44 protein-coding genes and 1 tRNA gene (1 of these 45 only partly in view) are annotated in these 43,212 nt (G+C 64.8%); 26 read left to right on the plus strand and 19 right to left on the minus strand.

The window, feature by feature from the left end; translation table 11 throughout:
• The 9 genes from BLIN9172_RS08510 to BLIN9172_RS08550 form a co-directional block, all read right to left on the minus strand.
• A protein-coding gene (locus BLIN9172_RS08510; protein ID WP_170286899.1) for a TAXI family TRAP transporter solute-binding subunit crosses the window boundary here: on the minus strand, window positions 1–714 show its 5' portion. It extends 279 nt beyond the left edge of the window; only the first 714 of its 993 coding nucleotides appear in the window; the start codon lies at window positions 712–714; its stop codon lies off the left edge, out of view.
• 173 nt (window positions 715–887) lie between these two features.
• Window positions 888–2,387 carry a type III PLP-dependent enzyme domain-containing protein gene (locus BLIN9172_RS08515; RefSeq protein ID WP_101554667.1) on the minus strand — a complete coding sequence of 500 codons (1,500 nt, stop codon included), beginning with the start codon at window positions 2,385–2,387 and terminating at the stop codon, window positions 888–890.
• A gap of 121 nt (window positions 2,388–2,508) precedes the next feature.
• Complete coding sequence (locus BLIN9172_RS08520) at window positions 2,509–4,278, minus strand: PucR family transcriptional regulator (protein ID WP_101554668.1); 1,770 nt, start codon at window positions 4,276–4,278, stop codon at window positions 2,509–2,511.
• 118 nt (window positions 4,279–4,396) lie between these two features.
• Complete coding sequence (locus tag BLIN9172_RS08525; RefSeq protein WP_240812070.1) at window positions 4,397–5,158, minus strand: response regulator transcription factor; 762 nt, start codon at window positions 5,156–5,158, stop codon at window positions 4,397–4,399.
• Window positions 5,158–6,729, minus strand: a complete 1,572-nt coding sequence (locus BLIN9172_RS08530; protein WP_101554669.1) for a sensor histidine kinase — start codon at window positions 6,727–6,729, stop codon at window positions 5,158–5,160. Before BLIN9172_RS08530 ends, BLIN9172_RS08525 begins: the two co-directional genes overlap by 1 nt.
• 103 nt (window positions 6,730–6,832) lie before the next feature.
• Window positions 6,833–8,197 carry a 4-aminobutyrate--2-oxoglutarate transaminase gene (gabT, locus tag BLIN9172_RS08535; RefSeq protein ID WP_170286898.1) on the minus strand — a complete coding sequence of 455 codons (1,365 nt, stop codon included), beginning with the start codon at window positions 8,195–8,197 and terminating at the stop codon, window positions 6,833–6,835.
• Window positions 8,198–8,404: 207 nt separating this feature from the next.
• The gene (gene ygfZ, locus BLIN9172_RS08540; protein ID WP_101554671.1) at window positions 8,405–9,610 is read right to left on the minus strand and encodes a CAF17-like 4Fe-4S cluster assembly/insertion protein YgfZ; all 1,206 of its coding nucleotides are present in this window, start codon (window positions 9,608–9,610) and stop codon (window positions 8,405–8,407) included.
• A 1-nt stretch (window position 9,611) separates the two neighbouring features.
• Entirely contained in the window at window positions 9,612–10,214 is a 603-nt protein-coding gene (locus tag BLIN9172_RS08545) for a heme-binding beta-barrel domain-containing protein (protein ID WP_180956954.1), read from the minus strand.
• 196 nt (window positions 10,215–10,410) lie between these two features.
• Window positions 10,411–11,214, minus strand: coding sequence for an ammonia permease (locus BLIN9172_RS08550; protein WP_240812069.1), 804 nt, complete (start codon window positions 11,212–11,214; stop codon window positions 10,411–10,413).
• A 140-nt stretch (window positions 11,215–11,354) separates the two neighbouring features.
• On the opposite strand from BLIN9172_RS08550, the gene BLIN9172_RS18735 reads away from it, so the two are divergent.
• From BLIN9172_RS18735 to pstB, 8 genes are all read left to right on the plus strand, one after another.
• Window positions 11,355–12,245, plus strand: coding sequence for a winged helix-turn-helix domain-containing protein (locus BLIN9172_RS18735; protein WP_101554673.1), 891 nt, complete (start codon window positions 11,355–11,357; stop codon window positions 12,243–12,245).
• Window positions 12,242–13,243, plus strand: a complete 1,002-nt coding sequence (gene mshD, locus BLIN9172_RS08560) for a mycothiol synthase (RefSeq protein WP_101554674.1) — start codon at window positions 12,242–12,244, stop codon at window positions 13,241–13,243. The genes BLIN9172_RS18735 and mshD overlap by 4 nt, the downstream gene beginning before the upstream one ends.
• A 4-nt stretch (window positions 13,244–13,247) precedes the next feature.
• On the plus strand, window positions 13,248–15,392 hold the full coding sequence (locus tag BLIN9172_RS08565) for an RNA degradosome polyphosphate kinase (RefSeq protein WP_240812068.1): 2,145 nt from the start codon (window positions 13,248–13,250) through the stop codon (window positions 15,390–15,392).
• Entirely contained in the window at window positions 15,389–16,363 is a 975-nt protein-coding gene (locus BLIN9172_RS08570; RefSeq protein WP_101554676.1) for an NUDIX hydrolase, read from the plus strand. Before BLIN9172_RS08565 ends, BLIN9172_RS08570 begins: the two co-directional genes overlap by 4 nt.
• A 235-nt stretch (window positions 16,364–16,598) precedes the next feature.
• Window positions 16,599–17,699, plus strand: coding sequence for a phosphate ABC transporter substrate-binding protein PstS (gene pstS / locus BLIN9172_RS08575; RefSeq protein ID WP_101554714.1), 1,101 nt, complete (start codon window positions 16,599–16,601; stop codon window positions 17,697–17,699).
• A 244-nt stretch (window positions 17,700–17,943) separates the two neighbouring features.
• Window positions 17,944–18,834, plus strand: a complete 891-nt coding sequence (pstC, locus tag BLIN9172_RS08580) for a phosphate ABC transporter permease subunit PstC (RefSeq protein ID WP_101554715.1) — start codon at window positions 17,944–17,946, stop codon at window positions 18,832–18,834.
• Window positions 18,835–18,848: 14 nt separating this feature from the next.
• Window positions 18,849–19,988, plus strand: a complete 1,140-nt coding sequence (gene pstA / locus BLIN9172_RS08585; protein ID WP_101554716.1) for a phosphate ABC transporter permease PstA — start codon at window positions 18,849–18,851, stop codon at window positions 19,986–19,988.
• Between the two features lie 55 nt (window positions 19,989–20,043).
• Window positions 20,044–20,823 (plus strand): phosphate ABC transporter ATP-binding protein PstB, encoded by a 780-nt coding sequence (gene pstB / locus BLIN9172_RS08590; protein WP_101554677.1) that lies wholly within the window; start codon window positions 20,044–20,046, stop codon window positions 20,821–20,823.
• Between the two features lie 178 nt (window positions 20,824–21,001).
• Here the strand turns inward: pstB and BLIN9172_RS08595 are convergent, their stop codons facing one another.
• On the minus strand, window positions 21,002–21,655 hold the full coding sequence (locus BLIN9172_RS08595) for a winged helix-turn-helix transcriptional regulator (RefSeq protein ID WP_101554678.1): 654 nt from the start codon (window positions 21,653–21,655) through the stop codon (window positions 21,002–21,004).
• A 127-nt stretch (window positions 21,656–21,782) separates the two neighbouring features.
• Between BLIN9172_RS08595 and BLIN9172_RS08600 the strand changes: the two genes are divergently transcribed.
• Window positions 21,783–22,343 (plus strand): dihydrofolate reductase family protein, encoded by a 561-nt coding sequence (locus BLIN9172_RS08600; protein ID WP_101554679.1) that lies wholly within the window; start codon window positions 21,783–21,785, stop codon window positions 22,341–22,343.
• Window positions 22,344–22,468: 125 nt separating this feature from the next.
• Window positions 22,469–22,939, plus strand: a complete 471-nt coding sequence (locus BLIN9172_RS08605; RefSeq protein WP_101554680.1) for a DUF4383 domain-containing protein — start codon at window positions 22,469–22,471, stop codon at window positions 22,937–22,939.
• Between the two features lie 60 nt (window positions 22,940–22,999).
• Here the strand turns inward: BLIN9172_RS08605 and BLIN9172_RS08610 are convergent, their stop codons facing one another.
• The 3 genes from BLIN9172_RS08610 to BLIN9172_RS08620 all read right to left on the minus strand — a co-directional run bounded on the left by BLIN9172_RS08610 (window position 23,000) and on the right by BLIN9172_RS08620 (window position 25,565).
• The gene (locus BLIN9172_RS08610; protein WP_101554681.1) at window positions 23,000–24,013 is read right to left on the minus strand and encodes an inorganic phosphate transporter; all 1,014 of its coding nucleotides are present in this window, start codon (window positions 24,011–24,013) and stop codon (window positions 23,000–23,002) included.
• 3 nt (window positions 24,014–24,016) lie between these two features.
• Window positions 24,017–24,637 carry a DUF47 domain-containing protein gene (locus BLIN9172_RS08615; protein ID WP_101554682.1) on the minus strand — a complete coding sequence of 207 codons (621 nt, stop codon included), beginning with the start codon at window positions 24,635–24,637 and terminating at the stop codon, window positions 24,017–24,019.
• A 340-nt stretch (window positions 24,638–24,977) separates the two neighbouring features.
• On the minus strand, window positions 24,978–25,565 hold the full coding sequence (locus BLIN9172_RS08620; RefSeq protein ID WP_240812066.1) for a hypothetical protein: 588 nt from the start codon (window positions 25,563–25,565) through the stop codon (window positions 24,978–24,980).
• A gap of 175 nt (window positions 25,566–25,740) precedes the next feature.
• On the opposite strand from BLIN9172_RS08620, the gene BLIN9172_RS08625 reads away from it, so the two are divergent.
• Entirely contained in the window at window positions 25,741–26,679 is a 939-nt protein-coding gene (locus BLIN9172_RS08625) for a hypothetical protein (protein ID WP_240812065.1), read from the plus strand.
• Window positions 26,680–26,865: 186 nt separating this feature from the next.
• Window positions 26,866–26,941: transfer RNA gene (locus BLIN9172_RS08630), tRNA-Lys, on the plus strand.
• Window positions 26,942–27,017: 76 nt separating this feature from the next.
• On the opposite strand, the gene BLIN9172_RS08635 is transcribed toward BLIN9172_RS08630, so the two are convergent.
• Window positions 27,018–28,127, minus strand: coding sequence for a site-specific integrase (locus BLIN9172_RS08635; protein WP_101554683.1), 1,110 nt, complete (start codon window positions 28,125–28,127; stop codon window positions 27,018–27,020).
• A complete protein-coding gene (locus BLIN9172_RS08640; protein WP_170286897.1) occupies window positions 28,114–28,497 on the minus strand; it encodes a helix-turn-helix domain-containing protein in 384 nt (127 codons plus the stop codon). Before BLIN9172_RS08640 ends, BLIN9172_RS08635 begins: the two co-directional genes overlap by 14 nt.
• Before the next feature lie 85 nt (window positions 28,498–28,582).
• Here BLIN9172_RS08640 and BLIN9172_RS08645 point away from each other — a divergent pair, with 85 nt between their 5' ends.
• The 13 genes from BLIN9172_RS08645 (at window position 28,583) to BLIN9172_RS08710 (ending at window position 38,588) form a co-directional block, all read left to right on the plus strand.
• The gene (locus BLIN9172_RS08645; protein WP_101547474.1) at window positions 28,583–28,786 is read left to right on the plus strand and encodes a helix-turn-helix transcriptional regulator; all 204 of its coding nucleotides are present in this window, start codon (window positions 28,583–28,585) and stop codon (window positions 28,784–28,786) included.
• Window positions 28,783–29,340 (plus strand): hypothetical protein, encoded by a 558-nt coding sequence (locus BLIN9172_RS08650; RefSeq protein ID WP_101554685.1) that lies wholly within the window; start codon window positions 28,783–28,785, stop codon window positions 29,338–29,340. The genes BLIN9172_RS08645 and BLIN9172_RS08650 overlap by 4 nt, the downstream gene beginning before the upstream one ends.
• Window positions 29,337–29,774 (plus strand): hypothetical protein, encoded by a 438-nt coding sequence (locus tag BLIN9172_RS08655; RefSeq protein WP_101554686.1) that lies wholly within the window; start codon window positions 29,337–29,339, stop codon window positions 29,772–29,774. The genes BLIN9172_RS08650 and BLIN9172_RS08655 overlap by 4 nt, the downstream gene beginning before the upstream one ends.
• Window positions 29,775–29,860: 86 nt before the next feature.
• A complete protein-coding gene (locus BLIN9172_RS08660; protein WP_101554687.1) occupies window positions 29,861–30,160 on the plus strand; it encodes a hypothetical protein in 300 nt (99 codons plus the stop codon).
• On the plus strand, window positions 30,157–31,317 hold the full coding sequence (locus BLIN9172_RS08665) for an AAA family ATPase (RefSeq protein WP_205751048.1): 1,161 nt from the start codon (window positions 30,157–30,159) through the stop codon (window positions 31,315–31,317). Before BLIN9172_RS08660 ends, BLIN9172_RS08665 begins: the two co-directional genes overlap by 4 nt.
• Before the next feature lie 434 nt (window positions 31,318–31,751).
• Window positions 31,752–33,164: a terminase large subunit domain-containing protein gene (locus tag BLIN9172_RS08670; protein ID WP_240812064.1), complete on the plus strand. Its 1,413-nt coding sequence runs from the start codon at window positions 31,752–31,754 to the stop codon at window positions 33,162–33,164.
• The gene (locus BLIN9172_RS08675) at window positions 33,161–34,546 is read left to right on the plus strand and encodes a phage portal protein (protein ID WP_101554689.1); all 1,386 of its coding nucleotides are present in this window, start codon (window positions 33,161–33,163) and stop codon (window positions 34,544–34,546) included. Before BLIN9172_RS08670 ends, BLIN9172_RS08675 begins: the two co-directional genes overlap by 4 nt.
• A 1-nt stretch (window position 34,547) precedes the next feature.
• Window positions 34,548–35,033 carry a hypothetical protein gene (locus BLIN9172_RS08680; protein ID WP_180956956.1) on the plus strand — a complete coding sequence of 162 codons (486 nt, stop codon included), beginning with the start codon at window positions 34,548–34,550 and terminating at the stop codon, window positions 35,031–35,033.
• 299 nt (window positions 35,034–35,332) lie between these two features.
• Window positions 35,333–36,175, plus strand: a complete 843-nt coding sequence (locus BLIN9172_RS08690; protein WP_101554691.1) for a phage major capsid protein — start codon at window positions 35,333–35,335, stop codon at window positions 36,173–36,175.
• Between the two features lies 1 nt (window position 36,176).
• On the plus strand, window positions 36,177–36,518 hold the full coding sequence (locus tag BLIN9172_RS08695; RefSeq protein WP_101554692.1) for a hypothetical protein: 342 nt from the start codon (window positions 36,177–36,179) through the stop codon (window positions 36,516–36,518).
• Window positions 36,515–36,841 carry a hypothetical protein gene (locus tag BLIN9172_RS08700; RefSeq protein WP_101554693.1) on the plus strand — a complete coding sequence of 109 codons (327 nt, stop codon included), beginning with the start codon at window positions 36,515–36,517 and terminating at the stop codon, window positions 36,839–36,841. Before BLIN9172_RS08695 ends, BLIN9172_RS08700 begins: the two co-directional genes overlap by 4 nt.
• 521 nt (window positions 36,842–37,362) lie before the next feature.
• Complete coding sequence (locus tag BLIN9172_RS08705) at window positions 37,363–38,037, plus strand: hypothetical protein (RefSeq protein WP_101554694.1); 675 nt, start codon at window positions 37,363–37,365, stop codon at window positions 38,035–38,037.
• A 65-nt stretch (window positions 38,038–38,102) separates the two neighbouring features.
• Window positions 38,103–38,588 (plus strand): RDD family protein, encoded by a 486-nt coding sequence (locus tag BLIN9172_RS08710; RefSeq protein WP_101554695.1) that lies wholly within the window; start codon window positions 38,103–38,105, stop codon window positions 38,586–38,588.
• A gap of 48 nt (window positions 38,589–38,636) precedes the next feature.
• Here the strand turns inward: BLIN9172_RS08710 and BLIN9172_RS08715 are convergent, their stop codons facing one another.
• Complete coding sequence (locus BLIN9172_RS08715) at window positions 38,637–39,476, minus strand: helix-turn-helix transcriptional regulator (protein ID WP_101554696.1); 840 nt, start codon at window positions 39,474–39,476, stop codon at window positions 38,637–38,639.
• A gap of 101 nt (window positions 39,477–39,577) precedes the next feature.
• On the opposite strand from BLIN9172_RS08715, the gene BLIN9172_RS08720 reads away from it, so the two are divergent.
• Window positions 39,578–40,579 (plus strand): aldo/keto reductase, encoded by a 1,002-nt coding sequence (locus tag BLIN9172_RS08720; protein WP_205751090.1) that lies wholly within the window; start codon window positions 39,578–39,580, stop codon window positions 40,577–40,579.
• 15 nt (window positions 40,580–40,594) lie between these two features.
• Here the strand turns inward: BLIN9172_RS08720 and BLIN9172_RS08725 are convergent, their stop codons facing one another.
• The 3 genes from BLIN9172_RS08725 to BLIN9172_RS08735 are packed head-to-tail and all read right to left on the minus strand — an operon-like array spanning window position 40,595 to window position 42,817.
• Window positions 40,595–40,846: a PspC domain-containing protein gene (locus BLIN9172_RS08725; RefSeq protein ID WP_101554697.1), complete on the minus strand. Its 252-nt coding sequence runs from the start codon at window positions 40,844–40,846 to the stop codon at window positions 40,595–40,597.
• A gap of 10 nt (window positions 40,847–40,856) precedes the next feature.
• Window positions 40,857–41,426, minus strand: a complete 570-nt coding sequence (locus BLIN9172_RS08730; RefSeq protein WP_101554698.1) for a GNAT family N-acetyltransferase — start codon at window positions 41,424–41,426, stop codon at window positions 40,857–40,859.
• Window positions 41,423–42,817, minus strand: coding sequence for an FAD-dependent oxidoreductase (locus BLIN9172_RS08735; RefSeq protein ID WP_205751091.1), 1,395 nt, complete (start codon window positions 42,815–42,817; stop codon window positions 41,423–41,425). Before BLIN9172_RS08735 ends, BLIN9172_RS08730 begins: the two co-directional genes overlap by 4 nt.
• Between the last annotated feature and the right edge of the window lie 395 nt (window positions 42,818–43,212).

The raw sequence follows: 43,212 nt of genomic DNA on the forward strand, positions 1-43,212 counted from the left end.
CGATCCCTCTTCGATCGTCTTCGTCGTATCGTCGTCGAGCCCGAGCAGCTTGACGTCGGTCGTCGCGGCCAGCTGGGTCAGTCCGGCCACGGGTGTGCCCACGACGAAGATCGTGGCATCGATCTGCTTGTCGGCGAGCATGTCGGTCGAAGCACCGAAGTCGGTGATCTCCGGGGTGTAGTCGGATTCGCCGATGCCCGCGGCGTCGAGGATGGCATCTGAGATGGCGCGCGTGCCCGAACCGGCGTCGCCGACCGCGATCTTCTTGCCCTTGAGGTCCTCGACCGATTCGATTCCCGAGTCTTCGCGGACGATGATGTGAGCGGCCTCAGGGTAGAGCGAGGCCAGCCAGCCGACGTTGTCGATCTTCGTCCCGTCGAGGTCTTCGAGCTCGCCGTTGACCGCGGTGTTGGCCGTATCGCTCTGCGTGAAGCCGAGCTGCCATTCGCCCTGGTAGATCTTGCCGAGGTTCTCGGCCGAGGCACCGGACTCGACGTAGTTGACTGTCACGCCGTCGACGTTGTCCTCGAAGATCGAAGCGAGCTCACCGCCGAGAGGGTAGTACGTGCCCGATGTGCCACCGGTGCCGAGCGTGAGGTCGTCGGTGGTCTCACCGCCTCCACCGCCTCCACCGCTGCCGCCGTCCGAGCCGCACCCGGTCAGCGCCAGCGCCACGGCGGCGACTGCCGCAACTGTCATCCGTCTGATGTTCATCTTCTGATCTCCTCTTCGGGGGGTCAAGATACTTTGGCGAGCTGCTCAGAGTTCAGCCGCCTGCTGTCGAGACTAAAGGCACCATACACTCTCGCACAGCTCAATCATGAAAGTTTGCTGAATTGTTAGCCGCCTGGCCTGAGCGTCGCCTGAAGTCCTCAGGTCCGCGCCGATCACCACCGCGGCCCCGCCTCGGCGAGGATCTCGTCGATCGTCTGGCCCCGTCGGATGACGACGAATCGCGGTTCGCCCCCGTCCCCGGTGCGGTACCCGTAGACGGGCACGCGCGGGAGCAGATTGTAGGAGAAGGGGTTGGAGAAGTAGTAGGCGCCGGTCTCGGGCACGGCGACGAGGTCGCCGACGTCGAGGCGCGGCAGCGAACGGTCCCGAGCGAGCAGATCCCCGGAGAAGCACGCGGGCCCGGCGACATCAGTGGGCACCGCCTCGGCGATCTTCGGTTCCCCGTCACCGGTGAACGGCATGATCCGCAGCGGCCAGTCGTGCGGAGCGTAGGCGGTGCGGGTGGCGACCTGGACGCCTGCGTGAGTCATGGCGATGCGGCGCCCGCCGCTGGTCTTCGCGTACTCGACGCGGGTGAGGACGGTGCCGGCCTTGGCCAACAGTGCACGCCCGAATTCGGTGACGATGTCGAAGTCGAACAGGTCGGGGACCTGCTGTTCGAGCACCGCACGGTAGTCGGCGAAGGTCGGGGTGATGTCCTCGCCGTCGAAGTTCACCGACAGGCCTCCCCCGATATCGATGCGGGTGATCTGCCGCGTCCCGGCACGCGCGTTGACCTCCTGCGCGAGGTCGACCGCGGTGCGGATTCCGACGGCGGCGCGCTCGAGACTGATGCCCTGAGAACCCGAGTGCACGTGGATCTGATTCAGCCGGGGCCGCGCCAGATAGGCCTCGATCACAGCTTCGCGGGCTCCGGGATCGGCGAGTCCGATGCCGAATTTCGACGTCTCTGTGGCGGTGCTCAGCGCCCCGATCGTGCCTGTGCCCGACTGCGGATTGATCCTGATTCCGATCCGTACTTCGTCGACGGTCGGTCGTCTGTCTTCCAGAAGCAGGTCGAGGCGGGCGAGTTCGTCGAAGTTGTCGACGTTGATCGACACGCCCAGGTCGACGGCCCGACGCAGTTCCGTCCAGGTCTTGGCCGGGGAGTCGAAGACGATCCGTTCGGGAGCGAACCCGGCGGCCAGGGCGAGTTCGAGTTCGCCGGGGCTGGCGACTTCGCATCCGGCGCCCTGCTGCGCATAGCGCTCGAGCAGCGAACGCAGCGGCACGGCTTTGCAGGCCACCGCGTGGAGCACCTCATGGTCCGAATCGAACGCCGAAGTGAGCCGCTCGAACGCGGTATCGATGGCATCGAGATCCATGAGCCCGAGCACGGGCTCCCGATCCGAGAGCGCCGGCACACCATCCGGCAGGGCCGGCACGCCCTCCGATAGGGCAGGCACGCCGTCCGACAGGGAGGGCACGCCCGCGGGAGCGGAACCGCTTGCGGTGGTGCGATCGACTCCGCGCGTCTCGGCAGGGGTGTCGTCGGTGCGGTTGGCTCGCCCCGCCACGGCAGGGGTGCGGTCGGTGAGGGGCTGGCTGTTCTCGGCGATCGCTCTGATCGCCTGTGCTCGACCGTCGGCGATCGAGTGGTGACTGTTGGGCATGACGTCCTCTGTTTGTGATCTGCTGTCACTCTAGGACGGTCGACCTCGACGAACGAACAATAATTCACCAAACTTCCCGGGGATCGATTGTCGGTTTCCCACGACACGACTCCTCAAGCCTTCAGCCGCCCGCGCGATCGTGGGCGAGCACCGAGAGCTCGAGCCACAGCCTCTCGGCCGGCTCGGCCGTCGACAGACCCGTGATCTCCTCGATCCGCCCCAGGCGGTGCCGCAGCGAATTCGTATGCACGTGCAGCCGACGGGACGCCTCGGCGGAGTTGCCGACCGTGGCGAAATAGACCCGCAGCGTCTCGAGCAGGCTGCCGTTGTGCTGCGCGTCATGCCCGGCCAGCGCCCGAGCCGGCCGTGCGATGCTGCCGATATCGCCGCTGCGACCAGCGGGTTCTCCGCCGTGCGCATCGCGCTCGACGGCCAGCAGCGTATCGGCCACGCGCAGTCCGATGACTTCGGCCGCCGCATCCTCGACGGTCGCTCCGACGATGGTCGGGGCTTCCTCGTCGCCGCCGCTCGCAGGGCCTCCGCTCATGGCACCCCGTCCTCGGCAGCCGAGGCCGCGCCTCCTGCCGTGCACGGCGTCGACGACGTATACGGCCTCGGACCACGAGCGATGCACTTCGTCGAGGCGGTCGACGGGAGAGCCGACACCGAAGCTGAGCGCCTCGTCGCTCGGCAGCGATCGCCGCAGGGCAGAGAGCACGTGGTCGCGGATCTGCGCCGCATCCGTCGGCTCGCTCATCTGCACGAGTGCCGCGAGATGTGCGCCTGTGCCCGACTCGATCCGGGAGAGCACGGCATCGGCGAAGGCGGCCCGGAGATGGAACCGCAGGACGGGCTCTCGGTCGGGGGCCGACTCGGTGAAGGCGAGGACGCAGAAGCTACCGGAGAACGGCAGTGACAGCAGGGTCGCCGACGGACCGAGGTCGGCCGAACCGGCGAGGATCGCACCGAGCGCCTCCCGACGGATGCGCTTCTCGAACGGCGACCGGCGCAGTGTCCGCAGCATCACGGGCAGGGCCGCGCGGGCGGCATCGCGCAGCACCTCGCGCAGCGGTTCGTGGTCGACCTCGGCCGGGTAGGCCGCCCAGATCGTGCCGATGAGCTCGCCTTCGCTGCGCAGCGCGATGACCGACCGGGCCGGTGATGTGCCTTCGGCGGGCCGTTCGACGACGTCGGTCGAACGGCGGATCGTGTCGAGGAACCCCGATGCCTCGAGCTCGGCGATCCGCCAGTCGGGAATGGCCCCGGACAGGATCGTCTCGCGTCGGATCTCGTCGAGTTCGCCGCCGAGGTTGGCATGCGCGAGCACACGCGAGGCCGGGTCCTCGATCGTGATCGATGCGCCCGTGGTCTCGGCGATGACGGCGGCCAGTGCGCTGAGGTCGTCGACATCGGGCCGGGCCAGGGCGCTCGTCGCGCCCTCCGTGAGCTGCCGCAGATGCACGAGGATCTCCGACCAGGTCACATGCGGCGAGCGTTCGAGGAGGACCGGAACCCGGCCCTCACTCCCCCTCAGTTCGATCCCGTCGCCGAGGTGGCCGTGCGTTCCGGGCGGAACGACGAGGGCGGCGGCGCCCGCATAGCCTGCCAGCACCGCGTCGAGTCCGGCAGGACTGCTCACCGGTTCGGTGACGAGGACGACGGTCCCGGTCAGGGAGGCGTGGCCGACCGCCTCGGTGGGCGAAGCGGTGGGCGGGCCGGCAGGCGAGCCGGCGTGCAGTGCAGCCGACGTCTGCGTGGGAGTCGTCGGCAGGTCGAAGCCGAATTCGACTCGAGCGACTACGGCGTCGCCGGCCATCTCGGTCAGCGGCAGGAGGAACCCCTCCGTGTCCCGGATCAGTCGGGACAGTCGCGGACTCGCGGTGTCGGTCATGCTCCCACTGTAGTCAACGGCCGACCATGGTCGGCTGCGGCCGGGAGGGTCTGCGTCGTCAGGACCGCGCGCCTCGGCGATGCGGAAGGAACCGGACGAGCCGCCTCGGCGGGATGGGTCATTCCGGGGAGAAGAACTTGAACTGGAGGGCACGGACGACGAGTTGGGCGAGGTTGCGTGCGCCCAGTTTGAGGCGGAGGTTGCGGGCGTGCGATTTCACGGTGGACATGGCCACCGATTGGGCGTCGGCGATCTCTTCGTAGCCGTGTCCCTGGCAGAGCAGGGTGAGCAGATCCATCTCGCGCGCGGTCAGCTGCGGGGCCGCGCCGGGGGCGTCGGGCAGCTGGTCACCGCTGATGACGATGTCCTCGGCCAAGCCTTTGAGCAGTTCGGGGCTCTCGCCTGCCGAGGCGGCCCCCACGATCGAGACGAGTTCCCTCTCCCCTGCCGTCTTGTTGACCACGGCGAGTGCGCCGGCCTCGAGTCCGCGGGCGATTCCGGGCCCGGGCGACACGGTCGTCAGGAGCACGACTCGGGCGTCGAGGTCGAGGTCGATGATCGCTGCCGTTGCATCGACGCCGCTCATTCCCGGCGGCATGTTGACGTCCATGAGGACGAGGTCGGGACGCTCGGCGGCGAAGGCGGCGATGGCCTCCTCGCCGGAGTGGACGGGGTCGAGCACACGGAAGGAACCCGCATCCTCCAGCGTCGCGGCCACCGCTCGTGTCGTCCACGAATCGTCATCGACGACGAGGACGGAGGTGCGTGCGGCGGGTTCAGGGCTCACGTCTTGGTCGGCCTGCGGCATGGTCGCCTCCGGTCTCACGTGAGGGGTCGCCTCCGAGATCCGGTGCGGGGCCGGGTAAGTGTGCGCCGTCATCAGGCGTCGACCTTGCCCCGGCCGCCCTTCGTACGGCGGGCATTGCCGCTGCTGTGGCTGCCGTGGCTGTGGCTGCCGTTACTGAGGCGGTAGGTCGCCTCGCCCGAGATGCCGGATCCAGCGGTGTCCGTGCCCGTGAGTCGATCGGGAGCCTCGGCACCGGTCGCCTCCAACGCGCCCACCCCGCCTGCGCCTGAGGCCGAATCGGCACTGTGATCGGCTCCCGGTGCCTCAGCCGAGGTGGCACCAGGATTCTCTGCACTTGACGACACAGCGCTGGTGTCGAAGTCGTCATCGACGACGTCGATCGTGTCCGCGTTCGAGGAAGACCGCGCGGTATCCGATTTCGAGGAAGCCGATGCGGAATGGGTGATGAAACGGATCGGCAGGGCCACCTCGACGACGGCTCTCCTCCGTTCATCCTCGTCCACCCGGCAGACGCCGCCCATGGCCGTGGCACGGCGGGACAGAGACCGCGGGGCCCGGGTCAGCGCGGTCGGGGATGCGTTCGTGCTGCGGCAGAGCAGTTCGGCTCGGCTGCCGCTGCCGTCTCGCATTTCGACGACGAGGGTAGCGGGGGTGCCGGGGACGGAGTGGCGGATGACGTTCGTGGCGAGCTCGAGCATGACGGCCCGGAAATGGTGCGACAGCGTTCCGGTCGCATGGGTCGGCAGCGGAGAGAGTTCGGTGGTCAGGGGAACGCGCCCGGCCGCGCACCCGTCTTCGATCGCGGTCGCCAGCTGCTCCGCCTCGGCGCGGAAGCGGATCCGGGAGGTCCCGCAGTCCCCGGTGCAGCTCTCGGTCTCCCACCTGCTCAGGCTCGTCACCAGCTGCCGGAGCCGTTTGGTGGCTTCGGCGTTGACCAGCGCCAGCTCGGCGACGAGGCGGTCAGCGGTCTCGGAGTCGCTTTCCTTCGCGAGGGTGCCGATGATCGCGGATTCGGTGGTCAGCGAGTGCGAGATGGTGTCGTGCATATCGCTGGTGAACCGGGCGCGCATGGCGTCGAGTGATTTCTGGTGGTCGACGGCGGCGCGTTCGCGGCGGTCGATCTCACTGCGGATTCGGGCCTCGACGAAGGACGCGCACAGGCCGAGGATCGAATAGGTCAGCCAGCCGTAGCCGAGGTCGGTGAGTCCTTCGAAGCCGGCGTCATAGGACCCGAGTCGGGTCGATGCGCCGAGGTAGACGGCCAGTCCGAGGGTTCCCAGCGCAAACCCGATCCAGCGACGGCGGCTGATCAGGACCGCGGTGGCGAGGATGAGCGCCTCGGGGAACATGTTCTCCAGGTCCGGGTAGAGCATGGAGAACCCGATGCCCAGACCGGTCGTCGCGATGACGATGCTCAGCGGCAGGAACGCGGCCAAGACGATGAGTCCGTAGGCGAGGACGAGCAGGCCTGCGTAGCGGGGTTCGGTGATCTCGAAGGAGCCGGGGACAAGGATCGTCAACCCCATGATGAGTGCCAGCAGGCGGATCGGCAGGTCGATGAAGCGCGGTCCCCGGAGGAAGTGCCACAGTCGGGCCGGGACGCTCGCTGACGTGCCGGTCGCGCCGTCGATCTCTGATGTCATGGCCCCTATTGTGCTACAACTGCACCCCCCGAACTACCTGACGGCGGCCCAGCAACCTTGCGCGAGGTTGCTGGGCCGCCGTCAGGTAGTAACTAGGGGGATTTCAGCTGAGGAGGTCGGCGAGGGCGGCCTCGATGACGTCGAAGGCGTCGTTCAGCAGCTCGTCGGAGATCGTCAGCGGCGGCAGGAAGCGCAGGATGTTGCCGAAGGTTCCCGTGACGAGCACGAGGACGCCGTTCTTCGCACAGTAGTCCGCGACCTTCTTGACCAGGTCCGCGTTCGGTTCGATCGAGTCGCGCTCGACGAACTCGGCGGCGATCATGGCGCCGCGGCCGCGGATGTCGCCGACCTCGGGGTACTTCGACTGCAGCTTCGTCAGACGGTCGACGAGGATCTCACCGATGTGCCCGGCCCGATCGGCCAGTCCGTCCTCTTCGTACGCGGCGATCGCACCGAGGGCAGCGGCACAGGCCGTGGGGTTGCCGCCGTAGGTTCCGCCGAGGCGACCCGGTCCGACCGAGTCCATGATGTCCGCGCGACCGGTCACGGCCGACAGCGGCAGACCGCCGGCGATGCCCTTGGCCGTGGTGATGAGGTCGGGCACGATGCCCTCCCACTCGGAGGCGAACATCTTGCCGGTGCGCGCGAATCCGGCCTGCACCTCATCGGCGACGAAGACGATGCCCTTTTCACGGGCGTAGTCGACGAGCGTGGGCAGGAAGCCCTCGGCCGGAACGATGAAGCCGCCCTCACCCTGGATGGGTTCGATGACGATCGCGGCGACGTACTCGGAGCCGATCTGCTTCTCGATCATCGTGATGACGCGCTTGGCCGCGTCCTCACCGCTGATCTTCGTGCCGGCCGCGTCGTTGTCGCGGTACGGGTAGGACATGGGTGCGCGGTAGACCTCACCGGCAAAGGGACCGAAGCCGGCCTTGTAGGGGGCGGCCTTCGCGGTCATCGCCATGGTCAGATTCGTCCGGCCGTGGTAGGCGTGGTCGAAGACGACGACGGCATCGCGGCCGGTGTGGGCGCGAGCGATCTTCACGGCGTTCTCGACAGCCTCGGCACCGGAGTTGAGCAGCACGGTGCGCTTCTCGTGATCACCGGGGGTCAGACGGTTGAGAGCTTCGGCGACCTCGACGTAGCTCTCGTACGGGTTGACCATGAAGCAGGTGTGGGTGAAGGCCTCGAGCTGGGCCTTCGCGGCCTCGACCACGCGGGGGTTCGAGTTGCCGGCCGTGGTCACGGCGATTCCCGATCCGAGGTCGATGAGCTGGTTGCCGTCGGCGTCCTTGAGGATGCCGCCGCCGGCCGCCACCACGTAGGCGGGCAGGCTCGAGCCGACACCGGTCGCCACTGCTGACTTGCGACGTTCCTCGATCTCACGGGACTTCGGTCCCGGAATCTCGGTGACGATCTTACGTTCCTGCGGCAGAGCTTCGCCGCCAATCTCCAAAGCTGTCATAAGGGGAAGAATAGGGGCAAACGACGGTTTTTGTCACCTGCCGTCCGAGGGCTGAGCACAACCGCTCTCCGCGGCGAGACGAACCCGTTGATTCGGCACCGATCGGGTACGGAATCCGTTGTCGTGTGCCGGCGGCCGAATCCTCATTGCGGATGGCCGACAGCGAAGGCGGAAACAGCGCCGGGTGGTCCCCGACGCTCCCGGGAATCAGCGGTTATGGCTGCGGGCGTCGACGTCCTTGTTACGTGCCGGAAGCACGCTCTCGTGTTCGCGCATCGGCACGACGATCGTCTCCTGAGCACCGATGACGCGTTCGCCGTCGCCGATTTCGAAGCTCAGCTGCGCCTCGGGGGCCAGGTTCCGCTTGACCACGGCCAGACCGATCGGTCCGAGCTCCCAATGCACGGTCACCGAGGTCAGAGCGCCCACGGAGCGTTCGGACCCGCGGACCTCGGCGAGCGCCTCGGTGCCGGGATCCGGGGCGATATGCCCGGACCCGTCAAGATGAACGAAGGTCAATCGCCGAGGCGGCTGACCGAGATTGTGAACGCGGGCCACCGCTTCCTGACCCCGGTAGCAGCCCTTGGCCAGGTGCACGGCCGTGCGCAGCAGGTCGAGTTCGCCGACGAGGGCTTTGTGGTCGATCTCGTTCCGGCCCGGCCGCCACGCGGCGATTCGCAGCGCCTCCCAAGCGTCGAAGCCGGCCATGTCGAAGCTGTTCGCAGACAACCCCTGCAGGTCGGAGCGCTTGACGATGCCGATGACGAACGGAGTCTCGAGCCCGGGGTGGTCGGTGCCGGCGACGTCCTTGCCGATGTCGATCTGCGCATAGGAGGCCGAACCGCTGCCGATATGCGGCCATGGGTCGGACCAGGTCCGGGTGACGGGCAGAGCTTCCGGCAGTGAGGTGATGGCGCCGAAGCACTGGTAGTCGTCGCTGAGGTCCTCGATCTCAACACGCATCATGAAGACCATCTTGCGCAGGAAGTCCAGGGTTGCGTCGGTGTCGAGATCGCTGATCGCCCACAGGGCCTCACCGTCGTCGACGAGCCTGAGCCAGCCCTCGATGCGACCGTTCGGGTCGAGCACGAGGGTTTCGGTGGACACACCGGGCGCCAGGTTGTCGATCTTCTGCGTGGTGATCGAGTTCAGCCAGGTCAGACGGTCGGGTCCGTTCAGACGCAGCACGCGGAGGTGGGCGAGGTCGACGAGACCGTCCTTCTCCGCGAGCACCCGCTGCTCACGCAGGGAGGCTCCGTAGTGGATGGGCGTCTCGGCGAGGTCGCCGGCCCCGAGCACCGCGGTCGAGCTCAGTCCGCGAGCCAGCGACGAGCGCCGCACCGGCTGAGTGGGGGTGTTCTCCGGCGACGGCGAATCGTTGACATCAGAATTCGGCGACACGGGATCAGTCATCTTACGACAGCTTCTTCAATCTGGCAGAGGAATGGGAGGCGAGTTCGTGGCCCATGGCTGCCATGTCCCAGGCCCACATGAGTTCGCCGCCGACGAGGCCGTACATCCGCGTCGAAGCGGTGTACTCCTTCGCGGTCTTCGTGCGCGCCACCACATCGGTGGCCAGGTCGATGCGCGGGCCCTTGACGGTGCCGGCATAGAGTTCCATGACACCGTGCGGATGGACGATCTCGGCTTCGATCTCGAAGGCGTCATCGTTCGTGCGCAGGGTCTCGACCGCGGCGGCCGAGGTGAAGCTCTGCGGTTCGGTCGGCACCATCATCCCCGGGCCGACGTCGCCGTCGTCGTGCTGGCGCACGAGCTGCCAGATTCCGGTCTCGAGAGTCAGAGTCGAGTCGAGTTCTCCGGATTCGCTGAGCAGCCACGCATGCGCGGTGTACTGCAGGAAGGGCGTGCCCTCATGGGCGACGAAGTCGATGCGCTGGCCGAACTGCTTCTCAGGAGTGTCCGCATAGCCGACGACACCGACGCCTTCCCACGACCCGATCAGCCAGGACAGCGGGACGAGCTCGGGATGGACCGAGGTATCGAGTTCGATCACCATAAGGGATCAGCGGTTGTCTTTGAACAGCGCCGTGACGACCTTGATCCCCACACCCAGGGCACCGAGAGCGGCAACGCCGACGAGGCTGGTGAAGACGATTTCGAGAGCAACAAGATTTTCCATGCTCCCAGTCTACAGTTCCTGACAAAGTGATGTGCATCCAGCCCAGGGCCGCGGAACAGCGCCGCCGCCCAGATCAGGAGGCGAGGCGTTCGAGAGCGTAGACGACGACTCCGCCGAGGGCGATCGGAGCGGCACCGAGGGCGAGCTGCACGGCGAAGCTGCGCGCCTTCTCGACGTTCTTCTTCACCTCGATGTTCTGCGAGGCCTCGAGGTTGGCGGCCTGGAACTTCGCATAGGCGACGAGCCCGAGCATCCGATCGACCGCCGCGACGAGCAGCCCCATGACGACACCGAGGCTGAGCGCCGAGGCCAGGGAGAGCGCCGGTGCGAACACGAGCACCGACAGGATTCCCGCTACGGCCGTGGACATGACGATGGCCAGCGGCGAGGTGTAGATCGCCGGCCACGGCAGCGCGGTCATGCACTGCGCCACGATGAGTGAGGCGAGGCCGATGACGATGGCCTCCTTGTCACCGGGGATCGTGATCGCAGCGACCCAGGTGCTCGCCGACAGGACGATGACGAGGCCGGAGACCTGCGCGGACACGTTCGCCACGGCATAGGAGGCGCCGATTCCGCGGGTGAGGTTCTGTACGAAGGTCCACAGCAGTCCCAGGCCCGCGAGCACGGGCAGCCAGTCGAGGTAGGGCGCCGTGGAGTCGTGCCAGGCGGCGTAGAGTCCGCCGATTCCGAAGAGGGCGAGCATGATCGACGTCGCCCGCGGCTGCGGGGAGTCCGTCAGGCGCGGCCAACCGTAGGCGACGCCGAAGACGATGAGCCCGGTCGCCAGCAGGAACAGCGTATAGCCCCAGTACACGGAGGCGCTCAGGGCCAGCACCAACACCAGGGCGACGGCTACTCGAATCCATCTGATCACAGCACTATCGTGCCTTATCGGATGGCACCCGCGGTAACCATCGGCGGTTGTGCGGCGGAGCGGCCCCGGCTGAGGCATCGCTATAATCTTCCTCAGACAACAGGCTGAGACGACGGGCGCCGAGGAGGTGGAGGCAGCACATGCGGATCCTGCACATCTGCCCCACGGCCAGGCTCGATGCACCCCTGGCTCCCGAATCCCTGCAGTACCTCGGCCACCGGATCGACCGCTGCGGCACCGAGGATCTGCCCGACCGCAAGGCCGACGCCGCTGCGGTCGATGTCGTCATCGCCGATGCCTGTCTCGATCTGTCCCTGGCCCCGCGCATCGCCGAGCTCCTCGCCGAGGCGCGGATCAGCGCACCCGTCATCGTCGTCCTCGGCGAGGGCGGACTGGCGACGGCCTCGGCGAAATGGCAGGTGGCCGACCTCATCCTCACCACGGCCGGCCCCGCCGAGGTGGAAGCGCGGCTGCGCGTGGCGCGTGACCGTCACACAGCGTCATCTGCCGCCCACGCCAGCGGCTTCCCCGGCGGGACGGCCGGATCCGGCCGTCCGGGAGCGAAGGGCGGGGCAGTGGGCTGGGGACCGGTCCGCACGGGCCGCGGGCCCGTCGGCACGACCAGGCAGAGCGGACTCGGACTGTCCGGCCGCCTCGGCGAAGCGGGTGAGGAGCTGTTGAACGCCGACGGCGAGCCGATGGTCGTCGTCACCGGAGACCTCCGCATCGACGAGACCGCCTTCACCGCCGAACTCGGCGGACGCAGCCTCGATCTGACCTACCGAGAATTCGCCCTGCTGAAGTTCTTCGCCATGCACCCCGAACGCGTCTTCACCCGCGACGACATCCTGCTCACGGTGTGGGGCGATGACTACTTCGGCGGCACCCGCACCGTTGACGTGCATGTTCGCCGCCTCCGTGCGAAACTCGGCAAAGACCTTGAGAACGCCATCCACACCGTACGCAACGTCGGCTACCGCTTCAGCGCCGACAGCGTCACGGACACAGATTCAGAGGACGTGACGGCATGAGAATCCAGGCCAGCGGGGCAATTACCTCCACACCGATCGACACCCTCACCGAGGATGAGCTCAAATTCCTCGACGATGTGGCGGCGACCGATGGCGCTCCCGAGATCTCCGGCGGACTCATGGCCATCGCCACCGGTGAGGACACCGCCCACGAAGCACAGACCGCCTCGAGCGTGTGGCGCTTCTATGCCGGCGACGACACTCGCGACAGCTCCGGTAACAGCGCCGGCGACCTCATCGGCTTCGGAATCCGCGCCCTGCAAGGCGATCGTCACGCCGCCGAATTCCTCATCGCCCCCGACCACCGCGGCCAGGGCCTCGGCGAGCGGCTGCTGGCGACGATCCTCGACGAAGAACCCGACGCCTGGTGCTGGTCGCACGGTGACCATCCAGCGGCCAAGCACCTCGCGCAGAAGCACGGGCTCGGCCGTGACCGGGTGCTCTATCAGATGCGCACCGACACCGGACTGAGCCTCGACGCCCTGCCCGAGACCCAGAGTCCAGAGGGAGTCGAGATCCGCTCCTTCGCTCCCGGCGACGAGGACGGCTGGTTGTCGGTGAACAACTCCGCATTCGACTGGCATCCCGAACAGGGCGGCCAGACCCGCGCCGATATCGACGCCGTCGTCACCGCCGCGGACTTCGAACCCGACACCTTCATCATCGCCGCCCGCGACGGTGAGGTGATCGGATTCCACCAGACGAAGATCACGGATACGGAGACCGAGGGCCGCCTCGGCGAGGTCTATGTGGTCGGTGTCGATCCGCGCATTCACGCCAAGGGCGTGGGCAAGGCGCTGACGGTCGAGGGGATGCGACGGATGGTGGCCGCCGGAGCTCAGACAATCGAACTCTACGTCGAATCGGACAACGCCCCGGCGCTAGGCTTGTACGAGCGGCTGGGATTCCATGTCGCGGTCGCGCACGTGGCCTATGCACCGGCCTCCGCGGAGTCCACCGGCACCGATTCCGGCACCGCGCCGAACGAGAAGGAGTAGAGCGTTGTACGACATCGCAGCCTCGGGCAGGGAACTGGGTCTGCCCGCACCGGCAGATCGTTTCCTCGATCGCGAACTCAGCTGGCTGGCCTTCAACGAACGCGTCCTCGACCTCGCCTCGGATCCGGAGATCCCGCTGCTCGAACGCGTCCGGTTCCTCTCGATCTTCGCGACCAACCTCGACGAGTTCTTCATGGTCCGCGTCGCCGGCCTCAAACGCCGCATCAACACCGGACTGGCCGTGCCCAGCGTCACCGGCCGCATGCCCGCGCAGGTCATGCACGATATCGGAGTGCGCGCATTCGAACTGATGAGCCGGCACGCCGCCCTGCTCAAAGACGATATCGGGCCCCGCCTCGACGCGGAATCGATCACGAAGGTCCAGGTCGAAGACCTCACCGAGGATGAGCGGCACCGCGTCGACGAATTCTTCTTCGGCCACGTCTATCCCGTCCTCACCCCGCTGGCCGTCGACCCGGCCCACCCGTTCCCCTATATCTCGGGCCTCTCGCTCAACCTCGGTGTGCTCCTGCGCGCGCCGGAGACGGGCAAGGAGTTCTTCGCCCGCGTCAAGGTTCCCCCGCGTCTGCCCCGGTTCTTCAACGTCGCCGAGGCGACCGACCGACCCGCCGGACGCGACGTCCCCGCCCGCTTCGTCGCCCTCGAGGACATCATCGCCGAGCACCTCGGCACCCTCTTCGACGGCATGGAGATCGTCCACCATTCGACGTTCCGCGTCACCCGCAACGAGGACCTCGAGGTCGAGGAGGACGATGCGGAGAACCTGCTCAAGGCACTGGAGAAGGAGCTCCTGCGCAGGCGCTTCGGTCCTGCCGTGCGGATGGAGATCACGGAGAACATCCACCCCCGGGTCCTCGAGATGCTCAAGGACGAACTGGGCATCCACGATTCGGAGATCTACCACCTGCCCAGCCCCTTGGACCTGTCGGGCATGTCCGATATCGCCGATGTGCCGCGCGATGACCTGCACTATCCGAAGATGGTCCCGCAGATGAACAAGGACCTGTCGCTGCGGGAGTCCAGCGACCAGGTCGACGTCTTCGACGCCGTCGCCAGCCGGGATATCCTGCTGCATCACCCCTACGATTCGTTCTCCACGAGCGTGCAGGCCTTCCTCGAGCAGGCCGCGTCGGACAAGAACGTGCTGGCGATCAAGCAGACGCTCTACCGCACCTCCGGAGATTCGCCGATCATCGACGCCCTCGTCGATGCCGCGCAGTCCGGAATCCAGGTGCTCGCCGTCGTCGAGATCAAGGCTCGGTTCGACGAGGAGGCCAACATCACGTGGGCCCGCAAACTGGAGCGCGCCGGCGTCCACGTCGTCTACGGAATAGTCGGGCTCAAGACGCATGCGAAGCTCTCCCTCGTTGTCCGCCAGGAGGCCGACGGGCTGGCCCGGTACTGCCACGTCGGCACCGGCAACTACCATCCGAAGACCGCCCGCGGCTATGAGGACTTCGGACTGCTGACGCGCGATCGGGCCGTCGCAGATGATCTGACGAAGCTGTTCAACCAGCTCTCCGGCTACGCACCCAAGTCCGAATACTCCCGGTTCCTCGTCGCTCCCAGCACTGTGCGCACCGGGCTCATCGACCTCATCGACTCCGAGATCGCGATCGCACAGTCCGGCGGACAGGGACAGGTGCGGATCAAGGTCAACTCGATCGTCGACGAGGCCGTCATCGATGCCCTCTACCGGGCGTCGCAGGCCGGGGTCACCGTCGAAGTCTTCGTCCGCGGGATCTGTGCCCTGCGCCCGGGCATCGCAGGTCTGAGCGAGAACATCACCGTGCGTTCCGTGCTCGGACGCTTCCTCGAACACTCCCGCGCCTTCGTCTTCGGCAACGGCGGCGACCCGATCGTCTACATCGGTTCGGCCGATATGATGCACCGCAACCTCGACCGACGGGTCGAAGCACTCGTGCAGATCGTCGACGACGGTCACCGGGCGGAGATCATCGCACTCTTCGATCTCGCCTTCGCCCCGACCACCTCGGCGTTCGACCTAGCCGGCGACGGCCGATGGGCACGGCGGACCCACGACGACGAGGGCAACCTCCTCGGCGACTATCAGACGGAGCTCATCCGTCGGCACCGGATACGCCGGCGAATCGGGGATGAGGCGTGAGTCAGTCCGAGGTCGCCTCGGCACAGGCGTCATCGCGCGTGAGCGCCGATGTCCTTGCGGCCGGGGCCGTGTGCTGGAGGCAGGGCCCGAAAGGACTCGAGGTGGCACTCATCCACCGCCCGAAGTACAACGACTGGTCGTGGCCCAAAGGCAAGGTCGACCCGGGCGAGACACTGCCGGAGGCCGCGATCCGCGAGGTCAAGGAGGAGACGGGCTTCGACATCCACCTCGGCATCCCGCTCCCCTCAGCCGAATACACGGTCGGCAGGAACACGCTGAAGAAGGTCTTCTACTGGTCGGCCGAAGTCAAGGACGAGGCTGACTTCGCCCCGCTGAACGCTCGGGAGGTCGACACTGCCGCGTGGTTCCCAGTCGACAAGGCGCGGGCGAAGCTGACGTCGTACTCGGATCGGGAGCAGCTCGACGCTTTGGAGAAGTTCGCTGAGACGGACGCGCTGCGGGCGTGGCCGCTCATCCTCGTCCGCCATGGGAAGGCGTTCCCGCGTGCGAAATGGTACGAGACCGAGCACGTGCGTCCGCTGCTCAAACTCGGCACCCGACAGGCCATGGCGCTGACCGGTCTGCTGGGTGCCTGGGGTGTCCGCAAGCTCGCCTCGAGTCCGTGGAAGCGGTGCATGGCGACGCTGACCCCGCTGTCCGCGGCGACGGGAAAATCGATCAAGAAGGTGTCGACGCTCAGCGAGAAGGCGACCGCTGCGAATCCGGACAAGACCGTCCGCTATATCGAGAAGCTGCTGGCAAAGGGCAAACCGATCATCTACTGCACGCACCGGCCGGTGCTGCCGACGATCTTCTCCGTCTACGCCGCCCATTCCCCGAAACGTGTCGAGGCGAAGCTGCCGAAGGACGATCCGTACCTCAAACCCGGCGAGGTCCTCATCGCCTATGTGCGCCCCGGACCGGTGCCGCGCATCGTCGAGATCGAACGCGTCCGCCCCATCGACAGTTGATCGGGGTTCGCAGCCACGGCGGGCCGCCTCGGTGAGGGACTGCCGGTCCCGACAATGATCCTTTCATGAAAACGGCGCGGGCTGTGATCGAGCACTCACGGCGGTTCCAACCCTTCGCCGCTCGTTCACCTGCCATTCACGTTCCAACTCCTTGCACTTCACGCGTGATCCTTAGCGTGGATGACGAGCAATCGAGAACTCTCGAGCTGTGTCCACAAACATGAAAGGCATCTACGTGAAGATGAAGCATCTCGCCCCCTCCGCTGCGATCCTCGCGGTCGGCGCCATCACCCTCTCGGCCTGCGGCGGTCAGTCCGCCACCGGTGAAGAGGCCTCCGGCGGCAACAGCGACCTGCAGGGCACCCTGACCGGCATCGGCGCCTCCTCGCAGAAGGCCGCCATGGATGCCTGGACCGCGGACTTCACCTCGCAGAACTCCGGTGTGACCGTCAACTACTCCCCCGACGGATCGGGTGCCGGCCGTGAACAGTTCCTCGCCGGCAACGCGCAGTTCGCCGGCTCCGATGCCCACCTCGACGATGACGAGGTCAAGGCCGGAGAGGAAGCCTGCGGCGCCGAGGGAGCCTACGAGTTCCCCGTCTACATCTCCCCCATCGCCGTGACCTTCAACGTCAAGGGCGTCGACGAGCTCAACCTCTCGCCCGAGACGATGGCGAAGATCTTCAAGGGCGACATCACCAACTGGAACGACAAGGCCATCAAGGCCGACAACCCGGACGCCGACCTGCCGGATCTCAAGATCACCGCCGTTCACCGTGCCGATGATTCGGGCACCACGGAGAACTTCGCCGAGTACCTCAAGGCCGCCGCCGAGAAGGACTGGGACGCCGAGGTCGACGGCAACTTCCCGAAGGAGTACGGCGGCGAGGCTGCGCAGGGCACCGACGGTGTCATCCAGACCGTCTCCGACACCGACGGAGCCATCGGCTACGCGGATGCCTCGGCCGTCGGCGAACTCTCCACCGCCAAGGTCAAGGTCGGCGACGAATTCGTCGAGCTCTCCCCGGAAGCCGCGACCAAGGTCGTCGACGCCTCCGAGAGGGTCGAAGGCCGCAGCGAAGGCGACCTCGCCTTCGATCTGGCCCGCGACACCACCGAGTCCGGTGCCTACCCGATCGTGCTCGTCTCCTACCACCTCGTCTGCTCGTCCTACAAGGACCAGGAGACCGTGGACATGGTCAAGGCCTGGGAGAAGTTCGTGGTCTCGGAAGAGGGACAGAAGTCCGCAGCCGATTCCGCCGGGTCCGCACCCCTGTCGGACGACCTGCGCAAGCAGATCGAAGAAGTCATCGACTCGATCAAGGTTGAAGGCTGATTTCAGCCTCTGACCTGGAGAAATAGCCAGTCGGGAGCGGCGCAGAACCCCTGCGCCGCTTTTCCGCGCCTGTGGAACCGCACCGGTTTCACCACAAGTCACACGAGGAGTACTTGTGCCGATCAGCACAGAGACAACTGAGCCAGGCCCCACAGGGCCGGGCTCCACGTCCGAGTCCGGGCAGAAGCCGCCGCAGAGCCCCGCCTCTCGGCAGCAGAAGGCAGTCGTCCGGCCCGGCGACCGCATCTTCTCCGCCGCCACACTCATCGCCGGCATTCTGATCCTGGTGATCCTCGCCGGAGTCGCCCTGTTCCTTCTGGCGCAGTCGAAGGACACCATCGCCGCCCAGATCAGCGATCCCTCACAGATCACGGGCGGCAAGGGATTCTTCTCCTACGTCTGGCCGCTGGTCATCGGCACGCTCATCTCCGCAGCCATCGCACTGCTCGTTGCCACTCCCTTCGCTCTCGGCATCGCGTTGTTCACCACGCACATGGCCCCGCGCAGGCTCGCCCCTATGCTCGGGTACGTCATCGACCTCCTCGCGGCCATCCCCTCGGTCGTCTACGGTCTGTGGGGCATCGCCCTGGCCGGCAACCTCACCGGCTTCTACCTGTGGCTGTCGACCTGGTTCGGCTGGATTCCGATCTTCGCTCCCGGGGCGGACGGGTCGGTGTCGCAGACCGGGCGCACAATGCTCACCGCCTCGCTCGTGCTCTCGATCATGATCCTGCCGATCATCACCTCCCTCACGCGCGAGATCTTCCTCCAGACCCCGCGGCTGCAGGAAGAGGCGGCCCTGGCACTCGGCGCCACCCGCTGGGAGATGATCCGCATGGCCGTGCTGCCCTTCGGTAAGTCCGGCATCGTCTCGGCCACCATGCTCGGGCTCGGACGCGCGCTCGGCGAGACCATGGCCGTGGCCATGATCCTCTCACCCGGCGTCCTCACCGCGTCGCTCGTCGTCAGCGGCAACCAGACCATCGCCTCCGAGATCGCGCAGAACTTCCCCGAGGCCGCGGGTCTGCGCCTGTCCGAACTCATCACGGTCGGCCTCGTGCTCTTCGTCATCACCCTGTTGGTGAACATGGGAGCCCGCGCGATTGTCGCCCGCACCTCGGTGAAGGGAAGTTGAGACCAATGACCACCATGAACACCACCACCGAGGCGGCTGCTTCGAAACCCGCGAAGCTGACCTCCAAACAGCTGCCGAAGGCGACCCCGTGGATCGTCGCCATCGCGTCGATCCTTGTGGCGATCGTCATCAGTTTCATCGCGTTCGGCGGCTTCAACATCCCCGTGGTGGCCGTCCTCGCCGGACTCATCAACGCGGTCGCCGTCTTTGCGGTCTCCGCGTCCTACGAAGGTCGCCGCAAGGCCGTCGACCGGATCGCGACCACCGTCGTGACCTCGACGTTCGTCCTCGCATGTGTTCCCCTCGCATCGCTGCTGTGGCTGACGGTGTCCAAGGGCGGGTCCGCCATCAGCGGCGATCTGCTCACCCGCACCATGCTCGGCATGAAGGGCGTCCTCGACCAGCAGTACGTCGCCGGTGAGGCCTCTCTGGCCGGTGGTTTCTATCACGCCATCGTCGGCACCGTGCTCATCACGCTCGCCGCCTGCATCATCTCGATCCCCATCGGCGTGCTCACCGCCATCTACCTCGTCGAATACGCCGGCAAGAACCGCCTGGGCAAGGCCATCACCTTCCTCGTCGATGTGATGACCGGCATCCCCTCAATCGTCGCCGGTCTCTTCGCCTTCGCTCTGTTCTCGACCATCGCCGGATTCTTCTCACCGGACTCCGTCGGCAGCGCGAAGACCGGCTTCACTGCGGCGGTGGCGTTGTCGGTGCTGATGATTCCGATCGTCGTGCGCAATACGGAGGAGATCCTCCGCCTGGTGCCGATGGACCTGCGCGAGGCCTCCTACGCTCTGGGCGTGCCGAAGTGGAAGACGATCGTGAAGATCGTTCTGCCCACCTCGGTGTCGGGAATCCTCTCCGGTGTCACCATCGCCATCGCCCGCGTCATCGGTGAGACCGCCCCCATCATGGTCACCGCCGGGTTCGCGAAGACACTCAACTGGAACCTCTTCTCCGGTTGGATGTCGACGCTGCCGACGTTCATCTACGACTCGCAGCTGCGCCCGGTCTCCCCGGGAGCCGCTGCCCTGGCCAGCTCGGAGCGCGCTTGGGCAGCAGCCCTCGTGCTCGTCGCCCTGGTCATGGTCCTCAACCTGCTCGCCCGCATCATCGCGAAGGTGCTCGCGCCGAAGGCCGGCCGCTGACCGGCGACTGCCCGCAGACTTCCAGACTCACCCATTTCCACGGATAGGAAACACAATGTCCAAGCAGATCGACATCAAGGATCTCGACATCTTCTACGGCGACTTCCGCGCCGTCGACGGAGTGGAGATGCAGATCAAGCCGCGCTCCGTCACTGCCTTCATCGGCCCGTCCGGCTGCGGCAAGTCCACGGTGCTGCGCACGCTCAACCGCATGCACGAAGTCATCCCCGGCGCCAGCGTCTCCGGTGAGGTCCTCATGGACGGCACTGACATCTACGGCGCCGGCGTCGACCCGGTCAACGTCCGCCGCGAGGTGGGTATGGTCTTCCAGCGGGCGAACCCGTTCCCGACGATGAGCATCAAAGAGAACGTGCTGGCAGGCGTGCGTCTGAACAACCGGCGCCTGTCGAAGACCGAAGCCGACGATCTCACCGAGCGCGCCCTGCGCGGCGCGAATCTGTGGAACGAGGTCAAGGACCGTCTCAACCTGCCCGGTTCGGGCCTCTCCGGCGGTCAGCAGCAGCGTCTGTGCATCGCTCGTGCCATCGCCGTCGAGCCCGAGGTCCTGCTCATGGACGAACCGTGCTCGGCTCTCGACCCGATTTCGACCCTGGCGATCGAGGATCTCATCAACGACCTCAAGGACAAGTACACGGTCGTCATCGTCACGCACAACATGCAGCAAGCTGCTCGTGTGTCCGACAAGACCGCGTTCTTCAACATCGCCGGCACCGGCAAGCCCGGAAAGCTCATCGAGTTCAGCGAGACCTCGACGATCTTCTCGAACCCGGACAAGGAAGAGACCGAGAACTACATCTCCGGTCGCTTCGGATGATCTGACCGCGCGGCGAACGCCCCGGCGAACCCTTGAGTGGGTACGCCGGGGCTGTGTCGTTGGCTGGACTCCCTGTCGACTGAAGGTCCGTGGTCAGGTCTCCCGCCGGAGGCGCCTGACTGGAAGCGTCCTGCCCTTCGCCATGTCATCGAAAGGCGAGGCAGGCCGCTCGGACTGTTCAGATCCCAGTCGGTGCACCGCCGACGCTGCCGTCGAAGGGCGCGCGGAAAGCGCGGACGAACTCCGGCACCAGGGACTCGTCGCCGTCGACCGTCACAGTTTCTGCCGCCACGGCCGCCTCCGCGTCGCCGTCGGCGAGGAGTCCACGCAGGCCCGGCCCACCGATGAAGAGCTGCGCGGTCGGATCGGCGCCTTCGCCCACGCTCACTCCCGACTCGTTCACCTCAGCGTGAGCGACTGCCGGGCCTGCCGTCACTTCGACACTGAACGGGCGCACTTCAACCTCGGTTCGAGAGGTGAGAAGCGCGGCCGCCAAGGAACTGTCTGTCGGGATCTCGCCTTCCCGCGGAGCGTCCATGCGGCGTGAGCCCCAGCGGCCGAGCTCGATGAGCACCGGACCGAGATCCGATCCGTAGTCGCTGAGGCGATAGACGACGCTGCGCCCATCGATGCTGCGTTCGACGATCTCGGCAGATTCGAGTTCGCGCAGTCGCGTGGTCAGGAGGTTCGAGGGGATGCCGGGGTTTCCCTGCCGAAGGTCGTTGAAGCGCTTCGGACCGACGAGGAGATCGCGGAGGAGGATGAGTGACCACCGCTCCCCCAACACCTCGGCTGCCCGAGCCAGCCCGCAGTACTGTCCGTACGATTTCATGGTTGACAGCTTAGCAATTGCAGTTCACTATTAAAACTACAGTTCACTTTTTGAACTCTTATGGACGACGAGGGCCAGGCCCGCACGAAACTCAACGGCCCACACTGCACTCAATGAGGAGATCACCATGCCCCGCACCGTCATCGCCGCACTGTTCCAGTCACTCGACGGGATCGCATCCGATCCATTCAACTTCCAATTCGACTCCTTCGACCAAGAGATGGGCGAGTGGATGACCACTGCCATCGAAGGCGTCGACGACTGCATTCTCGGCCGTGTCACCTATCAGGAGTGGGAGGGCTACTGGCCGAAACACACAGAAGGCGAGGACGCCCCGTTCGCCGACTTCATCAACTCGACTCCCAAGCACATCGCCTCGACAACGCTGTCGCAGGCCGACCTCCGGTGGGAGACCTCGATGCTCATTCAGGGCGACCTCGTTGACGTCGCTCGCGACCTCAAAGCGGGCGACGGCGGCAAGATCGCCGTCGAAGGGTCGATGTCGATCGTCCGGCAGCTCGTCGAAGCGAACCTCGTCGACGAACTGACCGTGGCCATCCACCCGGTCGTCGCCGGCAGCGGAAGGTCCCTCTTCGAGGGAGGAACGACGACGAGGTTGGTGCTCAAGGATATGCAGCGGATCAGCAAGGGCAACCTGCTGGCCACCTACGGTCCGTTCGCAGACTGACCTCACGGCGCCCCGGAACGGCACCAAGCGTGCCTGCCGCGAAGAATTTCTGCCCGCTCACCCATCCGGCGACGGCCCGGCTCCGAATCGACGAGTACAGAGAACATCTCGTCGAAAGGACTGTCATGACCACGCCAGACTCCGCCTCTCATTCCGAGCCGCTGCTCGCGAAGCCCCATGCCGGACGCACCCCGGTCCAACTCGTCGCCGGCGTCTTCGGCGCCGTGTTCCTCCTGGTCGGAATCTTGGGCTTCGTTCCGGGAATCACAGCGAACTTCGACACCATCATGTTCGCCGGGCATCATTCCGAAGCGGCACTGCTGGGGATCTTCCAGGTCTCCGTGCTCCACAATGTCGTCCACCTGCTCTTCGGAGTCGCCGGTCTGCTGGCTCTGCGATCGCGCGGACTGGCGAAGAGCTATCTCATCGTCGGCGGCATCATCTATGCGGTGCTGTGGATCTACGGTCTCATCGTGCCGATGGAATCGATGGGCAACTTCGTGCCGCTCAACACCGCTGACAACTGGCTGCACTTCGTGCTCGCGGTGGCAATGGTGACGACCGGCATCGTGTTCGGTCGCCGCTCGCGTCCGTGAACCCGCGCTGAATCGATCCGTCGTCGGCGGTCGCCGGGCTCTGGGCTCCAGCTGAGGGGCTCAGAGCCCGGCGGCCGCCTTGACGATCCACCCGAGCAGCACGGCCAACAGTGCGGCGGCCGGGATCGTCAGCAGCCAGACGCCGAACATCGGCAGGAAGTATCTCGCTCTGGCGTGGCCCTTGCGTCCGGCGTATTGGGTGCCGAGGATCGATGAGCCGAGCACGAAGGTCAACGACACAGGAACACGCATGATCAGGGCTGCGGTGTACATGAGGATCGCGGCCGCGCCATCGGCGATGGAGGATTTGAGTGGGTCGAGGCCGACCATGCGCACGGACAGCGTCTGGACCACTCGCCATCCGCTCAGTCCGGTACCCAGAGCCAGTGCCGCGGCGATGAGGAGGCGCACCGGCCAGGAGATCTCGACGACGGAGAGGACATCGTGCGGTTGAGTGTCGACCGCGAGAATGCCGACCATGACCAAAGCCGCGACCTTCTGCGCGTCCTGGACTCCGTGGACGAGCGACAGAGACGCGGTGAGCACCGAATCGACCATGCGTGCGCCCCGGAACAACGGCTTCGGTGGGGTGGACGCGAGTGACTTCGACAGGATGAGCGTGAGCACCCACGCGAGGATGAAACCGAGGATGGGTGAGAGCACCAGCGGCCACACGACGTTGTTCATCGCATGCTCGGCGTTGACGGAGAAGCCGAAGACGATTCCCGCACCGAGCAGGCCGCCGATGAGACAGTGAGTCGACGACACCGGCAGCGCAAGGTAGTAGGTGAACAGACTCCACGTCGTCGCCGCCACGAAGGCGATGATCAAGGTGGTGAGAATGAGGTCGGTCGAACCGGAGAACAGCACGATCTGGTTGGCCACCACGATGGCGATTCCCTCACCGAGGAGCGCACCGATGAAGTTGAAGACGACGGCCAGGCTGAGCGCCCACCCGGGTCGCATCGCCCGCCCGATGACCGCATTGCCGACGGTCAGGGCAGCGTCGTGGAATCCGTTCGAGCCGGCGAAGATCACCGCGGCGACGATGACTGCCGCCAAGAGCAGCTCCACGGACTACGACTCCTTGATCGCGATAGCCGCGACCACCTTGCCGAGCTCGGTGAACCCATGTGCGGCCCGGACGAAGGCTTGCCCGAGTTGAGACACCGCCGCCATATAGGTCAGTCCCCGTTTGGAGTTCGGAACCGCGTCCGACATCCGCCACTGCAGGCTCTCGACCTGGTAGGTCAGCCGGTTGATCGCGTCGACGTAGTCCCACTGGTCGAGCTTGCCCGGCAGTCGGGTGATCATCCGCGAGGTGTGGTCCGTCTGGTTCGACAGCACGGCCAGGGTCTCGGGGACGCCGGACGGCAACGGGTCGAAGGCTCCGGAGGCGAGAACGTATCCGACTCCGTGCAGCCGGTGGCAGATCTCGCGCATATGGTGGCTGAGCAGGTAGAGGTCGTTGCGGTCGAACGGGGTGATGTAGTTCTCGCGCAGCGCACGCAGCATCGCGCCCATGTCTTCATCGGCCCTGTCCCCGATCTCGCGGAGGCGGTCGGCGACGTCGCGTCGTTCGCTGATTTCGATTCCGGAGAGTTCGGCGAGAACCAGGTTGCACTGACGCATCTGAGAGACGAGATCGGACAACCGCTCATAGAACACCTTGTCCTGCGGTACCCGCTTGAGCCGCATGCGATCCTCCTGCCCGGGGCCCGGACAAGCCGGACGAATATGCATGATGTCTCAATGATATGTGCCGGACACTGGACCGAGAGCGCCTCTCGGCGGAAGGCCGCTCGAAGCGGCTGAATTTGGAGCCCGGGGCTTCAGCGATCCAGCGTCCGGTGGCCCGAAGGCCACCCCCTACGATACTCGTTCGTGCTCATGAGTCCACCGCCGAGGCGGCTCTTCGTCCGTTGAGAATCTCACAGTCGATGTCGTGGTCGGAAGGGAATATCCGGTCCCGACGGGGACCGCGCTCATTCGGTCGGGCGGGGCCGCCTCGGCGAGGGGATTGCCGGCGGGCTGAAGATCAGTCGAGACCGCCTCGGCGATGGGCGACGGCCGCGTCGGACAGGTCCTGGGACAGCTGGCGCAGGCGGACGGCGGTGTCGTGGTCATCGGTGCCCGCCGCGCAGATGCCGACGAAGGCGGCGGCGCGCAGCAGCGCGATGACGACGTCGCCGCGGAAGGCGCCGACGAGGATCTCGTCGATGGCGTGGGCCACCTCGTCGGGGCCGGCGGGCAGTTCGACGCCGGCGAGGATCTCGTCGTAGCCGATGCCCTCGGTGGTGCGACGTTGGCCGTCGGAGAACATCTCGGCGAGTTCGCGGGGTGCGGACTTGATCCATTGGCGCAGGGCGTAGAGGCGCCACAGTGCGCCGGGTGCGGAGACGGCGGGAGCGGCGGACCACATCTCGGCGATGACCTCGAAGCCGATGTCATCGGCGAGTTCGACGAAGCGCCTGGTGGCAGCCTCGTCGCGGTTGCCGTCTGAATCGCCGAGCAGCAATGCTGCGGTCGCGTGCGAGGTCTCCGACCGGGCGACGGGATCGTCGACGGCACCGACGGAGTCGAGGTCGGCCAGGGGAACGGGACGGTGAAAAGCACGCTGTGACATGGTCAAGGCAGTTTAGTCCCTGCCGGGGTGCGCGGACTAGGACGTGGAGCACATTCGGGTTTTCTCCGCACGGTCAGGTTCTGCTCTCTGGACTCACAACGGACGCCATTAAACTTGAGGATGATTCGTGACTGCGACCCGCAGTCGCGAGTGACCGAAACGAGGAGGAACTCTCGTGGCACAATCATCAGTGGCGAAGAAGGGCCTCGACAAGGCTGCGAAGTTGGCAGTCAATGACGACGGCACCCTCAATCCCCGCGCCCAGTCGATATTGTCGCGTCTGCTGTCCGTGCAGCGGCCCGTCGCGTTGGCCTATGTGCGCAGTCTGCGCCGCCGGCACCCTGACGCGACCCCGGAAGAGCTCATCACGATCATTCGTCGGCACTACCTGGCCCTGACAACCTCGGGAGGTGCGGCAGTCGGTGCGACTGCCGCCGTTCCGGGACTGGGCACGACGGCGGCACTCGGAGTGGCTGGGGCGGAGACCGCCGGATTCCTCGAGGGCACAGCGCTGTTCGCGCAGGCGATCTCGGAGATCCATGGTCTGCCCGTGGCCGACGCCAAGCGGGCGAACGCCCTGGTCCTCGGCCTCATGCTGGGCAAGGACGGGAAGAACCTCGTCCAGAAGTTCAGCAAGCAGAACGGCGGCGTCGAGTCGATGTTCGGCAGCTGGGGCGCCACCGTGACGAAGCAGCTGCCTACCCCTCTTGTCGATCTGCTCGTGCGCAAGCTGCGCAAGACCTTCATCCGCAAGTTCGCCGCCCGTGCCGGTGGGTCGTTCGTCGGTCGGCTGCTGCCCTTCGGCGTCGGGGCGGTCATCGGTGCCGTGGTGAATGCGCAGATGGCGCGGAAGGTCGCTGCGGAATCGAAAGAGGCCTTCGGTGCTGCGCCGACGATCTTCCCCATCGAGACAGATCCCGAATACGTGGCGCCGAAGAAGGACCGGAAGCTGCTCGCAGGGCTGCGCAATGTCCGTGCGCTGGCCGGGAAGCTGAAGAAGGACAGAGCCATCGAGTCCGAGGTCATCGAACCCATTGATCACGAAGAGCTCGAATCGCCGGACGGTCCGCCTCGCACGTACACCGCAGAGGATCGTCGCGGACTGGAGAAGTAGGGTCGGCCCGGAGCCGATCAGCCCGTTGCCGGTTCCGGCTTCCGGGTGCCGGTTCCGACTTCCGGTTGCCGGCCAAGGCCCGTCGAGAGCGGGCTGCGGGTTTGAGTAAATCGGGCGCAAACCTCTACTATTAGTTCGTCTCCATCATGTGTCAGCAGGCCGGTGTCCTGCAGTGGTGATGGGGCGGGGCCTCTAGCTCAGTTGGTAGAGCAGCGGACTTTTAATCCGCGGGTCGTGGGTTCGATCCCCACGGGGCCCACCACGAAACAGGAGCCGCGATCCGCTTGATCTAGGGGATCGCGGATCTTTCCATTTCTGGAATCGTACCTATTGGCGCATTATTGGCGCACTTTTAACGAGACTTGACGTGATCTCTGCTGATCCAACGCGACTGAAACGGCTTCGAGGTCGTCATCGAACAGATCCGCGTACGTGTCGAGAGTCATGGCTGCGGAAGCGTGCCCGAGCATCCGCTGAACCACCTTCACATTCGCACCTGCCGACACTGCCAACGATGCCGCGGTGTGCCGGAAGTCGTGCGGAGACAGATCACGCTTGATCCCCGCCTCAGCCATGGCCTTCGAGAACCATGACCGCTCATTCTTCGGCCTGACAATGAACTTCCCTGTCCTCGGCCCGGTGAACACCAGGTCATCGTGACCCTTGCCCTCGCACTGCCGTGCCAGGAGCTTCACGAGGAACTCTGGCACGGGCACGCTGCGCCGCTCGTGGGACTTCGGTGTGCCCTCGACGATCTTCGAGCCCACCTCGACAGCATTCGCCTCAACGTTGATCCGCTTGCGCAACAGGTCAAGGTGACGCACACGCAGGCCGGCCATTTCACCCCACCTGAGTCCCGTATAGCAGGCGAGATAGACAAGCACCGTCCACTGCCCCTCAGCGGCCTCGGCTAGCTTCTGAACCTCGGCATGCGACAGGTACACGCGGCTGCGCTTCTTCTTCCTCGGCAGGTTCCCCGGATCAGCTGCGGGGTTCGACGGGATCATGCGGTCTTTCACCGCGTCCTCGAGCATTCCCCGCAACACCAGGTGAGCGTGTTCGATCGTCGTGGCACCCTTGCCGGCTGCGGTCATCGTCGACACCCAATCGGCCACCTCGGACGGTCTGATCGTCCCGATCTGCCGCCCCGACCACACCGGGCCCGTGTGGATCCGCCACGCGATCTCATACCGGCGCCGCGTCGAGGCTTTGATCCCCGATTTCCGCGCATACCAGTCATCCCAAAGTTGCCCGACAGTCGTCTTCCCCGCCGAGGCTTTTATGTAGGTGCCCTTCGAAATCTCGCTGACAGTATCGCTCATCCACTGCTCGGCTGAGGCTTTCGTGGTGAAGCCGCGCTTCTGCGTCCGTCGCCCCGTCTCGTCGACGTAGAGGACGCGGTAACGCTTCCGCCCCTTGCTGGTGGTGTAGCGGTTAATCGTCGCCATTGCGCTCGTCTCGTTTCAATGCCTTCACGAACTTCGATATGAGATCGAGGTCCTGCTGAGCATCCACAAGTGCTTGCTGTGCGTGCGCGAGTCGAGACTCAATGTTCGACATGAGCACTTTGTCTCCCCACACCTTGACCCTAGATCCGAACGGTGTCCCTTTGTACAGATTCCCGCCGAGTATCCCCTCAAGGGCCTCGAGGTCTTCCAGGTCATCGACTGGCTGAGAGTTGTGTTCAACACGGCTCACCGTGGTCTGGTGCCAGTGCGTCCGGCCAGCTTCACGCATTTTCTCCGCTAACCCGGCCTGAGACAGTCGCGCCGTCTTGCGCAGCAGGCGGATGTTCTCGCCTATGAAGTAGTCACTCATGAACACAGAATAACTGACACTTGTGTTCGTTGTCATTATATGCTGTACTGTACTCAGATTGAACACAATCTATTCAGGAGGAACGATGACCACCACACCGATCGCAGACAAGGGAGTCTTCACCCCCGAAGACCTCGCCAAACGATATGACACCAGCACCGCCGCCCTCGCCACACTCCGGCACAAGGGCAAGGGGCCGCGATTCTTCAAGATGGGTCGCCGCGTCTACTACCGGCTGGACGACGTTCTCGCCTATGAGGAAGCGGCCATGCAGGAGCGCACGGCATGAAGTTGCCGGCCATATATGAGCAGTCGATCGACGACCTCGAGAACTTCGAGATGAGCGGCGACGACCTCGCCGTAATTTCGAACAGCTACCAACGAATCGAAGACAAAAAAGAAGCGGCCGCTGCACCCATGCCTAGGAAAACGACCGCTTCTCACCAGTGCCAAATCACCCAACAGGAGGATGAAATGCCTACCACCAATTCTACCAACGTTCCCGCCCAGAAGTCGCCTACTTGGGCCGTTCCCGCGAAACGCTGGCAGTCCGGAACAGACGTGATGCATCAAGGCGTGACCCGTCGACTCGAACGACTCAACAAGGACGGCAGTGAATACCACTTCGAGGTCGAACTCACACAGTTGGAGGAAGTCGGCAGTGGTTTCGTCACCGACCCGTACTTCTGTGTCAGGGCAGGCGGTGAAGGCACCTACGACGCAGTGTTCACCGTCGACATTGCCGAGCTCGAGAACGTCGCCGACTGGCTTTGCAGCATCGTCGAGAAGGCTCAGCAGTGTAGCGACGGGTCTGGACTCAAGCTGAACAAGGGTGACAAATGAGGACCGCGAAGCAAGTCTATGAGCGGTACTCCCGCGGTAGGTATTCCGACCTGGACAGACTCGCAAAGCACATCACCGAATCGTGGCTTGACGAGTCGTACTACCCGGAGGAGCTTCTGGGCGGGGCTCGCTGGACCGAGCTGTTTCGTGCGACCGGGCCGATCGTCAATGGTGTCCGCACGTCGCATATCAAGCTACCCCGCACCATTTATCGGACAGCTGTTCCGGCAACGGTTGACTGCCTGACATGGACGGTGAGCTATAGAACCGCCAAGCTGCTCGTCACCGAAACGCAGTGGCCGAGCTCCGATCGGTGCGTCTGGGCAGCGACATCGCGACCAGAAGCAACCCTCGCCAGCTTCTACGGCAACCCCTATCGGCCCGATCAGGTCGTCGTCGACCCGCTCTTGCTCGACGACATACGCCCGATCTGAATTGACCACCCGATCGCACTTACCCATGCCAGGAAGTGCGTGGGGGTGCGTGGCCGTAAGCGTCACGCACCCCCACCGAGAACACGATGACCAAGTACCTCAGCAAAGACGAGGAAACCTTGAAGATCTACCACGGCGGCACACAAGTCGCCTACGACCGAGGGCACCGAGAAGGTCACTTCGCCGGATGGAACCAAGGCGTGATCGTCGCCCAAGTCAACGACAACGAATTCCTGCGCGGCCTCCGCGACCATATCGCCGCCTACCCACGAGAGGACGGCGACACCGTCACCGTGAGCCGAGCGTTCCTCGAGAACCTCGTCAGCACCATCGACGCGAAACGCGCCAACAACAACGCCAACATCGAAAGGAGGAAGAAGGCATGAGCGCAAGCGTGTTCGAGTACACACCACAGGAACTGGCAGAGATGGACCCCCGAGACGCACTGCTTGCACAGGTCAAGAACGGACCATGGCTGGATGCTCAAGAGTTCCCGCCGCTGCAGTGGGCCGTCGATGGACTGATCCCGGAAGGGTTCGGCCTTATCACCGGACCCCCGAAGCTGGGAAAGTCGTGGTTCGTCCTCGGCGTGCTCCTGGCGATCGCGGCCGGCGGTCGAGCAGTGGGCCGGATCCACGTCGACCCGAAGCCCGTCCTGTACCTCGCTCTCGAGGACGGCGACCGTCGAATGCAGTCACGAGTGAAAGCACTCAACGGAGACCAGCCCACGCCGAACGGGTTCAACTTCCTCACCGCAGCCGAGCCAAGCACAGTCATACAGATGATCGACGCATGGCTCAGCTACAACCCCGAAGGCGTCGTCGCACTCGACACCCTCGGCAAGGTGATGCCCCAGGCGCTGCCCGGAGAAGGCGCATACCAGCGCGACTACAGGGTCGGTGGTGTGCTCAAGAAGCTCACCGACACCTACTCCGGATCCACGCTCATGGTCGTCCACCACGTCCGCAAGCAGGGATCAGGCGACTGGATGGACTCAACCTCAGGCACCAACGGGCTCAACGGCTCAGCCGACTGGACACTCAACCTCGACCGCGCACGCAGTGAAGGAGAGGCGATCGTCCGAGTCACAGGCCGCGACGTGATGGAAGGCGAGTATGCCGCCACTCTGCAAGATGGCTCGTGGTCCCTCGCCGGCACAGACCTCGACGAGTCAGCACAGATCGCTCGCATGACCACCAAACAGCAGGGACTCGGGGATGACTCAGCAACCATCATCGAGTACGTCAACGAGCACCCAGACGGCGTGAAGGCCAAGCAGGTAGCCGAGCGCATGGACTGGACACAGGACAAGGTGCGCCCATACCTCGCTCGCCTCGTCGACTCCGGTCGCATCAGCCGAGCAGGCCGTGGTCTCTACACCCCTGTTACGAGTGTTACGAGTGTTACGTCTGGGCAGGACGAACCACACGAGAACGTAACACTACTCACTCCCACTGTTACGGATGAACAGTCCGCTGACCAGGAACAACAGACAAACGTAACACCCGTAACAGATGTAACACAGAAGGGAGAGCAACCATGACACTGCAGCCCTGCATCGAGTGCGGAGAACTCAGTGAAGCCAACCGGTGCAACACACACAAGCTCAAGCACCGTGGAGGCAAGAAAGCACACGCCACCACCCGAGGCTACGACCACGCGTGGCGCAAACTCTCCGAACAAGCCCGAGCCATGCAACCCTTCTGCGAAGACTGCGGAGCCAAGACCGACTTGCAGGCCGACCATAGCCCCGAGGCCTGGGAACGACACGAGAAAGGACTCGCCGTGAGACTCGAAGATATCTCCGTCGTCTGCGGTGACTGCAACCGACGCCGCGGCGCTGCAAGAGGTGGGGGGATGACCCGAACACAAGTTACTCCCGACCCACGCCCGGTAAGGCATAGTTTGGATATGCATAGGGAGGTTATGTAAATGCGTCCGGGTAGGAAAGTCCTCGACGACCTCGAACCTCTCGATTTGAGTGGCCTGCCGGTGTCTCGTGCTGCTCGTCGGATCGCGTTTATCGAGGCTCACTGCATGGTGACGAAGGGTAAGGGTGCCGGCGAGGTTGTGAAGCTGCGCCCGTTCCAGAAGCAGATCATCAAGGGTGCCTATGCGAAGAAGGTCCGCACCGGACTAATCAGTATGCCGAGAGCAAATGGAAAAACTGCCCTCGCGGCCATGCTGGCGGTCGCTGAACTGTTCGCTGGTGGTGAGTCGCCCGAGGTGCTGGTCGTCGCTTCTGATGAACGTCAGGCACGGATCACGATGAACCTGGCGAAGCGGATGATCGAGATGAACCCTGACCTGCAGGCTCGCACGATGGTCTACCGCGACAAGCTGGTTGTGCCGGAGACGAACGGGCAGCTGATCCCGTTGCCGGCAGATCCGTCCGCACTGCATGGGTGGGATCCGTCTCTGCTGATCGTCGACGAGCTGCACACGGTGACTGAGCCGGTGTGGGAGGCGGTCACGTCGGTGACGGGTAAACGGCCCGAGTCGCTGACCCTGGCGATCTCAACACCTGCAGCCACTCAAGACTCGATCATGTGGAAACTCGTCGAGCACGGTCGGGAAGGCACTGATCCGGCGTTCTTCCTCAAAGAGTTCGCGGCCCCAGAAGGGTGCGCCACGGACGATGAGGCGGCATGGAAGATCGGGAACCCAGCTATGGCGTGTCAGCGCCCGTTCTTGGCTGCTGACGGGCTGGCAGCGGCCCGGAAAACTCTCCGTGAGCCCGTGTTTCGTCAGTTGCGTCTCGGCCAGTGGGTGACCTCGTTGGATGCGTGGTTGCCTCACGGTGCCTGGGATGCGATCGCGGACCCGTCGAGGGTTGTCCCGGACGGGGAGAAGATCGTCATGGCCTTCGACGGTTCAGCCTCAGGCGACTCGACAGTGTTGGTCGGTTGCACGATCGAGGATCCGCACCTGTTCATTGTGGACATGTGGGAGAACCCGGACGATCCGCGCTGGCGTGTTCCTCGCGCCGAGGTCGACCGGGCTGTCGATCGGGCGTTTGAACGCTGGGACGTGGTGGAACTGGCGTGTGACCCGTGGGGCTGGCGTTCGGAGATCGAGGCGTGGGCTGACCGCCACGGGGAGACTCACGTCATCCATTGGGACACGTCGTTCCGGAAGCGAATGGCCCCGGCCACCGATCAGGCGTACCAGGCGATCATGCAGGGCGAAGTCACTCACGACGGGGACTCTCGTCTCGCCGCTCACATTGCTCACACGGTGGCCGAGTCGACGAGCCTCGGAGATCTGGTGAAGAAGGACCGGCGCAACTCACCGCGCAAAATCGACGCGGCTGTTGCGTCAATCGCGGCCTTTGACCGCGCCACATTCCATGCCAAGAAGAAACAATCCGGAAGGGTGTACACGTTTTGAACACGACATTGCAGAAGCTCACACAGTTGATCGACGAGAAGGTCGCAGCCTACGACGAGCTCAACAGGTACTACTACGGCAAGCAACCCTTGGCGTTCCTCGCTCCCGAGGCGAAGACCGCATTGGGGAACAGGTTCGGGCGCATGTCGTCGAACATTCCCCGCCTGGCGATCACTGCGATCTCGGAACGGTTGCGCGTGACCGCGTTCCGCACGAACCATGATGATGCTCAGGTGTGGGCGGATTGGAAGCTCAATGACCTTGACCAAATGGCGGGGCTGGCGCACCGGGAAGCTCTCACCCTGGGCAAGTCGTTCGCGATCGTGTGGGTTGATACTCAGGGCCGACCGCAGGTGTCCATCGAGTCGGCCCGTCATGTGGCGGTGTTGCGCGATCCCGGCACTCGTGAAGTGGTGGCCGCGGTGAAACGGTGGGAGACGGCGACAACGACTGAGGCGGTGCTGTACCTGGCTGACTCGATCACTCGTTTCTCATCGAACACGATCGGTGCCTCATCCGGTTTCAAGACGGTTGAGGTCATCGAGAATCCGCTCGGTGTGGTCCCGGTGGTCCCGTTCGTCAACGGTGACCGGCTGCTCGATGATGGGGTGTCGGAGATCAACGATCTCATTCCCCTCGTTGATGGGCTGAATAAGACTCTCTCAGATCTCATGATCTCGTCGGAGTTCGCTGGCCGGCCTCGCCGTTGGGCGACGGGCATTGAGGTGGTTAAGGACGATGACGGCAAGCCGATCAACCCGATCCCTGAGGGGCCTCGGGCAATGATCTCGGAGAAGGAGAACTCGAAGTTCGGGCAGCTGCCGGGTGCGGATCTCAGTTCGTATGAGGCGAGCGTGAACGTGTTCCTCGGTCAGATCATGGCGGTGTCTGCTCTGCCTGCCCATTACATCGGGATCACCACGTCGAACCCGGCATCGGCGGACGCGCTGCGTGCGTCGGAGGCATCGTTGACGGCTCGTGCTGAGGCTCGTCAGGCTCAGTTCGGTCGCTCGTGGGAGTGGGTGGCTCGTCTGATGATCGCGGTGCGTACTGGCCTGCCGGTGGAGACGATCACGGCTGATGTTCGCTGGGCGGACGCTGCGACACGTTCAGTGGCTCAGGAAGCCGATGCGGTGGTGAAGCTGACGCAGGCCGGCATCCTCCCCGCCTCGATCGCTTTGGAGCGGCTCGGCTACGACAGTGACGAGATTGAGCGGATTGAGGCGGCGAAGGATCGTGAAGCGGCTCGTGCCTCGATCGCTGACGTACAGGCCCGTGCCGATCTCGCCCGGAACCTCGAAGGGCAGGGAATGAACCAACCCGCAAGTCTGGCCGCGGCAGGACTGTTCGCGGCCGCGAATGAAACCCGAGTAGGAGAATGAAATGACTGAACAGCAGATCACCGAGACCACCGAGGAAGTCGAGCCCGTCGTCGACGAGGAACTTCCCACCGAGGGCGGGGAGAAGTCCGACGGTGACCTCGACACCACCGAGGGCACCGACGAGGATTCGACGCCGTCCGATGAAGACCAGGTCGACGACGAGCAGGACACGTTTCCACGGGAATACGTTGAGAAGCTCCGCGACGAGAACGCACGGTATCGGCAACGTGCCGGCCGTGCCGACGAGCTGGCTCACAAGCTCCACAAGACCCTTGTGGACGCGACCGGGCGGCTCATGGATCCGTCCGACCTCGAGTTCGACGAAGCCCACCTTGAGGATCCTGAGAAGCTGACTGAGGCGATTGACGCTCTGCTCGAGGCGAAGCCGTACCTGGCGAAGCGCACCCCGAAGGGTGACATTGGGCAGGGTGAGTCAGGGGCGAGCGGTACAGTCGACTTGGCCGGCATGTTGCGTTCAAGAGCTTAAGATGCTCGCATGGCTGACAAGTGCGAGTGGTGCGGAGCAACGACCGATGATCTGTTTGCTCACAAGATGCACCATGCGAAAAACGAGAATCTGGATATGCCGAAGTCGAAATATGGGGTCTGGCTCAGCGACGGGACATATCTGAACCATTCGAGGAACTGGTCTGAGCCATGGGAAGAGCGCGGTGACAACTAGATAACCGAGTTATATACTGTTGGGGAGTCGTCCTGGTGACGGCTCCCCACAGTTGTCTGGCACAACGGGACTCACACACAAGACTCTCGTGAAAGGTGCCAATCATGGCCACGGAAAACACCACCGCAAACCCCGAACTACTGCAAGAGCAGGTTCAGTCCATTCTCATTCAGCCGCTCGAGGCGAAGTCCGTTGTCCTCAAGAGCGGAGTGAAGATCTACGACTCCGCTTCACCGCTGCGGATCCCGAAGCTCGTCAGCTCGTCCGATCCGTCGTGGGTCGGTGAAGGCGAAGAAATCCCCGAGGCGAACGTCGAGTTCGATGAGGTCAAGCTCATGCCCACCGATCGCAAGTCGATCAAGACGATCATCCGGTTCACGAACGAGCTCGCCCGTCAGTCCGTCGTCGGCCTCGACGCGACCCTCAAGGCTCGCCTGGTCAATGACGTGGCTCGGAAGCTCGACACTGCACTGCTCACCGGCGACGGCACCAACAACAGCGTGACCGGCTTCATCAACCAGGCAGGTGTCCAGAAGGGCGTCCTCGACGCCTCCGACCCCGACAGTCTGCTCGACGCTCTCGCCATGGCCTATGCTGCCGAAGTTGAGCCGTCTCAGTGGTTCATGTCCGGCACCGACTTCAACACTCTGCGGAAGCTCAAAGACGCTGACGGCAAGTACCTGGTCGTCAGTGACGTGACGGCCGGCGCGAAGTACAGCCTATTCGGAATCCCGGTCGAGGTGACGAACAAGCTGCCCGAGGGTAAGGCAGTGCTCGCGAACATGAGCGAGGTTGCCGTCGTCCGCGACGTGAACGCTGACGTGAAGATCCTCGACCAGACGTTCGCTAGCACCGACGAGCAGGCGATCCGAGTCGTCACCCGCTACGACCTCGGACTGCTGCACCCTGAGGGTGTCATCGTCCTCGATGCGGCCAGCGGAGCCTGACATGGTGACCGTGCCGCAGACCAAACCTCAGGGTGAGGAGATCGCGACACTGATGGGCCGAGCCGGGGACACTGAAGCGGTGTCCCTGGCGAACGCCTACATCGACGTCGTGTGGTCAATGGCTCACGAGTACACGCGGGGACGCGGGTTCAATGACGACGGGACCGAAGCGGCTCCGTCGATCTGTTCCGCGGTGAAACTGGCCGTGATCCGCCTGACGGTCAATCCGACTCAGACGAAGCGGTACGCGATCGGGGAATACCAGGAAACACCGACCGTGTTCGAGGGCTTCACCCTGGCCGAGCTCGCCGTCCTCAACTGTTACAGGGTGAGGGCACTATGATGATCGGGCTCACGCAGACTCTCGACATCATTACGGCGTCAGTCGTCATCGTTCGCGGTGTCGAGACGATCGACTGGTCGAATCCCACCGAGCAGACAGTGAAGTGTTTCGTCTACTACGAGTCCACGGGGATGGAGTCACGCAGTTCTGGCCCTGGTCTCGTGTTCGCGAAGCAGCTCACTGCTGTCATGGAGCCGATCGAGTTCGAGGCGAAGGCGACCCGGTTCCGGTGGCGTGGGGATCTGTACACTGTGCAGCCTCCGCAGATCCGCGACTACAACCGGAAGCCCCTGTTCCAGTCTGTCGCCATGTCAGCACTCTGACGTATACTGGAAGGGATCTCATCGGATCACCCTTCAAGAAGGGCCGACCCCCACCCGCTGCCAAGGCCAGGCGCAGCCGGTGGGGGTTCGCTTCGCCCGAAGGCGTGGCGCAAAATTGGCGCACTTTTGTCGAGAAACAGTGTGATTTAGCGTGATCCAAGGTTAGTGAAAACCCCGGGAATTCAACGATCTACCCCACCCAACAGCAGCCTTGCGGTAATTCGATCCCCACGGGGCCCACCCAGCCTGACCAGGCACAATACGCCGCAGCCCCGAAGCTCATCGCTTCGGGGCTGCGCTGTTTTCACGAGATTTCCAACGAGCACAGGATCAGGGACGGGCCCCTCGGCGTCGACCGAGCCGGGTTCAATACAGCAGTTGTCGCAGAACTGACACATCATGTGCCCTAACGAGCACCATCTGCGGGCTGGGACCCGCATAGAGTCGAGGTCGTCAGCTACCCACGGACGCCGACGACACTGTTCGCGGTCGGCTCCGCCACTCGAAAGCAGGGAAGAACCATGAACCGCATCCGACTCCGCCCGACCACACTGCTCACCCGTTCAGCCGCGGTCGCGGTCGCCTCGGTGCTCGCTCTCTCAGCCTGCGGAACGAACGAGCCGGACACCGCCGAAGAGGCAGACTCCAGCGAGCAGGAACAGACCGAGGAGACCGATTCGGCTCCGCTCGAGCAGGAGACCGAAGAAGCCGAGGAGGCGGCAGCCACCGAGGACGCAACAACGTCCGGTGAGGGCACCGAGGTCAAGGTCGGAACCGAGTTCACCGACGACGAGACAGGCGACGTCATCACCATCGTCTCGGCCGTGCGCAACAACCCCACCGAATACTATGAGGCGAGCGACAACCCCGATGGAGAGATGGTCTACCTCGAGGTGAAGGTCGTTCCCGGCAAGGAATACGGCGGAACGATCAGTGCCTCGGACTTCTACCTCGACGACGGCGGGGACGAGGTCAACTATGCGGCGAGCGCAGACGACGAGGTCGAAGAGGCCGGGTACGAGTACTTCGACTCGGCTCCGCGTCGCGAGGGAGAGCACACCGGATACGTGCCGATCTACATCAGCGAGACTGCCGATTCCCTCAAGGGCGCCTACGTCCGTCCCGAAGCGAAAGTCATCGGCGAGGACAAGAAGGTTCCTGAGTTCCGCTCCGAGTTCGACGTTCCCGCGTCCTGATCCGACGAGCCGATGGCCGAGCCCCGCGGCTCGCAGTCGGGAAGAATTGCTGGTCTAATCGAATCATGAGTGCAAACTACGGCTCCCACGTCCGTGCCAGGATGTACGACCACGCGAATGGGACACTGCGCAACGGCGTGCTCCTGCAGCCGGCGCCGACGGGTAGGCGCTGGTGGGCGAGGATCCTCGACGCCGTCTTCGTCCTCGTCTTCACCGGGCTCGTCATCGGCATCGCTCTGGCACTCTCGGCAGTAGGTGTGATCTCGCTCGATGCCGCGACCGGTGTCTGCCTCGCCAGCTACCCGCTCATGGCTCTCGTCTTCGGTGCCCTCTACGGCTGCACCGTCTCCCCCGGCCAGGCGCTGTGCGGGGTCGTGTCGCTGCAGGCCGACTTCGGTCGACGCGTCGGCTTCTGGAGAGGCATGGGCCGCTACCTCGCTGTCGCGTTCTTCCCGATCGTGATCATCCTCGTCATCTGGACGTTTCTCGACGCACCAACCTTCGACTCCGTTCCGATCAAGGTCTTCCGCAGAACACCGCAGGCCAGATAGATTCTGCGCGTCGACTGCAAACCGCGATCGGCCCACTCGTCGCGCGGCTCATTCCGAAGTCAGCTTCTGCGTCCCGACGACGCTGAGCAGCTCCAACCGACTCGCGGTCTCGGTGCCTTCGAGCGGCAAGAACACGAGCAGCGAGATGTCGTCGTCCGCGGTGAGCAGCACTTCGCACCGGAATTCGAGCCGACCGAGTTCCCTGCTGGTGAAGACCTTGATGTCGGAACGCCGCACCGCGACTTCGTGCTGTGCCCACAGCTCTGCGAATTCATCGCTGATGGCGATGAGGTCGGCAACGAATTCTCTCACTCGTCGGTCTCCGGACCTGCGGGCGTACGTCGCCCGCAGGTCACTCACATGTGATGCCGAGATCCGTGACCAGTCCTCTTCCGGCATCGGCCGTGACCGGGGGTCCTCGAACCATCTCCAGATGAGGTTCCGTCCTCGTCCAGGCTCCTCCGGCAGGTCAGCCAACAGAATTCGCCCCAGCGGATTCTGCCAGACGACCTCGCCGAGGTCGGTGACGATCACGGCCGGCACATCGACGAGCCGGTTGGCTACGGCGATGAGTCCGGGTCGGATGTGCCCGTCCGAACTGTGCGGCGGCACCGGATGCCCTGCGAGATGGAGCAGATGATCCCTCTGATCCCGGTCGCACTGAAGAGCCCGGGCGACAGCGTTGACGACACCGGCGGACGGTGTCGCTCCCCTGCCCTGTTCCAGGCGTGCGTAGTAGTCGACGGAGACGCCCGCGAGCATCGCCACCTCCTCACGCCTGAGCCCGGGCGTGCGCCGACGGACCGTGCCGCCCACACCGATCTCCTCGGGTCGCAGCTGCTCACGGCGTCGGCGGAGGAAATCGGCGAGCTCAGAACGATCGGTCATCCGCCCATTGTCCGCCCGCGGACGCTGAGTTTCCAGGCACAGGTTGTCCCTGGTTCGATCGGCCCTTCCCGATGGAGACCGTTGCGACCAGACTCTCAGTCATGACCACACACAGCGAAGCACAGACCATCGACCACCGCCGACTCGGAGCGTCCGGACCCCTTGTCACGTCACCGGGGCTCGGAGCCATGAGCATGTCCGGCGCCTATGGACCGACGACCGATGACGAAGGAGTCTCCGCGATCCTCGCGTACCTCGATGCCGGGGGAACCCTCATCGACACCGGGGACTTCTACGGAGCCGGACACAACGAGATGCTCATCGGCAGGGCTCTGCGGACTCGCAGCCGCGAGGATGTCGTCCTGTCGGTGAAGTTCGGTGCCGTGCTCTCCCCGGACGGCGCGTTCATCGGATTCGACGGACGCCCCGACGCAGTCCGCAACTCCCTGGCCTATTCCCTGCGCCGTCTCGGAACGGATTATGTCGACGTCTGCCGGCCCGCCCGGCTGGACCCGGATGTCCCGATCGAGGAAACTGTGGGCGCGATTGCCGAACTCGTCGAGGCCGGATATGTCCGGTCGATCGGTTTGAGCGAGGTCGGGGCGGAGACGATCCGCAGGGCGGCAGCCGTCGCGCCGATCAGCGACCTGCAGATCGAGTACTCCCTGCTCACCCGCTCCATCGAGTCCAATGGGATCCTTGCCGCCTGCCGCGACCTCGGCATCGGCATCACTGCCTACGGGGCGCTGGCGAAGGGGCTGTTCGCCGGCAAGACCGGCGGGAATCGGGCGATGTTCCCCCGCTTCCAAGGGGAGAACCTCGCCCACAACGAAACGATCGTCACGTCCTTGGGTGAGGTCGCCTCGGCGAAGGGGATCACACTGCCCCAGCTGGCGATCGCCTGGGTCGCGGCCCAAGGCGAGGACATCGTCCCCGTCGTCGGTTCGCGGACCGTCCAGCAGGTGCGTGCGACTTTGACCAGCACCGAGGTGGTGCTGAGTCCGAATGATCTCGCCGAGATCGACGAGGTGCTGACCGGCACCGAGGTGCGCGGCGATCGCTACCCGAGCGCACTCATGGCGCAGCTGGACAGCGAACGCTGATCGGCTCAGGCGTCGTCACTCGATCGAGCGACCGCCGAAGATCTGCTGCAGCGGGATCGATTCGTCCTGCCACGGGGTGAGGATCCATGCGACGAGATAGGCGCCGATTCCGAGCACGGGCAGCAGGAACGAGGCGAGGACGATGAGTCGCATGATCCAGACGTTGATGCCGGTCAACTCGGCGAGGCCTCCGGCGATACCGCCGAGGATGCGGTCGGGACCGCGACGGAAACCGAGTTTGCGGATGGAGTCGAAGAGTGAGTTCATGTCTTCGACTCTACGGATCCGCCGTCACCGCGGCACTGGTGTTGGCCGTCGAGGCCGATTGAGGAAAACCGGAATCTACGCCGATCCAGTAGCGGCGTTTGGGTGGTCCGTCACCGTTCTCGCGCACGTCCTCGAGGACTCCCCCGCACCGTTCGATCACACTCGCCGAGGCGGTGTTCGTCTCATCGCAGGTGACGAGCACGCTCTCGACACCGGCCGAGCGCAGTCGTTCGATCGAAAGTGACAGGATCTGCCGGGCATATCCTCGGCGACGGAATTCAGGAGCGACCGCATACCCGACGTGACCACCCAGGGTGAACAGAAAATCGTTGAGTTCGTACCGGATGGAGGTGCGACCGACGGGTCGGCCGTCCACCTCGGCGACAAGGAACTCCGCACGCACTCGCCCCGGCGGGAGTTCGATTCCTTTCGCCTCGCGCTCGTGAGTGGCGATGATATCGGCCCACGTTCCCTCTGCCTGGAGGAATTCGAAATCGTCGGCACGCAGCTGCTCATGGAACGTGCGCAGCTCCGCCTCATCGGTGGGCCGCAATGGACGCAAGCTCAGGATTTCGGTCATTGTGTTCCTTCGAAGGTCGGTTCCTCACGCCGGGCGAAGTCCGGGGCGTGTTCGGCAGTGATGCCGACGCCGAGGATGCGCGCCGGTATGCGGGTGAGCGCGGGGAATGTCGTCAGCAGCCATTCCACCGGTGCAGGTGGGCGAATGGGCCGGTGCCCGTGGACAGCGGGTTCGACCATCCGGTGGATTCCTGACTGCAGGAGTTCGACGGCCCGCGTGGTCGGGAGTCGTCTCAGCTGCAGGCGCCGCAGCTCTGCGGTCCGCACCGACCCGGCACGCAGCGGTTCGGCCAGTGTCCGGGCGACGGCGATTCCGTCCTGCACCGCGAGGTTGACCCCGACCCCACCGAGCGGGCTCATCGCGTGTGCGGAATCGCCGATGCACAGCAGACCGTCGGTGAACCATCGTCTGGCCTCATTGCGGCGAACATCGAGGAGCTTCACATCGTCGAATTCGACCTGACCGACATCCGCCGCGAGCTGCGGGTAGGTCTCCGCGACGGCGTCCCGCAGCGCTCCGATGCCTTCGGCACGCAGGCGCTCGTCCGCACCCTTCGGAATGAGTCTGGCGATCTGCACGTGTCCGTCGCGCGGGATTGCGACGAACACCTTGCCGTTCCCGCCTCGTGGGGCCACGGAATCGGGCAGGACCGCCTCGGTGTCGATGCGGAACCACCAGACATCGATCGTCGACGACAGCTTCCTCACGGACAGACCCGCCTCAGCGCGGGCCTGCGACCACCGGCCGTCAGCGGCGATGACGAGCGGTGCACGGAATTCGACGGTGGCCGGAGTGGAAGCATCGGAAGTGCTGTCGGGTCGTTCCCCGGCGTGGACGTCGGTGTCTTCTGGTGGTGGGGCCGCCTCGGTGACGCTGGGCGCGGTCGAAGCGGCCGGGACGGCGACGGTCGAATTCCGGGCACGGAGACCGACCACTCGATCGTCATCCCAGATCAACGAGGTGGCCTCGACCCTCATCCGCAGGTCGAAGTTCGGCTCGTCCTCCCCCGCCTTCGCAAGCAGGTTGAGGAAGTCCCACTGGGGTGCGATCGTCATGAACGGATGAGGCAGGTCGAGGCGAGTGAAGTCGGCGAGCAGGACGTCCTTGCCGCCTCGCCCGGTCAGGGTCACGCCTTCGACACGGCGATGGGCGATACGGGCGAATTCGTGGTAGAGCCCGAGTTCGTCGAGCAGTCGCAGGGTCGACGGGTGGATGGTGTCGCCGCGGAAATCGCGGAAGAAGTCCATGTGCTTCTCGAGCACGATGACTTTCACCCCGCCGCGGGCGAGCAGCAGGCCGGCGACGATGCCGGCGGGGCCTCCGCCGCTGATGATGCAATCGACGTGCTCGCTGTGGTGTCGGGTGGGGTGCGTGCTGTCGGTGTCGGGCATGACGCTCTCCTCGGCTGGTCGGCGCTGCGGCGCTGGGAACCGCCGGCGCCGTTGACTCCGCGGACGCTGGGGTCCTGTGGGCGCTGGCGCGCGGTGGGGCTGCGGTCCGGTGAGCACTGGTGCGCGCTGGGCGCCAGCGTCCGAAGGGCAGTAGGGCCCGATTCCCAGCGTAGACCTCGAAACGGCCGGCGGAAATGGGGTGCACGCGCTGGGCAGTCGGCCGACCGCCTCGGTGGCGGAGATGACAACTGCTTCAAAGTGCAGGAGCCCCTCTCTGTCAGGCTGGTTGTGAGTCACTCAGTCTGACACTGAGAGGAACACTAACCATGACCATCACTACTGGATACAGCGTGGCAGAGATCCGGTCTTTCCTGGTTCAGTACGACCAGATCCCC

The organism is Brevibacterium linens ATCC 9172 (genome assembly GCF_900169165.1).
GTDB classification, from domain to species: domain Bacteria; phylum Actinomycetota; class Actinomycetes; order Actinomycetales; family Brevibacteriaceae; genus Brevibacterium; species Brevibacterium linens.

Coding starts and splice junctions, on each gene's coding strand:
- BLIN9172_RS08715 (WP_101554696.1), bottom strand. CDS start 39,476: ATGACCGATCGTTCTGAGCTCGCCGATTTCCTCCGCCGACGCCGTGAG.
- BLIN9172_RS08545 (WP_180956954.1), bottom strand. CDS start 10,214: ATGGTGATCGAACTCGATACCTCGGTCCATCCCGAGCTCGTCCCGCTG.
- pstB (WP_101554677.1), top strand. CDS start 20,044: ATGTCCAAGCAGATCGACATCAAGGATCTCGACATCTTCTACGGCGAC.
- BLIN9172_RS08605 (WP_101554680.1), top strand. CDS start 22,469: ATGACCACGCCAGACTCCGCCTCTCATTCCGAGCCGCTGCTCGCGAAG.
- mshD (WP_101554674.1), top strand. CDS start 12,242: ATGAGAATCCAGGCCAGCGGGGCAATTACCTCCACACCGATCGACACC.
- BLIN9172_RS08655 (WP_101554686.1), top strand. CDS start 29,337: ATGAGGACCGCGAAGCAAGTCTATGAGCGGTACTCCCGCGGTAGGTAT.
- BLIN9172_RS08640 (WP_170286897.1), bottom strand. CDS start 28,497: ATGAGTGACTACTTCATAGGCGAGAACATCCGCCTGCTGCGCAAGACG.
- BLIN9172_RS08735 (WP_205751091.1), bottom strand. CDS start 42,817: ATGCCCGACACCGACAGCACGCACCCCACCCGACACCACAGCGAGCAC.
- BLIN9172_RS08690 (WP_101554691.1), top strand. CDS start 35,333: ATGGCCACGGAAAACACCACCGCAAACCCCGAACTACTGCAAGAGCAG.
- BLIN9172_RS08515 (WP_101554667.1), bottom strand. CDS start 2,387: ATGCCCAACAGTCACCACTCGATCGCCGACGGTCGAGCACAGGCGATC.
- BLIN9172_RS08520 (WP_101554668.1), bottom strand. CDS start 4,278: ATGACCGACACCGCGAGTCCGCGACTGTCCCGACTGATCCGGGACACG.
- pstA (WP_101554716.1), top strand. CDS start 18,849: ATGAACACCACCACCGAGGCGGCTGCTTCGAAACCCGCGAAGCTGACC.
- BLIN9172_RS08635 (WP_101554683.1), bottom strand. CDS start 28,127: ATGGCGACGATTAACCGCTACACCACCAGCAAGGGGCGGAAGCGTTAC.
- BLIN9172_RS08645 (WP_101547474.1), top strand. CDS start 28,583: ATGACCACCACACCGATCGCAGACAAGGGAGTCTTCACCCCCGAAGAC.
- BLIN9172_RS08650 (WP_101554685.1), top strand. CDS start 28,783: ATGAAGTTGCCGGCCATATATGAGCAGTCGATCGACGACCTCGAGAAC.
- BLIN9172_RS08730 (WP_101554698.1), bottom strand. CDS start 41,426: ATGACCGAAATCCTGAGCTTGCGTCCATTGCGGCCCACCGATGAGGCG.
- BLIN9172_RS08705 (WP_101554694.1), top strand. CDS start 37,363: ATGAACCGCATCCGACTCCGCCCGACCACACTGCTCACCCGTTCAGCC.
- BLIN9172_RS08700 (WP_101554693.1), top strand. CDS start 36,515: ATGATGATCGGGCTCACGCAGACTCTCGACATCATTACGGCGTCAGTC.
- BLIN9172_RS08600 (WP_101554679.1), top strand. CDS start 21,783: ATGCCCCGCACCGTCATCGCCGCACTGTTCCAGTCACTCGACGGGATC.
- BLIN9172_RS08695 (WP_101554692.1), top strand. CDS start 36,177: ATGGTGACCGTGCCGCAGACCAAACCTCAGGGTGAGGAGATCGCGACA.
- BLIN9172_RS08660 (WP_101554687.1), top strand. CDS start 29,861: ATGACCAAGTACCTCAGCAAAGACGAGGAAACCTTGAAGATCTACCAC.
- BLIN9172_RS08620 (WP_240812066.1), bottom strand. CDS start 25,565: ATGTCACAGCGTGCTTTTCACCGTCCCGTTCCCCTGGCCGACCTCGAC.
- BLIN9172_RS08595 (WP_101554678.1), bottom strand. CDS start 21,655: ATGAAATCGTACGGACAGTACTGCGGGCTGGCTCGGGCAGCCGAGGTG.
- BLIN9172_RS08665 (WP_205751048.1), top strand. CDS start 30,157: ATGAGCGCAAGCGTGTTCGAGTACACACCACAGGAACTGGCAGAGATG.
- BLIN9172_RS08615 (WP_101554682.1), bottom strand. CDS start 24,637: ATGCGGCTCAAGCGGGTACCGCAGGACAAGGTGTTCTATGAGCGGTTG.
- BLIN9172_RS08710 (WP_101554695.1), top strand. CDS start 38,103: ATGAGTGCAAACTACGGCTCCCACGTCCGTGCCAGGATGTACGACCAC.
- BLIN9172_RS08720 (WP_205751090.1), top strand. CDS start 39,578: ATGACCACACACAGCGAAGCACAGACCATCGACCACCGCCGACTCGGA.
- ygfZ (WP_101554671.1), bottom strand. CDS start 9,610: ATGACTGATCCCGTGTCGCCGAATTCTGATGTCAACGATTCGCCGTCG.
- BLIN9172_RS08725 (WP_101554697.1), bottom strand. CDS start 40,846: ATGAACTCACTCTTCGACTCCATCCGCAAACTCGGTTTCCGTCGCGGT.
- BLIN9172_RS08680 (WP_180956956.1), top strand. CDS start 34,548: ATGACTGAACAGCAGATCACCGAGACCACCGAGGAAGTCGAGCCCGTC.
- BLIN9172_RS08530 (WP_101554669.1), bottom strand. CDS start 6,729: ATGACATCAGAGATCGACGGCGCGACCGGCACGTCAGCGAGCGTCCCG.
- BLIN9172_RS08525 (WP_240812070.1), bottom strand. CDS start 5,158: ATGACGGCGCACACTTACCCGGCCCCGCACCGGATCTCGGAGGCGACC.
- BLIN9172_RS18735 (WP_101554673.1), top strand. CDS start 11,355: ATGCGGATCCTGCACATCTGCCCCACGGCCAGGCTCGATGCACCCCTG.
- gabT (WP_170286898.1), bottom strand. CDS start 8,197: ATGACAGCTTTGGAGATTGGCGGCGAAGCTCTGCCGCAGGAACGTAAG.